Genomic DNA, 57671 nt, shown 5'->3' on the forward strand with positions numbered 1-57671 from the left:
GAACTTACCGCCTACATTAAACGCTTCACGCTCCAGTACCAACCCCTTAACGGCCATGTTCTCTACATTGAAGATAACAAGGCGCTCCGGCTAACCACCCTGAAGCTGCTACGAGATAAGGGGCTCTCGGTTGATAGCTTTACCACCGCCGAGCAGGCGTGGCGTGCCTTTAACAGCAAGCGCTACGATCTGGTCATTACCGATATTGTTCTCGCCGGCAAGATGAGCGGAATCTCGTTGGTGAACAAAATTCGCCGCCTTAATGATAGTCGTGGCGATGTGTCGATTCTGGCCATGAGCGGCTTTGACGATATATCGCGCCGCATTGAGCTGTTTCATCTCGGGGTGAACGACTATGTCATTAAACCGATTGTCGCCGATGAGTTTTTGTCGCGCATTCGCTATCTAGTGGGTGCCTCAAGGGCGGTATCGCACCAGGTCAATATGATTAGCGATATGTTTGACCAGAGCCACGATGCGATTTTAGTCCTCAACCACCGCCATGAGATTATCGACGCGAACAGCGCCGCAGGTGAGCTCACCGGCTATGCTGCCGCAGAGCTGCTCAACCAGCCGCTACAACAACTCTTTGCCGCCCCGTTCGATGGTAATATGGTGCCAACAAGCACCCTGCCCTACTGGAGCGGCGAGGTAAAACTGCGCCAAAAACAGGGCTCCACCCTACCGGCCCACCTCATTCTCTACACCCTAAAGAACAGCTCAGGGGTGATGCACCAACACATCACTATAATGCAAGATCTGCGCCAACAGAGGGCAGCTGAGGCACAAATTGAGTATCTTGAGAGCCACGACGCGCTCACCGGTCTGTTTAATCGCCACTCGTTCGATCAACATCTACAACAGCTACTACAGCGCGATCACTCCCAGATAACCCCCGTAGCGCTCCTCTGGTTCCGACTGCTCCATCTGGAGGAGGTTAACCACACCCTCGGCTATCAGACCGGCGATAAAATTCTGATTCGCATCGCCAACCGTATCAAAAATGGGATCGGCTCTAGTGGCACGGTCTATCGTATTACCGGAGAGGAGTTTGCCACCCTCCACAGCCGCAATATCGATCCTAACTGGCTACAGCAGCAGGGGGCGGCGATCCTCAGCACCATCGAAGAGCCACTCTATCTCGAACAGGAGCGAGTCCATTTAAGCGCCATTTGCGGTATCTCGACCTACCCCGATCTGGCTCGTAACCAAGGTGAGCTCATTGCCCAGGCCGAAGCGGCGATGCACTATGCCCGCAGTAGCCATACCCAGCCGGTACAGCTCGCCTCACCGGAGCTAAGTCAGGCGATTCAGCGCCGCCACCAAATTACCACCGCACTCAGTGAGGCGATCGAGGCAGAGCAGCTCTATCTACTCTACCAGCCCCAGTTCGGCCTAACCGAGCAGCAGCAGCCCCATATTATCGGCATTGAGGCGTTAGTACGCTGGCAACATCCGCAGCTAGGGCTTATCTCTCCCGATGAGTTTATCCCCATCGCCGAAGAGCGCCATCTGATGGTCAGCCTAGGTGAGTGGATTATCGAATACGCGCTCCACGACCACCGCCAGATTTTGGCCCATGCGGGGCGTCCCATACGGCTATCGATCAACATCTCACCGCTACAGCTACTACAGGAGAACTTTGCAAAGCAGTTTCTCGCCACACTCACTCGGCACACTATCGCCCCTGACTTAATTGAGGTAGAGGTTACCGAGGGAACCTTTATTGAAGATGCCGAACAGGTTATTCTACAGCTCAACCAGTTGCGGCAGCAGCGAGTCAGCGTTGCACTAGACGACTTCGGCACCGGCTACTCCAGTTTGGCCTATCTAAAAAATCTCCCCATCGACTGCCTAAAAATTGATCGCAGCTTTGTAGAAGATTTAACCTCGGATAGAGATAATCAGGCGGTAGTATTAAGCGCCATCGATCTGGCCAAACATTTTAATTTGCGTATTATTGCCGAAGGGATTGAGCTAAAAGAGCAGGCGTTCTATCTACAGCAGCACCACTGCCATGAGTTTCAGGGCTACTGCTTTAGCCGTCCGATACCGCTTAATGAGCTACTACCGCGACTAGATCCCAACTAACCATTCACTATTCACCATTCACACAACCTAAACGAGAGCGAACCATACCGATGCCACTACAACCTAGCCGAGAACTGGAGACCTTTGTCAACCCGATGCCGGAGCGCGACTATACGATCCGAATCGATATTCCCGAATTTACCTGCCTCTGCCCCAAAACCGGACAGCCCGATTTTGCAACCTTGCAGATAGAGTATGTCGCTGATCTTAGCTGCATTGAGCTTAAAGCACTAAAAGTCTATATCTGGTCCTACCGCGAAGAGGGGGCGTTTCATGAACAGATAACCAACCAAATTTTGACCGATCTAGTCGAGGCGTGTCAGCCCCGTTTTATGCGCCTCACCGCTAAATTTAATGTTCGCGGGGGGATCTATACCACCGTTATCGCCGAACATAGCGCCCCGAACTGGCAACCACCACAGCCTGTTACCCTCCCCTAAACACTGGAGACTCCCATGCCATTTTTCCACGGCCCCCGCTATCTGCTCAAAGGGCTACAGCTAGTTGTTCAGCCGGGCATCCGCCCCTATGTCATTCTGCCGCTTATAATCAATCTGCTGCTCTTTATTGGCGGCACTTGGCTAGCGATGAGCCAGTTAGAGGGGGTGATTAGTCAATGGCTTAGCGGACTGCCCACCTGGTTACAGTGGCTAGAGGGCCTGCTATGGCTACTAGCACTGGCGGTGGTGCTAGTGCTGCTCTACTTTACCCTCACCCTCGTCGGTACCCTCATTGCGGCCCCCTTTCACGCCCTACTCTCGGCGGCCGTTGAACGCCACTACCGCCGAACCCTTGAGGGTGAGGAGCTGGAGCGGCCAATATGGCAAGAGCTTCCCCATCTGTTGCTAGAGGAGTGGCGCAAACTGCGCTACTACCTCGCCCGAGCGATTCCGCTACTGCTACTAATGTTCATTCCCGGTCTCGCCCTCATCGCCTCACCGCTCTGGTTTCTCTTTACCGCTTGGATGGTGGGATTGACCTATCTGGCCTACCCGTTCGATAACCACCATACCCCCTTTGCTCAACAGCGACACTCGCTAGGCAATAGACGCTCTAGCTGTTTCAGCTACGGTCTCACCACTCTACTAGCCACCCTGATTCCCGGCATCAACTTTCTGATTATGCCCATTGCCGTCGCTGGGGCCACAGCGCTCTGGTTAGAGCAGATAGCGCCACAACAGGAGGAAGAGGATGTCGCTTAAAAAAGAGATTCTGCTAGTCGAGGATGATCTGCTCCAGATCGACACCATTCGAGCCATTATTCATACCCTCCCCTCTATCGATAAATTGACCGTACTGCAAAGCGGAGAGGAGGCGCTCGCTTATCTGCTCCCAGCGCAGCCCCATCAACCCCAATTAGAGTCCCTCCCTAACCTGCTACTGCTCGATCTTAATCTGCCTAACCTAAGCGGTCTGGAGGTGCTAAAACAGCTACGCCAACACTCCCGCACCGAGCTACTACCGATTGTGATGTTCACCGCTAGTGGTGATGAGGCGTGTCGTGCCGAAGCCTACCGTCTAGGAGTGAACAGCTTTGTACTCAAACCGGTCGATATAGAGCAGTTTACCCGCGCAGTCGCCCACATGGCGATCTACTGGACTGCCGTTAATGAGAGTGATAACGATGACCAAACTCAAGGGCCGCTAGTGGTGTTATAACCCCTAATCGAGTCGCAACAACTGCTTCTGTAACTGAGCAATAAAGTCAAGAAAGTGGTAGTCGTGGCCTAGCTCATTTAGAAGCGACAGTAGCGGCAGTTTCAGCAACGGCACCTCGCCTCCCGCTATCGCGGCACGAGTCTGCGTGGTTAGAGTTCGAAAGTGGTTCAAAATAATCTGATGCGCCTGCAGATGCTGGCGCAGTTCGGGGTAGTTATGGTTGACCATAAACCCCTCCTCAAAATGGAAGTGGCGCTGCAACACCTGCCCAAACTCGCCTAGATCCTGCAATAACTGAGCCCTCATCGGCCGCCGTGTAAGAGCCGTCTGTAGCTGTGCGAAGAGTCTGAATAGCTGCTGATGCTCTAGCTCAATCTGCTGCAGGTAGTTATCGATCACCACACCTAACTGCCGGTGAACAGTGTGTATAAATCGCTTTGGATCAAACGGCTTTAGCATAATAGCGGCAATCTGCTGCTTAATGAGCTGCTCACTGTCGTAGCGATTGAGCACCGAAGTCAACACCATTAGGGCCGTGCGTGGATAGCTCTGCTTGACATGGGCGACAAAGTCGAGCATATCGATATTAAATGGGTTATCGACTAGCAAGACATCGAGATCGATAATAATGACATCACTATAGTCGCTCTGATTCATACCCGACCAAGCATTATCGATCAATCGATAGTGAGTCAGACGAAACAGATCGCTGCGTAACATATTGGTTAGCAACATCGAATCGACAGGATTGCTCTCAACCAGAGTGATGGAGAAGTATCGTCCCATATTAAAGTGCAATGGCTAGCTGTTCATTGCTCTTGCTTTCCCCCCTCCAACCTCCCCCAGCGGGGGAGGGTCGGGGTGAACTTCTCAATTATTCTTAGCGCCTTGGGCAACCCACTGACTCAGCGTGACAATCTCCTGCTCAGTCATCGGCTCCTTACCGTGCGGCATAGTGATTGACGGGTCGGCCTTCCCCTCAATCAGACGGTTCAGGGTACTGCTTACCGGACTCCCCGGCTCGACAATCTTGCCAAATTTAGTCCCCTTCATCAGCTCATCGTAGCTAGATAGCGCTAACCCGCTCTCCTGATAGCCACTACCTGCAGGGGGAGTATGACACTCAACGCAATTTTTCTGCAAAATGGGCATCACATCGCTCTTAAAACTTATCTCGCGCGGCGCATCACTGCCACAACCGGCCACCATCAACGAGCCACAGAGCGCTGCACCGGCAGCCATCACACCATACTTTGTCATCATTTCATTCCTCAATTAATCGGGGTTAGCAGTTATTTTGCGCCCATTATCGCCGTTATTGGCCACAGAGACAAATCTCAACCGCCAATTTATCTCTCCCAAGCTACCACCGTGGCGAGGGTTTGGTTAAAATCGGCCTCAATTTTCACCCCATGACGGTCGATTAACACTCAACAGACCTTAAACTCAATCGGACAACCCACCGGAATCCTGCTATGAGCCATCCCTCATTTTACGCCGAAGATGCGTTTGCCTATGTCAAAATCTACAATGAATTGGTGATTAAAAATATAGAGCAAATTAATGATTACAAAGACGATTTTGAGAAAAGATATTGGGACGGCAACACCGAAGATCACTTCTACTACATCCGTTTACGCGCCATTGAGCATGCCCTAGACTACAAAGCGACCGGCAAATCCCCCACCGGCATGGTCATGTTGAACAAAGATACAGCCAATATCAAAGATCTGAACGAAAAGGCGTGGGTCAACCAGCATGCCAAAATGGAGATGCGCATCAAAGAGCTCGATCAAGAGAAGAAGGAGCTAAACGGCAATATCGCCAAATACGAAAAGCTGCTCAAAGAGAGCCACAGCCGTGAAGATGAGCTAAAAAACGAAGTCCGACGCCGCGACCGCGCCCTGCGGGAGGCGAAAACCCAAAAAATTAACCTCCAAGGGGTCTATACCATGATCTTCGCGATCATGCTGACCATTATCCTCCTGCTCAGCTGGGATAAATTCGGTTAACCCCGAGCGGCCCTCTAACTCAGCCTAGAACTACCAATTGACACCCTCCGTTAGTCTGCTACCATCTCCCCCCTGCACCTATCTCTCTAACCCCACCTGCACGGAGCCCTCGGCATGAGCAAACACTACGATCTTCTAGCCATTGGTGGCGGCAGCGGTGGCCTCTCGGCCGCCGAACGCGCCGCTCTCTACGGAAAGACCACCGCAGTGGTCGAAATGGGCCGCATCGGCGGCACCTGCGTTAATGTCGGCTGCGTACCTAAAAAAGTGATGTGGAATGCAGCCACCATCGCCCACGCCCTCCACGACGCGAAAGGATATGGCTTTGATCTCACCCTCAACGGCTTTAGTTGGCCCGATTTGGTACAAAAGCGGGAAAACTACATTAACGGCATTAACGACTGGTACGGCAACTATCTAAAAGATTCCAATATCGACTGGCTCCGTGGTCAGGCGCGATTTATCGACAGCCGTACCGTTGAGGTCAATGGCCAACACTACAGCGCCGATCATATTGTCATCGCCCCCGGAAGCTACCCCTCGATCCCCGATATCCCCGGTGCCGACCACGGCATCACCTCAGATGGCTTTTTTGCGCTGCAACAGCAACCGAAACGGGTCGCCATCGTCGGTGCCGGCTATATTGCAGTCGAGCTAGCGGGGTTACTTAACGCACTCGGCAGCGAGGTCGATCTCCTGCTAAGACGGCAGCACTTTTTAGGCAACTTCGATGCGATGCTGCGCGAAACCCTCATGGAGGAGATGGTTAACGATGGCGTCAACATTCTGCCCAATATCGCCCTTGAGCGGGTTGAAAAGGGGCAGGAGGGTCTATTAACCCTCTACGCCCAAAACGGGCACCAAATAGGGGGCTTTGACACCCTCATTTGGGCCATCGGTCGCCAACCTAACAGTGAGGCGCTCAATTTAGCTGCCGCAGGTATCGAGACCGACAGCAACGGCTATATTCCGACCGATCGCTACCAGAACACCCATGTAAGTCACATCTATGCGGTCGGTGATGTCACCGGCAGAGCACAGCTTACCCCCGTGGCCATCGCCGCTGCGCGGCGGCTAAGCGACCGGCTATTTAACCACCAGCCCGAACGCCATCTCGACTACGACAATATCCCCACGGTCATGTTTAGCCACCCCCCTATCGGCACGATAGGTCTCACCGAGGGCGAAGCGCGGGAGCGCCACGGCGATGCGGTTAAGATCTACCAAACCCGCTTTACGCCGATGTATAGCGCCATCACCGAACGCCAGCCGCGTACCGCGATGAAACTGGTCTGTGTCGGTGCCAAAGAGCGAGTGGTCGGCTGCCATATCATTGGCCATGGGGTCGATGAGATGTTACAAGGCTTCGCGGTAGCGATTAAAATGGGGGCCACTAAAAGCGATCTCGATAATACCGTCGCAATCCACCCTACCAGTAGCGAAGAGCTGGTGACCCTGCGATGAGCCACACCCTACGCCCCTTTCGCGGCACTCTGCCGACCATCGGCGAGCGCAGCTATATCGATCCGATGGCAACCGTTATCGGCGATGTCATCATCGGCCACGACTGCTCTATCTGGCCGATGGTCTCAATTCGCGCTGATGTGAACCATATTCGTATCGGCCACCGTACCAATATTCAGGACGGCTCGGTACTCCATGTCACCCACGCCCACTCTGCCGCCCCGCCGGAGGGGTTTAGGTTAACTATTGGCGATGAGGTCACCGTCGGCCACAACGCCACCCTGCATGGCTGCACTATCCACAATCGGGTACTGGTCGGCATGGGCTCTACCGTACTCGATGGCGCGGTACTGGAGGAGGGGGTGCTGCTCGGTGCCGGCAGCTTAGTACCGCCTGGAAAGGTGCTGACAGGCGGCTATCTTTGGGTCGGCGCACCGGCCAAAAAGTATCGGCCACTGACCGAGGCCGAACAGCAGTGGCTCGCCTACTCGGCGCAGCACTACTGTGAACTAAAAAACGACTATCTATAAGTGACTCTAACCTAATGGAAACGGCATGGATTTTTTACCCATTTTTCTGAATATGGCGAGCCGCCAGGCTCTGGTTGTCGGTGGCGGCGATGTCGCAACCCGTAAAGTCGCCCTGCTACTCGAAGCCGGCAGCCGCGTCACAGTGGTCAGCCCCCGCTTTACTGAGGCGATGGCGCAGATGGCCGAAGATAATCGGGTCACACTCATTAAAAATCCATTTGACGAGAGCCACCTACAGCAGTGCGATCTAGTCTTCGCCGCGACCAATGATGCCCAGATTAACCAAAAGATCGCCACCCTCGCTACCGCAGCCCATATTCCGGTCAATGTGGTCGATAACCCCGATAGCGGCAGCTTTATTATGCCCTCAATCATTGATCGCTCCCCGGTACAGATTGCCATCTCGACCGGTGGTGCCTCGCCGGTATTGGCGCGACTGCTGCGTTCACGACTCGAATCGACCCTCCCCGCCGCCTATGGCCGACTCGCGACCTTGGTAGAGAGGTTTCGGGAGCAGGTTAAGGGCCGGTTTGAGTCGGTCAACCAGCGACGCCACTTCTGGGAAGGAGTCCTGCAAGGCGAGGTCGCCGAGCAGATATTTGCCGGCAAGGAGGAGCAGGCCGAGGCGACACTCCGCGAGGCGATTGAGACGGGAGATACGCTCCCTGCCGGCGAAGTCTATCTCGTCGGTGGCGGGCCGGGCGATCCCGATCTACTCACCTTTCGCGCCCTAAGATTGATGCAGCAGGCCGATGTCATCGTCCACGACAGACTCATCTCGACCGAAGTACTCGAACTGACCCGCCGCGACGCCCAACGCATCTATGTCGGCAAAGAGCGCAACCACCACAGTGTCCCGCAAGATCAGATTAACCAACTGTTAGTCGATCTCGCCAAACAGGGGCGGCGCGTCTGCCGGCTTAAGGGGGGCGATCCGTTTGTCTTTGGTCGCGGCGGCGAAGAGATTGAGACCCTCGCCGCCCACGGCGTCAATTTTCAGGTCGTTCCCGGCATTACCGCCGCTCTCGGCACCTCCGCCTATGCCGGTATCCCCCTAACCCACCGCGACTACTCTCAGTCGGCCATCTTTGTCACCGGACACCTAAAAGATGGCACCATGAACCTCAACTGGCCGGCACTAGCCCAACCCAACCAGACCGTAGTCTTCTATATGGGGCTCAAGGGGCTGCCGATTCTCTGCCAACAGCTACAGCAGCACGGCCTAGCGAGCGACACCCCGATTGCCCTAGTACAGCAGGCCACCACCCCAAGACAGCGCCAATTTACCGGCACCCTAGCGACAATGGCCGAGATCATAGCCCACGAAGAGGTACTGCCGCCGACGCTAATTATTGTCGGCCATGTGGTCAAACTGCACGATAAACTGGCTTGGTTTCGCTCGCAGATGATGCGTGAACGCAACGAGAAGTGAAACCGGCCCTCATTTGAAACCGAAGGAGCAATTAACAGCATGAGCGATACCGCCCAATCTAACCGTACCGCCAACATTATCAAACTCGGTGTTATCCCCGCCATTGCGATTCTAGTTGCGTTTCTGTTCATTAACAGCGCTTGGTTTCAGACCGATGCCGGCTACACCTATGTCTATCAAAACAACATCTCTGGCCAACTCTCGGTCTATACCGAACCGGGTATCCACTTTCGCCTGCCCGGCTTCTCTCGCGTGACTGAGTATAAACAGGTAATGACCCTCTCCTTCGGCCACCCCGATAGCGATATTACCACCCGCCAGCTCGATGCTATCGGCGTCCGCTTTGCCGACACCTATACCGGCACCATTCCAGCCACCTTCCGCTTTAAACTCTCTCCCAATCCGGAGAAGCTGATGCAGATGCATCGTGAGTTTCGTAACTTTGAGAATCTCGTCGATTCGATGCTAGTTAAAAACGCCCGCAATGTCACCGTCATTACCGCGACCCAATATACCGGCGAGGAGTTTTTTCAGGGGGGATTAAACCAGTTTAAGGCCAAAATGGAGGATCAGCTACGCAACGGCATCTATATTACCGAACGCAAACAGGTGGAGATAGAGCAGACCGATCTCGCCCCGGTCGGCATGGATCAGGACGACTCAACCAAACTGCGCCGCACCCAACAGCTAGTCTGGAAAACGGTACCGCTATTAAATGACGACGGCACCTTGCAACGCCAAGTCAACCCGCTAGATCAGTATGGCATTCAGGTAACCCAGGTCACCGTAGGCGATCCAATGCCGGAGCCGCAACTCAACACACTCCTAACCGACAAAAAACGGCTAGTCGCCGAACGCATCAAGACCATTCAGGAGCAGGAGACCGCCAAAGCGCAAGCTAAAACCGAGCAGCTAAAGAAAGAGATTGAGCGCACCCGTGCCGTACAAGATGCCCAGCGCGTTAAAGAGCTAGCGATTATCGCCCAACAAAAAGAGGTCGAAATCGCCAAGCAGATCGCAGAAAGGGAGCGGGTCGAACAGCAGAAACTCAAAGATCTAGCGGTCATTCAAAAACAGAAGGAGCTAGAGATTGCCGAAGCGAACCGCAATATTCAAAAGGCCAACGCCGAGTCGGCCAAATTTGAGGCCGAAGCGATCTTAGCCAAAGGGAACGCCGAGGCGACGATTATCGCCGCCAAATATACCGCCTATGGTGCCAATAAAGAGGTCTATTTAGCTGAAATTAATCGCGATATTGCCGCCGAGCTCTACCAAAATCTGCGCCACTTTAAGATCGAGATGCCAACTAACTATGTCGCCGGCAGCGGTAGTGGTGCCGGCCACTCACTTAACACCAATCTCGACATTATCTCCGCCTTTGCCGCCATGGGGCTGATGCAGCAGTTGCAACCGGAGCCTACCCCCCCCAAATCCCCCTCTACCCCACCGATCATTCCGCTTCAATAAGCTAGTTAAAGGAGCCTTAACCATGTCTCAACCGCGCGTTAAAATCTACAGCACCGGCACCTGCCCGATCTGCGATAAAACTAAAGCCCTGCTCTCTAAGTGGGAGATCCCCTACCATGAAGCGCGGGTCGATATCGATCGTGAGCAGCTAAAGCAGATGTTAGAGCAGACTAACCACGCCCGCTCAGTGCCACAAATAGTGATCGATGATCGCTGGATTGGCGGCTTTAGCGAACTCACAGAGCTGCACATGGAGGGAGAGCTGGATCATCTAGTCGCACCCGACGCCTGATCTACCCGATACCCGCCATGAAAGAGCCAAGTTACAGCAAATGGCCGCTAAGAATCCGTGTCTATCAGGGCCACTGGTCGATTACCTACCACGAACAGAGCGGCAAACTACTGCATGTGATGAATGCGGCTAGCCAGATTGAAGCCTTTCGCGCTGCCGATAAGCTCTCCAACCTCTACCACTATGATGGTGAAGTGCTACTGCAGAGTGATACCGAAAATCAGCTAGTCAACATCCATAAAATTATGCATTTTCGTGACTAACACAAACCGTAAGGAGAGAGAGCTAGATGAGTCAACTTATCGATGTGAACGCCAGTAACTTTCAACAGATCGTTATCGAAGGCTCTGCCGACCACTATGTCGTCGTCGATTTTTGGGCACCTTGGTGTAACCCCTGTAAAGTTCTCAAACCGCTACTAGAGCAGCTCGCCCCAGAGTATGGCTATACCCTAGCCAAAATAGATACCGAGCAGGAGCAGCAGCTAGCGGCCGAACATGGCATTCGCGGCATTCCCGATGTGCGGCTCTACTATAACGGCCAGCTCGTTGATAACTTCTCAGGCGCCTTGCCCGAGAGTGAGATTCGCGCCTTCTTAGAAAAATATATGCGCTCGGCACTTGGCCGTGAGCTCGACACTCTCAACACGCTAGCACAGAGCGGCGATATAGTCGCTGCCAAAGCTGGATATGAGGCGTTGATGGCTAAACATCCGCACCATAGTGCGCTTAAACTCGATGTCGCCCGCTTCCTGTTTGAACAGGGCGAGACCGATGAGGGCACTGAACTCCTCTCCGCCATCAAAATGGGCGATGATCACTACGATGCTGCCCAAAATCTACTCACCATGAGCCACTTTAACCGCGCCTGCCAACAACGAGATAGTGCCGCAGCGGGGGTAGCTAGCCACTACGCCGAAGGGGCCTGTGCCGCACTCGATGGCGACTACTCAACCGCCCTAGCCAGCTTCCTAAAAGTGGTGCAACTCGATAAAAACTACCAAGATCAAGCCGGTCGCAAAGCGATGCTAGTTATCTTTGGGCTCTTAGGCAGCGACGATCCGATGGTAAAACAGTACCAGCGCAAATTAGCGATGTTTATGAATTGAGCAACAGGTGAGACCGCTACCCTGGATCCTATTGCTGCTGACCACCCCACTCATCGCCGCCCCTCCTGCCGGTAAAGAGCGCCCTCCCACACCAGTAGAGGTGGTTGAGACAACCTTGCAGCAGCCGACAGAGCGCTATACCCTCTACGGTAAGGTGGTGGCACTGCAACAGAGTCGGCTCATCGCTCCGGTGGCGGCCCGACTAGAACAGCTCACCCCGCAGGAGGGGGAGAGGCTCTCACCGGGGGCGCTTATCGCCCGCTTCGATACCACAGCCATTGAGAGTGACATCGCCACCACCCGCGGACGATTAGAGCAGGCCGAGGTGAATCTAAAACGGCAACAGCAGTTAGCACAGAGTAAAATCGCCAGCGAAGAGCAGGTTCTAGCCGCCCGCACCGAGGTGACGATTCAGCAGCAGACTCTTGCCGCTCTGCGCCACCGGTTAGCACTCCACCGCGTGACCGCCCCCTTTGCCTCACAGGTGACACAACGGCTACAGGAGCCGGGGAGCTGGATCAGTAGCGGCACGCCCCTACTAGAGCTTATCGCCACCGAGAGCTTAGTCGCCCGCCTCACCCTGCCCCTCCCCCTACTACAGCAGCTACAGCCGGCCCACCCGCTAACGCTACGCCGTCTTAATGGCACCACGCTCACCACGACACTCAAACAGAGCTACCCTCTGATAGTCTCTGGAGAGTTACTGCCACACATCGATCTCACCCTGCCGCCGACCACCCCTCCCTACCAATTGGGGGAGTGGCTAGAGGCGACACTAGAGTTACAACACCCCCCGCAACTCATGGTACCGCTCAACGCCCTGCAAAACGATTTAGAGGGGAGCTACCTCTATCTAGTCGATAGCGACAACAGGGTCGAGCGGCGCAGCGTCACCATCGGCCAACTCCTCTCGGCGGGAGCGACCATTATCGCTGGGTTAGAGGGGGGGGAGCGGGTCATCGTCTCCGGCCTCTCCTCGTTAGCACCAAAGCGGCCGGTCTCGATTAGCCGCACCCTAACGCAACCCCACTAAACCACACGACTCTATACTATACAATGGCCACAGCAACAGGCTCCGGTCTCACCCGCTGGTCGGTTTACCACCCAGTTGGGGTCTCCATGTTGGCGCTAACCATCTTGGTACTCGGTTGGTTCGGCTTCGATCGACTGGCGATCGATCTACTGCCACAGATTATCTACCCTGAGATCAGCATTCGCGTCTCCACCGAAGCGAGTACGCCGGTCGAAATTGAGGATAAGATTACCCGCCAACTCGAAGAGCAGCTAGCGATTACCGAAGGGGTTATCTCAATGAGCTCCGACACCAGCAACAGCCGTAGCGCCATCGATCTCACCTTCCCCTACGAATACGATATTGATATCGCCCTGCGTGACGCTAGCACCCGCCTCGATCGCGCCAAGCGCTTCCTACCCGATGAGGCGGAACAGCCGATCATCTTTAAGCGCGATCCCTCCCAAATCGCCGTCGCCGAACTGATTATTAGCAGCCCGACCCGACCAACTGCCGAGCTACGCCACTGGGTGGAGTATCAATTGTCGCGCCACTTTTTAACCATTCCCGGGGTGGCCTCGACCGAAATCGGCGGCGGCGGCGAGCGGCGCATCACTATCCTCCCCGACCCGCTCAAACTACTCCACTACCAACTCACACTCGATGAGCTAACTGAGGCGATAACTAGCGCCAACCGACAGCAGTCAACCGGCGTCATCCGCTTTAGCAACTTTGAGATAGAGAGCTATATTAACAACCGCTTCACCTCCCTCGAACAGCTACGCCAGCTCCCCATCCCACTCGGCAACCAGCAAAGCGTGGCTCTCGCAGAGCTCGCCCAAATCTGGCCCGGGGGGAGCGAAGAGCGCATCAAAGTACGGCTCAATGGCGAATCGGGGATTAAGCTCTCCATTCAAAAGCTGCCGCTAGCCAATAGTGTCGCCGTCGTCGATGGCGTGCGCGCTAAACTCACCGACCTGCGCCAGCAGGGGCTCTTTGCTGACGATATTCGCATCGATTTTATCCAGGAGCAGGGGAGCTTTGTCGCTGCCGCCATCCATAGCACCCAAATGGCCGGCATGAGCGCGATTCTATTGGCGATGTCGATTATCTATCTCTTTTTAGGCGACTGGCGTCGAACCCTCATCATCGGCACCGCGATTCCGTTTGCAATGATGATCACCTTTATCCTCATGGCTAGCAGCGGTCTAAGTCTCAATATTATGACCCTAGGCGGTCTGGCGCTCGGTGTTGGACTACTGCTCGATAATACCATTGTGATGTTAGAGAATATCCACCGCCACCAACAAGATCCGAAGGGGAACAAGCAGCAGAAGGCGGCGCTAGCAGCCGCTGAGATTCAGAGTGCAATCGTCGCCTCGACCTCGACCAACCTGGCGGCGCTGCTACCGTTTCTACTCATCGGCGGCCTGATAGGGCTGCTGTTTCGGGAGCTCATTTTAACCATTACCGCCGCCCTACTCGCCTCGCTACTCCTCTCCTTAACCCTCGTACCGGCACTCTCTAGCCAGATGCACAGCCGTAGCTCAGCCCACCGGCTACAGCAGCTCTTTAACGCCTTCATGGCCCTATTACAAAACGGTTATAGCGCCCTGCTACGCGCCCTACTTCGGTTAAAGACGCTGCAACTACTCTTCATCGCTGCCCTGCTAGCTGGCATGTGGTTGGCGGTACCTCGGCTAATGGGCGGTATTGAGCAGTTTCTTCCCGCCATCGATAACGGCGATGTGGTGATTAGCATTAGCTCCGATCCCGGCACCTCACTGGCCGATATGGATGCGATGGTAAGCCAAATCGAAGCTAAATTAGCTCAAGATCACCATGTCGCCACCCAAGGGGTCGTGGTGGGCGGCTTTATCTTTGGCCGCACCACCATTGAGCGCTCTAACCGCAGCTTCTTCAATGTCACCCTACTCCCCCGCGCCGAACGGCCACTGACAGTCGAACAGTGGGTCGATCAATTTAACCAAGCGCTTAAAGGGCTCGATTTAACCGGCTTTCGGATACGGGTCTTTGCCCGCGGGATTCGCGGCATTCGGCTCGGCGGTGGCGATGAAGATCTCACCTTGCGCATTCAGGGCGATAACCTCGATACCCTAGCCACTCTAGCGCTAAAACTAAGTAGCGAGTTAGCTAATAACATTGAGGGGCTGAGTAATATCGGCCATAGCGTTGAAGATAGACTACAACAGATAGAGATTCAGCCCGATCTAGCCGCACTGCAACGCTTCGGCATTGCCGTCGATGAGCTCAATCAGACCATTCGCGACGCCCTACAGGGGCGACGGGCCGGCGATCTTCTCAGCGGTCAATATCCGATAGAGATGGAGCTACGCCTCACCCCACCACAACAGGTCGATTTAGAGCTATTGCAAAATCTGGTCGTAGGCCAAATCGAACAGACCCCCCTCTATCTCCACCAGGTCGCTCAACTAGGGCTAACCACCATGGCCGCCGAAATTTTGCACGATAACCAGCAGCGAGTGGTTGAGGTCACCGCCGCCATTCGTGGCGATGTTAACCAAGATCGGCTCTATCAACAGCTCGATGAGCTCATGACCACTCTAGAATTGCCCGAAGGCTACACTATCTATGAGTCGGGAGCTCGTGAGGAGATTGAGCAGAGCCAGCAGCGGGGGCAGGTACTAGTGCTATTAGCGATCTTTTTAGTCTTTGTGGTGATGGCAGTACAGTACGAATCGCTTCGTAACCCGATCATTATTCTACTAGCCATCCCGTTTGCCCTACTCGGCGTTGCGGGCGGGCTAGAGCTGTTTGCGATGCCACTCTCGATGCCGGTGATTTTGGGCACCATTATGCTCACCGGTATTGTGGTTAATAACGCCATCTTATTAGTCGAATATTTTGAAATCGGCCATCGACAGGGGCTTAGCAAACAGGAGGCGATTTTAGAGGCGGCTCGCCTGCGACTGCGACCGATATTAATGACCACCCTTACCACCGTTCTAGGTATGCTACCGCTAGCGCTCAATCAGGGCTCAGGAGCGGAGATGTTACAACCACTCGCCACGACACTCATTAGTGGACTCACCACCTCGTTACCGGTAACACTAATGCTCATTCCGTTAATCTACCACTATTTAGGGAGAGAGCACTTAACAGCCACAAGCGACTTAGCGCCTGGGAGAGGCGATGCTCGATTGTCGTGAAATAGCCGACTAACAGGTGGACTCCAACTCCCTCTGACGGTAGTATTAGGGCCGATTCCGTTAATCGACCACTCTGTTTAGGTAAGGAGCAAAAACCAACATGAAAAGTCAACTACTAACATTTCAAAACAATCTGTTACAAAAAATGACCCTAGTTGTCATCCTACTTTGGCTAACACCGCTCTCGGCAGAGATGTTAGTCAGCCCGATTCGGGTCGATTTGGACGAAAACAGCCGTGTCGCCTCGGTTACGATTAATAATACCAGTGACGGTTCCAGAACCTATCTATTAGACTGGGTTGAAAAGAATATGAATAGTAGCGGTGTGTATAGTACACTTCGCGGTGATGCAAAACCGAACTACAATAGTGCCCAAAGATGGCTGCGGGTCTCACCACGACGGATTACTGTACCGGCTAACTCCAACCAAAGCGTGCGGGTACAGTTTCAGCCTTCGGCTAATATGCAGCCGGGTGAATACCGTACCCATCTGCTGTTTAAAGTCCAAAGCGATATCTCTGAACCCACTTCAGTCTCAACCATGGAGAACGCCGAGGGGCTGCAGTTCCAACTGAATATGCAGATGTCGGTCTCCATTCCGGTTGTGGTTAACTACCGCACTCCGCCACCACAGGTAGCAATTAGCGAAATTAAGACCGTGCCACAAGCGGTTACCGAGCGCTACAACACTTTGGAGTTACAGCTAGAGCGCAGTGGTATAGCGGGCAGCCATGGCGATATTGTCGTCGAAATGCAACGCAGCCGAGATACCCCGATAGAGCGGATCGGCTTTTACGAAAATGTCGCCGTCTTTGCCGATATGCCCAGTCGAAGTATAACCAGTTCGATACGATCTATCATGAGCACTTCTCCTACTTATCGTTACAAACCGTCAGTCAGATTTTCCAGAGTGTTGGATTACGCATTTGGGATGTCGAACAGTTATCAACCCACGGTGGCAGCCTGAGAATCTATGGTTGCCACGATGAAGATAAGCGTGCAACGACAGTTGCGGTAAACGAACTGTTAGCACAAGAGATCCAAAGTAGCTTACAGCAAGTCACTACCTATACCCAATTTCAACAGAACGCAGATCGGGTAAAAAATGAGCTGCTACAGTTTCTAATTGAACAGAAAGGGGCAGGTAAAACGGTTGCGGCTTATGGGGCTGCGGCAAAAGGCAATACTCTGTTAAACTATGGTGGTGTAAAGCCCGATTTACTCCCGTTTGTCTGCGATGCAGCCCAAGCTAAACAGGGTAAATATATGCCAGGAAGCCACATACCCATTTTAGCGCCAGAGGCGATTCAGCAAGCAAAGCCCGATTTTATTCTGATTTTGCCGTGGAACATTGCTCCGGAAGTACAAAAACAGCTAACCTACATTCGTGAATGGGGTGGAAAGTTTGTGGTAGCGGTGCCGAGCTTAACGATCGTGTAACAAAACTATCTCGCAAGGATTACAGTGAAACAGCGTTGGACACTACAATTTGAAAGTTTAGGTCGTATCGATCGAGGTGAGATTACTCTCGCCCCTATGATGATCTTTACCGGTCAGAACAACACCGGAAAAAGTTATGTTATGGCTCTGCTGTGGGGCGTCATCGCATTAGGGCGCGAGTTATTTCCGGAAGATGTTCCTGAAAACACAGCCTACCAACGCTGTGATGAGTGGCTATCAGAAAAAATTGGTCAAGGTGTCCCTATTGATGAGGCGATTGCCAATATGTTTATCGCTTGGTTTAGTGAATCGCTAAATCAACACCGAGGCAAGCTCACTGATGCACTCTTTGGAGAGGGTCAGGTTCCGCTTAAAAGTCTGCGTATAAAAGATTATCAGCGCACGGTTCCGCTGAAATTACGCTGGGATGAAGGACAACGGGATTCAACTTCGCGTTTCTCTGCAGGCAAAGATTATGTCCGTTTTCCATTAAATGAAAAAAAAATCGGCAAGGCTGCCCGCTATCGTATGATTCGCTATCTTACCTGGAAGCTGGTAATGGACGACCTGAGTGCGCCACTGTTTCCGCCAACACAGCCATTTGGTGCTGCGCCACGGGGGGAGATCCTCTATCTGCCCGCAGCGCGTACCGGTTTTATGTTAATGCGTAAAACATTAGCAACTGCCACGATGGGCATTGCTAGTCTGCCGGGAGCAGAACACGCCATGCCACTTATTTTGCCTGTCCGACGATTTTTACAACGACTATTTGGTCTCAGTTTCCATGAAAAAGGGACGCATTCCGATGTGGCGGATAGAATCGAGCAGGAGATTGTGATGGGCACCATTCGACCCGATGGTGCGCCGCTGCCAGACTACCAATATAGTCCTGTTAACCAAACAGATCTGAACCTGCCGATATGGCTTACCTCTTCCATGGTGACAGAGCTAGCGCCTCTACTCATTTTTTTGCGCAGCCGTGAGGATTTCAGAACCCTGCTGATTGAAGAACCAGAAGCGCATCTGCACCCTGAGGCGCAGATTGTACTTGCCAAGGCACTGATTCAACTTGTTAACGCAGGCCTACCGGTTTGGCTCACCACTCATGGTGATAATTTCTTGCAACAGCTAAGTAATCAGGTTAAGGCATCCTCACTCAATAACGCACAAAGAGGAGAGCACGGATACCAGAAAGAGGAGTGTATCAAACCCGATGATGTGAGGGGCTACTATTTTGCTGTCAGCGATGCACACCATAAAACGGGTATTACACCCTTAAGCATCTCCCTAGATGGCATTGCGGCAACCTCATTTAATGAAACGCTGATTCGCCTGAGTCAGCAGACGCTCTCAATTAACGCAGCGATCGATGCGACTCAATGAAAACTGAACGCTTTCAGAAAGAGGCTTGGTCACAAGGACGGCAGCTTAAGGCTATTGAAAAAGCGAATGATGGCTTCGCTGAGATGACGCTCAACCTGAAAACGAGGGGGGTATTGTTCCAGTACTCGCCTAATACTTCGTTCATTTTCAGTAACCCGAAAAGAGCGGATGGGATTCTGTTTCAGCAGGAAGAGGGAGGGCGTTGGGGAATCACGCTGATTGAGCTAAAAAAGCAGGTAAAATCTAAAGAGTGGAGCAAGATAAAGCAGCAGTGGCACGGTGCATGGCTGCACGCAAAAGCGATTGCCGGAGTGCTGGAGATAACCCTTTCTGGTAAGGTACAATGTGTTATCGGTTATCAAACTGAAAAGTTAGGGCAGAATAGTACGGATCCGGTTCTAATCAAAACAGATAGGGCGACACAAAATGGCTGTCATGAATGGAGCGAAAAATATGCTGAAATTGATGAGGTTGGGACTGTCGCCTTTGTTTCAGTACAGTTGGATGCAAATGGTTTTGGTGAGGTGACATTATGAAGCCAAGAATTCTCTATACTAAGCCTTCGATTACAGAGCTTGAAGTTAAATATGCTACTGATGCAGCAGCGAATGGCTGGGGCGATCAATGTTATGCCTATATCAATCGCTTTGAAGGATTGGAGAGGATGCAGATTTTTAATGTAACCGGTAAAGTGGAGCAGTCGGGGATATTTGTAGGTGAGTATGAATGTATGAATTCTAGAATTTTCCAAATTCCTATTACAGATTCCGGTGTCTATAATTAAGATTTAATTATGCGAATTTTACTGACAGGCGCAACCGGCTTTATAGGTCGTTATATTGTACAAGAGTTACAACAGCAAGCGATCGACTTTGTCACTCTTGGCAGGAGTAATCCAGATAGATACAGAAATCACATTACAGCTGATCTATTAGCAACATCCGACTTTGCCGATATTGTCAAAACAGCTCAGGCAACACATCTAATCCATTTAGCATGGTATGCCGAACATGGAAAGTATTGGTCATCGCCACTTAACTTAGATTGGATGCAGGCTACAACACGATTAGTCGAAGCGTTTTGAGAACATGGCGGAGAACATATTACTGTTTCGGGTACCTGTGCTGAGTATGATTGGAGTTATGGCTATTGTGACGAAGAGTTAACCCCAACCAATCCAAGTACAGTTTATGGTATTGCTAAAGATGGGCCTTGTTCATCTCTTCGTCAGCTCCCCTCCACCCCCTTCCCTCTGGGAAAGGCGGAGAGGGAAGGCGAGGGAATCATGCCTCATGAGGGTGACGAGACGATGAACAAGACCCGGGTTTCGTAGGGGCGGGTTTGAAACCCGCCCCTACACGCCGTGGATTACCGGAAGAGATGGTCGTTTAAAAAGCACGGTTTGAATCACACTTGGTTGGAGGGGCATAATAGAAACCGCAAGCTTGACGGAACGATGAACAAGGCCTAAAGATGCAACCAGACAGTTAATCAAAATTATCTGTAACAAGCATAATGTACCGTTAGCATGGGGACTAGTCTTTTTCCCGTATGGTAAGGGGGAACCAGAAACCCGGTTAATCCCATCATTATTTTCTGTATTTCGCAATGAAAAAAAACCATTTGGAGTTAACGCTAATAGCTATCGCGATTTTTTGCATGTATCCGATGTAGCACACGCATTCTTAATACTGGCAAAAAAAAATACAGCGGGTATAATTAATATTAGCTCTGGTGAACCATTGATAATAAGAGAAGTGGTTGAGTTAATTGCCGATATGCATCAGAGTAAATCTGATAAAATTTTAAAGCTAACTACGCCCCTGAGTGTCAAGATACCCTGAGACCACCCCTGATGAGAAATGAATGTAGAATCAGGGGGGCAACAGAGGAGATACACGATGCCCAAAGATACTACCGTTTTACCCTCCAACGAGGTTACCGACCCCGATGAAGAGAAGCGCTCCTACCGCAAATTTAGTGAGGAAGAGAAGCTTCGGATCCTAGCAGAAGCAGAGCAGTGCAAGGAGCCGGGTCAGCTAGGCGAGCTGCTGCGCAAAGAGCAGATCTACAGCTCCCATCTGACCAAATGGCGCCGACAACTGCAAGCACAGGGGCAGGCTGGCCTGAAAGGGAAACAGAGTGGTCGCAAACCGAGCCTAGACAAGCGAGATAAGGAGATAGAGCGTTTAAAGAAGGAAATTCAGCGTCTTAGCCAACGGTTACAGCAGACCGAAGGGGTGATTGCGCTCCAAAAAAAAGCCTTCAGCTTATTGGAGCAGATGAACACAGAGATAAGCTTATGAGATTAGTTGAAAAAGAGTGCCCCAGTTCGGTGAGCATAAGAGCCGCTTGCGATAGCCTAGCGCTCTCGCGTGCAGGCTACTACCGCCGACAGGCTCCGGTTGTCTCCCCCCGAGCGAGCCTTCCAAGACCCGTCGCAGCCAATGCGCTGAGTGAGGCAGAGAGGCAAGCCGTTCTGGGGCTTTTGAACAGCGAACGATTCTATGACCAACCTCCGGCAGAGATCTATGCTAGCCTGCTGGATGAAGGGAAATATTACTGTTCAATCAGTACGATGTATCGGATCCTTCGTGCTAATCAACAGACGGGAGAGCGGCGAGCTCAAAAACCGGCCAAATCACACGCTATCCCCCGATTACGGGCGACCCGACCGAATGAGGTTTGGACATGGGATATCACTAAGCTTCCCACCACAGAGCAGGGTAACTTCTTGAATCTCTATGTGGTGATGGATCTCTACAGCCGTTTTATTGTGGCTTGGATGGTCTCAAGGAAGGAGAATAGTGAGCTCTCCAAGCTGTTAATCAGTGACGCAGCGGCTCGCTATCGGGTCGCGCTCAGTGGCTTAACACTGCATCAGGATAGAGGTGTGCCGATGACCGCCAGAGGCTATCTCGACTTGATGGCCGAACTGGGGATCACCTGCTCCCACAGCCGTCCACGAGTCAGTAACGACAATCCGTTTAGCGAGAGTCAATTTAAAACACTCAAGCAACAACCCGATTATCCTCAACGATTGACAGGAGTTGACCATGCCAGAATATGGTTTAGTGACTATGTTGACTGGTACTGTTTCCACCACCACCATCGAGGGATTGCGTGGTTCACTCCAGAGCAGGTATTTACCGGTCGTTACAAGGAGGTTAGCGAGCAGCGTGAACAGGCGCTGAAGCAGGCCTATCAGCAGCATCCGAAACGCTTTATTCATGGTGAGCCCAAGGTTAAGCAACCCCCTACTGAGGTATGGATTAACCCCGCTCTACCGGAGGAGGGGGTGGGGTCGCTGGAGGTCAACTATCCAACCCTGAATAGAGCGAAGGAGAGATGAGTGACGGTGCCGCTAGTGGGTCTATCGTCGATGGCTTTAGCCGGTTGTGGTGGCTGAATGACAGAGCGTTATCCATAGCCCGCCCCCCGGAGACCCCCTTATTATCGTAGGGGGGCGGGCTGTGGGTAACGCGGTGCAGGAGGGAGGTTCCTAGATTAGGGGTTGCAGTTCGCCTTGCAGCTCCCCCTTGCTGAAGGGCTTGGCTCTTGCGGCAAAGGGCCATGAGGGTCATGTTCGCTCCTTGTTGCGTCATGACTCAACATAGGCGAAATTTGCCGGTGAGGGCAGTGGCAATCACCGGCTAGATTTAGAGCTTTATTTTTTTAACAACTGGTCTCAAATTGCTTGACAGCTTCCGCCGGTCGGCGTTTGTTCGTTCAAGTCGCTCATGGCTCCTCCTTTATCTAAATGTTCGGCCCTTCACCTTGTCCTGCCCATTACAGCAGGCGTTTGGCTACTATGGCCTCTGCTGACTTCTGCTTAATCTCCTCATCGGTTGCCCCATGAGGCGCTATCGCTTTCCATCTATTTGCTCTCCCTTCGTCGATGGATTCAAAGGGGCCGAGATTGATAAACCTGAACCTCAACAGGTCTTTTCACGATCGCTTGTTAAGCAGACCTCCCCGGATAAGAACATGAACTTTCTCTGCACTGCTGCATCATTTACGTTGTCCGTTAGATCACACGGCTTCGATGTCTTGTGCCATCTCGCCTCCAGAATACGCCTCAGATGATGTTCTTGTTCATCAGCTCGCAGTTTTGCGGCCGGCTTCCTTCAGACCTCTCCTCGCGGATTAGCCCTTGCCTTTCGCTAGTAGTTATCGTCTTTTCACTCCTCAGTGAATAACGGTGACCTTCCTACAGAGGACTTTCACCTCATTAGCTCATACCCATGCCGGGCGTACACAATGATTTGCACATCATCCCTATTTAAACGAGTTACAGTTTGAACTGCCTCAATGCAGTAGCGTTGACGGTTTCTGGTTGGAATAACAATAGTATATTTATAGCTCACATTAGCCCCCTTTTAGTAAAAACATCAAAAATAGCCCATCGACTCTATCACCAGTTTAAACAGTCACTCCAGCTAGATGATAGACTCTACTCTTTAGCATAATCTTTAAACAGATCTACGACAATCGGCCTATGCCAAATATAGAACCAAAAAATAAAATCAAGCAGCAGCACAATTAACATCAGCGTGCCACTATTTTTATGCAGCAGATGGTCAACACGAAAAAATTGCACCGCAACCATCAAAAAATGTATCGCGTAGGCCCACAGAAGTATCACCCGTCCATGAGACCAGACAGTAAGCCACAATAGACGAGTCGTTTTATGCCGAAAAATCCACGCAACGATTAGCGGTACTAGCAGCAAGTTAGGCAACAGAAGCCAGACCTCAATCACTTCACGAAAAATTTCGTGGCCAGAACCGGCTAAGCGGCTCGGCCCATAGGCTAAAAATACCAAAATCAGATCTTTAATGCCAAAAAGCATCGCCATCATGACCATGATCGGCATCTTCAGCCGAAAATTTTTATCATAGGCATCAAACGAGTATATCCTCGAAGCAGCCATCCTCTCTCCTCTCCTACGCGACAGTACACACCTCACTTACACTATCGACATTCTACCCGAAGTTCTGAATCCTATCTATAATACCGCAACCAAGGGTAGCCGCAACCGCCAAGCTGTAGCATAATACGACCCACTCTCTTTTAGACCCAAGCCAAAGGAGCATTTAACCGCTACCGTGCTGAAAGTTACCTCTCTGATTCTCCTCCTCGCTCTTCTAGGCGGCTGCGCCACCGCTCCCCCTAAGCATATCGACAACGCTTGCGAAATTTTTCGCGAAAAATCGGGGTGGTATAGCGATGCCTCGGATGTCTCCGAACGCTATGGCGTACCGATTCAAATTCAGCTCGCCTTTGTGCGCCAAGAGTCAGCCTTTTTACACGACGCCCGCCCTGAACGGGAGCGTCTGCTCGGTTTTATCCCCTGGTTTCGCCCCTCTAGCGCCTATGGCTATGCCCAAATTAAAGATGAGACATGGGAGTGGTATCGTGATAAAACTGGCCGCTACGGCGATGATCGGGACGACTTTGGCGATGCAGTTAACTTTATCGGCTGGTATGTCGACCTCTCCCATAAAACTCTGGGGATATCGAAGTGGGATGCCTATAAACAGTATCTCGCCTACCACGAGGGGCATACCGGTTATAAGCGCAAAAGCTATCTCAAAAAGCCGTGGCTGATAAAAGTGGCTCGCAAGGTCAAAAGTAGCGCCGGTCGCTACGGTGCGCAGTTAAAGCAGTGTGCCGGTGAATTTGATCGCGGCCCGTGGTGGTGGCCGTTTTAGGTGGATTGAGAAAGAGGAGAGGGGCAACAGTGCCCCACTGATCGACACCTACCGCCAAACCACACTCAACTTAGCCAGCCGCCGCAACAGCGTACTCTCCCCCCAGTGCGGCTTTGAGTCACACCAGCTTAAACGATAGGACGGCACCCATAGCTGTTTAAACAGTAGCCGCGCCTCAGCTCTGGCTAGCATCGAGCCGACACAGCCATGAAAACCGAACCCAAAAACCTCTGCGCCGCCTTAGGTAACCCACTGATAGAAGCGGTATCGGCTCCAGACTTCGTTACGATAGATAATGTGTGGTGCGACAGGGTTCTGCTCCAATAGCGCCCGTACTCTATCAATCAATAATCGTCAATGCACTTCTCTACCGATTGCGCCTCTGCGGTGACATCTTCTGGCTGACCGTAAACCTCAATCCCGAGTCGTTTAGCCACTTCCAAGGCTCGTGAGTCGATCATCGGTGAGATCATCAGCATCCGCGTCACCGGACGCTGATGCTGCTTCTCAAAAAAGCGTGCTTTGCGCTCAAAGATATACATCGCCGCCTTATCGCAGGACGATTTCAACTCACAGATAATCGTCATTCCATTTCTAATCACCACATCCATCTCGACCTGATCGGGACGACCAAAGACCATCCCCTCATGGTCATACTCATTGACATTGAGTACTTCAACCTCAAAGCTATCTTGCAAAATCGCCGCTAGAGCATTACGAAACGAGCGCTCTGACCGCAGGCCCCAACGAGAACCAAGCGCACCGATAGCGCGTTCATGAAACTTTTGTATGCGACGGTTCTCCTCCATTTGGACATTCCACTTTCGATTCTGCTCCTCCCACTTTCGATTTTGCTCCCTCCTCTCCTCCTCCCACTTGCGGTCCCACTCCTGCCGCTCCTGCCGCAGTTCATTAATTAACCGGCCAATACGATCATCGACATAGTCTTTACTAGCAAAATCCCTTTTCGCGATCTCCATAATATAGTCGCGCAGTGCCGGATCGTACTGCAGGATCTCCGGCAGGTGACGCCGAATCGTTTCGATCATCATCGACTCATTAATTATCTCGCTCATAACTCGTTCCACTCCTCAGTTTAGCTCAAATTGGAAGCGACAATAGTCATGCTATAGTCACCATGACATCGCTACGGTTAGCGACGATATCAATATCGACCCCGCTAGCTATTGTCACCCCCGGTGACTACCGTCTATAGCGTTGCACTCCCCTCACGCAGCCCATCACCCACTCGCTGCACGACCACCTCTTTGCTAGTCTCACCGGCTGCAAATGAGACAGTTCCGCTAGTCGTGTTGGCAACAGAGTCGGCCGCCTCTTTTTCTTTAACGCGGCTCGCTCCTACCTCTTTTATAATCGACTCTGGCCGCATCCCCAGCGTGAAAGTCCTAACAGGGTGATATAGTGACTCGGCCTGTCATGGACAGCATCGCTTCAGCGACTCGCACTAAACGACGCGGATCTGTTTTTCCTAATTCGTAGCTTAAACAGGTTAACAGTAGCATAATGTCTGGCATGGGCTGGGGCTCCGGTGTTCGCTTACTGTTTCGTCACTTAAGCTTATCACCTTAGCCCCTTGCCCTCCTCAATTTTTTAAATCAAAAACATGCCGCTAAAAAATTTTCAATTCAAAGATCACCAGCTACTTTGGTCAGCATTAGTAGCCCCTATTCCGCTCTGGCTGCTGCTCGCCCCGTTTAGTGAGCCGCCGCTAACGCCGTTGTGGCTACTGTTATTGGTCGCACCGGTGGTCGAGGAGCTCGCTTTTCGTGGAGCGATACAGGGCTATCTACTCCAGCAGCGCTGGGGTGGACACCGCTGCGGCTATCTTAGCTATGCGAATTTGGTGACGGCGTTACTATTTGCGCTGCTCCACCTCTACGCCCAGCCTAGCTTGTGGGCGCTGCTCACCTTTGTGCCCGGGCTGATCTTTGGGGCGGTGCGGGAGCGCTATCGCACGGTTATCCCAGCCATTGCGCTACACAGCTACTATAACGGCGGGTTACTTCTGCTCTAAGTTTCGCCTCTATTCACCCTTGCGCCAGTTGTTTTATACTGGGGGGGTGGCGCTTGGGTCTATGGGCTTAGGTGTGTCGCTTTAACTGTTAAGGAGATTTAGCATTCCCTCCCCTACCCTACCTCTCCCGACTGGGATCTAAACCGCGTGTCACAGCACCCTCCTACCTATCTCACCCTCGCTTGGTTACTTGAGGCGCTAGAGAGCGATGGCCTGATTACCTCCCTACAGCGGCTCGATTTGGTGCCGACCGGGGAGCACGCCACCCACTCCCTACAGACCCACCCTTTAATCACACTAGGCGAACGACAGTGGCGCCATGCCCAGAGCCCAACTGTCGTGCTGACGACGGAGTATCTCTGTCAGTGGCTCGCTAAACGAGCTGGTATCGGCTATCGCCGTATCGATCCATTAAAAATTGATGTCGCCCGAGTCACCACGCAGGTCTCAGAGGCTTATGCCAACCGCCACCATATTCTGCCGCTACAGATTAGTGACCATGAGCTGGTTGTTGCCACCGCCGAGCCGTTTCAACTACAGTGGGTGGAGGAGTTGGAGCCGATTTTGCAAAAGTCGGTGGTGGCGGTGCTGGTCAATCCAGTCGATCTTAACCGCTATCTGCACGACTTCTACCACTTAAGCCACTCGATTAAGGGGGCTGAAGAGCACCAAAATCGGAACCGCTACGGTAAGTTGCGTGATCTAGAGCAGCTAATGGAGCTGGGAAAATCGGGTCAGGTCGATACCAATAGCCGCCATGTGGTCAATATTGTTGACTGGCTGCTACAGTACGCCTTTGAGCAACGCGCTAGCGATATTCACCTCGAACCGCGACGCGAGGAGGGGATAGTTCGCTTTCGTATCGATGGCCAGCTACAGACCGTTTACGCCATGCCGATGCAGATTGTGACCACGATTACCAGTCGTATTAAAATTTTGGCTCGTATGGATGTGGCGGAGAAGCGCCGCCCCCAAGATGGCCGTATTAAGAGCCGTACCCGCAACGGTAGTGAGTTCGAGATGCGTCTCTCGACCATGCCAACCGCCTTTGGCGAAAAGCTGGTAATGCGAATTTTTAATCCACAGCTAATGCTTAAGTCGTTTACTGAGCTCGGCTTCTCAGTCGAGCTACAGCAGCAGTGGCAACAGCTATTAGCCCAGCAAAACGGTATTATTCTGGTCACCGGCCCTACCGGCTCAGGTAAGACGACCACCCTCTACTCTAGCTTAAAACAGTTAGCCACTTCGGAAATTAACCTCTGTACAGTTGAAGATCCGATTGAGACGATTGTCAACGAATTTAACCAGATGCAGGTAGCACCCGAGATTGGTATCACCTTCGCCACCGGTATTCGCACCCTCATGCGCCAAGATCCCGACATTATTATGGTCGGTGAGATCCGTGATCAGGAGACAGCGGAGATGGCCGCCCAAGCCGCTCTTACCGGCCATCTTGTCCTCTCGACGCTACATACTAACGACTCGGTCTCGGCCATTATTCGTCTCACCGATATCGGCCTGCCAGCCTACCAAATTAAGGCCAGCTTACGAGGGGTGCTCGCCCAGCGGCTACTCAGAACCCTCTGCCCCCACTGTAAGAGTAGGGCGCAGCTACCGCAAGGGCTATGGCAGTCACTCACCACCCCTTGGCGGGTCAAACCGCCAGCAGAGATCTTTACCGCCCAAGGGTGTCATGAGTGTCGCAACACCGGCTACCATGGCCGTACCGCTATCTACGAAATGCTGCCGATCGATGAGCTGTTAGCTCGACTTATCACCGATCAGGCCGATTTAAAAGCGCTACGGCTACAGGCCTATAAGCAGGGACTACAGCCCCTCGCCCTCTCTGCCGCCCGCCTGCTCGCCTCAGGCCTCACCAGTGGTGAGGAGATTATGCGCATCCTCCCCGGTATGGCTCTGCCCCAGGCTGCCCCGAGATTAGCCCAATAATCTCTGCTCAACGCCATTCCCCCCCCTCTCTAGTTGTGCTATGCTCCATCGCAGTCGCTCTCTGAACCCTAAAGCGGCCTTAAAATTTCAAAAACCTGAACAACCAACGAGGTGACCCTTATGTTACGACTCGCCTATCCACTGATGATTCTCTCACTGCTGTTGGCCACCGTAGCGGCCTATGCAACCCCCTCCGAACGGAGTCAAAACCCAGCGCTAGTACTGCAACAGGGGATTGAGACCCTTGCTAACCCCCCCCAAAGCTCACCTATGGAGCTACAGCGCTATCTGGAACAGCATCTTGTCCCCTATTTCGACTTCGAAGCCATGGCGCGCCAAGTGGCCGGCCCACTCTATCGTCGCCTAAACCCCACACAGCGCGACTACCTGCGCAAGCTGCTCCAAAATGAGGTGCTAACGACGGTAGCCAAGGGGCTTAACCAGTATCGCGATAGCGAAATTCGCTACTACCCAGCCGCTCGCCACCACGGCAATCAGGTGCTGCTGCGGGCAGAGCTAAACTATCCGAACCAGCCCAGATCGCTACAACTCGCGTTTCGACTGCACAACGGCCCCCAAGGGTGGCGCGTGGTCGATGTGATTGCCAACGGCCTGAGCGCGGTCAGCCACTACCGCTATCAGTATCAGAATCGGATGCGCCCCGGGCCAAGCTATAGCTACTAATTAGCCTCCGATTTACCATGACAGCCGCCGATTCGACGACGCCTCGCCCCTCCTCCGCTCTCCGCCCTGATCTCGATTGGAGTCAGGTGCGTGAGACGGTCTCACTGCTCAATGTTGCCGCCCACCAGATCGAGTGGAGCTTGACCGATAGCGATGAGTCGATCAATACCCTCAGCGAATCGTTTACCACCATGGTCAACGAAGCCTCGCAGATTAAGCAGATGGTACAGCACGATAACCCGCAGCAGAGCGAGGCGATTATCTCTGCGGCTAACGATATTGAGCAGCGGATGCACCAAGCGATTATCGCCTTTCAGTTCTACGATCGGCTAACTCAACGAATGAACCACCTTGCCAGTAGTCTAAGGCTATTGAGTGAGCTGGTGAATGACGCCTCCCGACTCTATAATCCGGGGGAGTGGCACCAGCTAATCGAGGCGATTCGGCAGCGATATACCACCGAATCTGATCGAGCCATGTTCGATGCTATCCTCTCCGGTCTCTCGCTCGATGAGGCGATTAGCTGCTACATTCGCTCTCAGGCAGAGGACAGTCAAGAGGATGATATCGAACTGTTTTAGCGATCTACCGAACTAAAATACCCCGCCGCTCCGCCATCGCCCGTCCCATCTTCTCCAACTCCCGTTGACCGAAGATATGTTGCGCCATATCGAGCAGCTCTTCGTTTTCATAAGCGACATGCTCGCGCTGCACTTGAATAAACTCACGACACTGTGCCAAGAAGGGTTGCCACTCTTTGATTAAGTTAGGGCGCTGTATTTGTGGCCCGATTTGTGCCCAGAGCGCCTCTAGCTGCTGGTGCTCCTTTTTACAGCGATGGACTCTATCGGCCAGTTTGAGCGATTGGCGTGCTAGCGACACAAAGAGCTGCTGCTCCTCATCTTGGTGGTGCTCGGGTGCGCTTTTGTGAAAATATTTGTAGATTTTTTGCGCCGTGGTCATGGTCGCCATATCGATCTTATCACCATTGAGCTCTGTCAGTAGCTGCTCTAGCAGTTCACAGTGGTGGAGGATCTTATCGTGGCAGGTGCGTAGCAGCGCTAGCGGTTGGGTAAAGTCGGGAGCTATCTCAGGAAAGGGGGAACTCATTGGGCTAATCTCCGGTTCACTTACTGTAACAGCCGGTTAATTTGGACTAAATCCTCCTGTTGCAATACCCCTGCGGCCTGTTTTAGCCCCAAATTGGCTAAAATTAGATCGTAACGCGCTTTGGTATAGTCTCGCTGAGCGCTAAAGCGATCTTTTTGTGAGTTAAGTAGATCGACTAAAGTTCGGGTGCCGACATGTAGGCCGGTTTCGGTCGCTTTAAGCGCCGTCTCCGCCGATGAGAGCGCCTGTTTCCGTGCCTTAACCAGCTCAATCGCAGTCTCGATCCCTAACCAAGCTGAGCGCACCGAACGGATGGTTGAGCGTTGCAGTCGCACTAAATTTGCCTCCGCCTGCTGCTGCTGGTAGCGTAGCTCTGCGACCATAGAGTCGGTTAAACCACCCGTATAGAGCGGCCAGTTAAGCTGCACTCCAAGCGATTGAGTGGTGGCATCGGCGTTGTGATTATTGAGTGAACGGGCCAGCCGTGCGGTTAGATCGACACTAGGAGCATCGCCCGCTTCAGCCTGCTCTATGGCAGTTTGTAAAATATCGATCTGCGCCTGCTGTAGCGCCAGTTCAAGATTGTGCTCTAAAGCCTGCGCAATCCACGGCTCGACCCCCACCGGCTCAGGTAGGATGAGGGGTAGCTCCTGCTGTAGTGTCGCTAGCTCGCCCATGGAGCGATTAATGATCTCCCGTAGCGCTTCGCGACTACTATCGAGTGCCGCCCGCGAGGAGAGTAACTGCGCCGAGGCTAAGTCGAAACGGGCCTGCGCCTCATAGACATCGGTAATCGGTGACATACCGACATCGAACCGCTGTTTGGTCTGATTCAGTTGTAGTTCAATCGCTTTAAGCTCCTGTTGCGACAGGGTGAGGCTATCTTGCGCCGCCAGAACATCAAAATAGGCACTGGCCACCCGCTGAATCAGCGCCTGCTGCGCCTGACGATACTGTAGTTCGCTAGCGATAATCTCCGCCTCGACCTGATCCATCCGTTTGAGTACCGGTTTATGGTAGAGCGGCTGCTGTACCACTAACGCGCCGGTTTGACCCAAATTGTCGCCTTGGAGCGAGTGGTCACTGTAGTCGATAGAGGCCGAGGCTGCCACCGTCGGCATCACCGCCGCTCTGGCCTGATTGCGCTGTTCGGTTTGAGCTAGCAGCCCCAATCGAGCCGCCTCAAGCTGCCTATCCTGCTCTTTGGCGGTTTGGTAGATCTGGAGTAGATCGTCAGCCCACAAGAGTGAGGGGGCTAACGACAGTAACAAAATAGATAGCGATAAAATAGGATAACGCATGCGCTTTATTTAGCTCCGGTTCAGATTGATAGAGGCCACTACAGGCTAAATTGACGCCTAAAGGAGAAGTTTTGCAACGGCGGCAGTTGCGTCTCAAATAGCTCCTGCTGCTGCCAGTTCACCGCACTGGTGCGCTCAATTCGTAGCGCCTGCATAGCGACTCCCTCACCGACAACCACAAAGAGCCGTCCGTTAGGAGATAGGTTATCGAGTAGCTGTTGCGGTAGCTGCGGCAGTGAGCCGGTCACCAAGATCGCCTCATAGAGCTCCCCCTTCGGACTCCAACCATGGCCGCCATCGCCCGTGTGGAGGGTCACATTGATAATCGCCTCCCGCTGTAGATTCTCTCGCGCCAGCTCGGTCAGCTCCGGCACTAGCTCCACACCAGTGACATGGCGAGCAAGACGAGCGGCAAGCGCCATCAGGTAGCCACTACCACTGCCGATAACCAGCACCGAGTCGCTATCTCTTAGTGAGACGCTCTGCACCATGTGAGCCTCAATCCGAGGGGGCAGCATGGTAGCACCGTACCCTAGCGGAATGGCGCAGTCACTATAGGCGACTGCGCGATAGTTTTCGGGGACAAAATTGTCTCGCGCTAGCGAATCGATCGCCTCTAGGACACGATCATCGTGCAGGTTCCAAGGGCGAATCTGTTGCAGCACCATGTTGTGCCGCGCCTGTTGCAGGTTCATATCGGACATGTTGGCGTTCCCCAAGCTCAATACGGGTAGTGAAAGCGCCATTATAGCGATAAATCGTGCCATCAGATACCATTCACTGTCATAGAAAGCTGGCAATTTCCACCAGTCGCCCCGATAATAGGCCCCTGTGGCACTCGATTGCCACCCCGATGCTTCAGACCACAGACGACTTTTAGAGAGGCTCTCCATGAGCGCAATGCCGCAAGACTTTATCCAGCGAACCAGCCAGCTATCCGAATCGGTTACCCGCCCCTTTCCGCAGTCACGCAAGATCTATCTTACCGGGAGCCGCGACGATATTCGCGTACCGATGCGGGAGGTGAGCCAGAGCGCCACAATCACCCGTAGCGGCGAGGAGCAGAATCCCCCGATTGTGGTCTATGACACCTCCGGCCCTTTTACCGATCCCGACCACCCAGTCGATCTCCTCAAAGGGATGCCCGATCTACGCGGCCGCTGGATTGAGGAGCGCGAAGATACCGAACAGCTCTCCGGCCCTAGCTCCAGTTATGGACAGAAGCGACAAGGAGATGCCGAACTTGACTATCTCCGTTTTGAACATATTCGCCCACCACGCCGCGCCAAAGCGGGACAGAATGTCACCCAAATGCACTACGCTCGCCAAGGAGTCGTTACACCAGAGATGGAGTTCGTCGCGATTCGCGAAAATATGCGCCTTGATGAGTTACGCCAAGATCCCCGCTATCAAGCGCTACTACAACAACATCGGGGCGAGAGCTTTGGTGCCTCAATTCCAGATCGAGTCACCCCCGAGTTTGTCCGTGGTGAAGTGGCCGCCGGTCGGGCGATTATTCCGGCCAATATTAACCACCCCGAACTGGAGCCGATGGTTATCGGCCGCAACTTTCGGGTCAAAATTAATACCAATGTCGGTAACTCGGCGGTCACCTCATCGATTGCCGAAGAGGTCGAGAAGATGGCTTGGTCAGCGCGTTGGGGTGGCGATACCCTAATGGATCTCTCCACCGGCAAAAATATTCACGAAACTCGCGAATGGATTCTGCGCAACGCCCCGATGCCAATTGGCACCGTCCCTATCTATCAAGCCTTAGAGAAGGTCGATGGCAAGGCAGAGGAGCTGAGTTGGGAGATCATGCGCGATACCCTAATTGAGCAGGCCGAACAGGGGGTCGATTACTTTACGATTCATGCCGGAGTACTGCTGCGCTATGTGCCGTTAACTGCCAATCGCCTCACCGGTATCGTCTCCCGTGGCGGCTCCATTATGGCCAAATGGTGCCTAGCCCACCACCAGGAGAACTTCCTCTACACCCACTTTGACGACATTTGCGACATTATGCAGGCCTACGATGTCTCTTTTAGTTTAGGCGATGGCCTCAGACCCGGCTCTCTAGCCGATGCGAATGATGCCGCCCAGTTTGCCGAACTAGAGACACTCGGCCAGTTAACCCAACGCGCTTGGGAGCGCGAAGTACAGGTGATGATTGAAGGCCCCGGCCATGTGCCGATGCAGATGATTAAAGAGAATGTTGACAAGGAGCTGCGCGACTGCTTTGAGGCCCCCTTCTACACCCTCGGCCCACTGGTGACCGATATTGCGCCGGGTTATGATCATATCACCTCCGGCATCGGTGCCGCCCAAATTGGCTGGTATGGTACCGCGATGCTCTGCTATGTCACTCCCAAAGAGCATCTAGGGCTACCCAATAAAGAGGATGTACGGGAGGGGATTATCACCTACAAAATTGCCGCCCATGCCGCCGATCTAGCCAAGGGTCATCCGGGAGCTCAACTGCAGGATAACGCGATGTCCAAAGCACGCTTCGAGTTTCGCTGGCACGATCAGTTTGCGCTAGGACTTGATCCCGATCGAGCACAGGAGTACCACGATGAGACGCTACCGAAAGAGTCGGCCAAGGTAGCCCACTTCTGCTCCATGTGTGGCCCCCACTTCTGCTCCATGAAAATCACCCAAGATGTGCGTGACTACGCCCGCGAACACGGCTTAGACGAAAATATCGCCCTGCAAGCGGGTATGGAGGAGAAGTCGGTCGAGTTTACCCGCAGCGGGGCGGAAGTTTACCAAAAAGCGTAGTCAAAGAGCATGGGCTGCTGGGGATGTCCTCACGAATTTGAAGGGAAGTGCCAACGAGTGGAGAATCGCCCCTGCGATCCTGGCATGAAGGGGTGTGTTCTCTTCGGCCGCTTTGTCTTTAGTAACGAGACCAAAAACCGCCCCGGCGGTCCGAGAGGTCGCGATAAAAACGGCAAACGCATTGAGCAAGATGAGAGTCACCGTTAATCTAAGCCCCCCTGCCCGCCTCGCCTATATCAACGACTCACCTTAATGAAACCTCTGGAGACGACACCTGTGTCAAACAAGCCACTCTTAATCGGATTACTCCTTCTACCAACGCTATCCCCCCCACTCCACGCCGAGAGCTGGCAAGAGCTACTCGGCACTGCGCAAAAAATTCTCACCCAACCCCAACTCGAAGAGGCGGCCACAGCGGCACTCTCCCAATCGGAGATGGCGACCGCTATGAAAGAGGCGCTCGCTAGCGGTGTCGAATCGGCCATCACGACCCTAGGGCAGCCAGACGGCTTTTTAGGTAACGCCTTGGTCAAAATTCCCATGCCACCCTCATTAGCCTCAGTCGAACAGCTAGCGCGTAAGAGCGGTCAGGGCCACTACGCCGACCAATTCATCACCTCCATCAATCGCGCTGCCGAGAAGGCGGTTCCCGAAGCCTCAGCCATTTTGGGCGATGCTATTCGTCAAATGAGCGTCACCGATGTCGAGCAGATTATCAGCGGCCCCGATGATGCCGCCACCCGCTACTTCGAGAGAGTATCGCGCCAATCGCTACAGCAAAAACTGCTCCCGATTATTAAACAGGAGACCGGTACAGCCGGCGTCACCGCTGCCTATAAAAATCTAGTCGATAGTGCCGGCGGGGTACTAAACAGCCTCGGCCCACTCTCTAGCTTTGCTAGCGGAGTAACAAAAGCGGTTGATCTCGACCACTATGTCACCGACCAATCACTCGACGCCCTCTTCGACTATATTGCCATCGAGGAGCGGCAGATTCGCACCAATCCAGCAGCCCGCTCCACCGAGCTGTTAAAAAAGGTCTTTGGAACCGTTGCCGCACCATAGTGTGATACTCATCACAAAAAATATCACAATCAAATTAAAGATTAGATTTTCAGATCCGATAAGATGGGTAAGCATGAGACATTGAGTGAAAGAGTTAAATGCCCACGGATAATCTCCGTTGAATATGAGCCTGTCTATCGTATATAGACCGATCCCGGAGGGAGAGCGACCCGCCGGGATCATATAATTTTTATAGCGTAGAAAATCGCCGATACTATTATCTAGTCGGCGATTTTTCTTTGGAATCGAGATGCCAGAACTCCCCGAAGTTGAGACCACCCGACGCGGTCTAGCCCCGCATATTGTCGGTCAAACCGTCACCACCCTCACCATACGCCAACCCAAACTGCGCTGGCCGATTGCCGCTCAACCACTCCAGACGCTGATTGGTAAGCCGCTACGAGAGCTACAGCGGCGCGGTAAATATCTCCTGTTTAGCTTCCCTTCCGGGACGCTGCTTATCCATCTTGGTATGTCAGGCAGCCTCAAACTAGTCCCTTGCACTCAACCGCCCCATAGACACGACCACCTCGATATCGGTTGGAGTAATCACCTGCTACTACGGCTCACCGATCCGCGCCGCTTCGGTGCCGTACTCTGGAGTGAAGGTGATACCCTGCACCCGCTACTACAACCGTTAGGGCCGGAGCCACTCTCTGATGCGTTTACCCACCACACACTGCAACAGGCGGTTGCCAATAAGCGCCGCGCGATTAAACTGGCTATTATGGATAACCGTATCGTCGTCGGCGTAGGTAATATCTACGCCAATGAGGCGCTGTTTCAAGCACGGATCGCGCCACAACAAGCGGCAGGCAACCTCAGCTCGGCCCAAATCAGCGCACTCAGCACCGCAATCAAGGCGACGCTCACCCGTGCCATTGAGGCCGGCGGAACCACTTTAAAAGATTTTGTCGGGGGCGATGGCAAACCAGGCTACTTTCAGCAACAGCTCATGGTCTATGGTCGTGAAGGGGAGCCGTGCGGCCACTGTGCAAGCACGATAAAGAAGATAGTTTTAGGGCAAAGGGCGAGCTACTTCTGCCCTAAGTGCCAAGCTAAGAGTTTATGAAGATAGCCATCGCCTGCTACAGCTCTACAGTTTAGTAAGAACAGTCTAGCTATTGTGGGGAATCATACCTCATGAGGGTGACGAGACGATAAACAAGGCCGTCCATCACGACTGTTGTTCGGTTTGACGATAGCGCTGCACTGCCTCTCGCCCCAGCTCCAGTGCACGAGAGTCGGCATAGATCGCCGAACTGCGCTGATGCAGTTGCTGCAACAGCCCACTATATTGCTGATTAAAATCGGTTAAACGCGGCTGCCACTCGGTTTTATCGATCTCTTCGGCATGGGTAAAAAAATCACTCAGGCCTTGATGAATTTGAGCAGCGATCTGCTGCGCCGCAATATAATCTTCGGCCTCAATCTCAGTCTTTAACTGCTGTAGGTGCTGCTGCAACAGTTGCCACAACGACTCTCTGTCAACCATCACTCAACCTTTAATGGTTGACAGCGCAGCATATCAGAGAGAATCAGCTGATCCAAAATAAGCTCGCCCTCATGTTCAGGATTAGGAATTAAACGATTTGAGGCCGGATTAATTAAAAAATCGAGCTGCTCTAACGGAATTTGCCCCACTAACGCCTCAATTTTAGGGTGCGATAGCTCCAGCACATCCCCCCGAGCGATTCGTCCCTGAATCTCATAGATCACCGGGCCGTAAATGCCGCGTTCAGTAATCCCCTCAGCCGTGTTCACTTTGGTTATCTTTAACAACTCTAAACCCAGCTGGTCAATTAATTTTTTCGAAAGACACATCATCGAAGCGCCACTGTCGACAATAATATCTTTCAGCTTAACCTGTTTTATTGCTGATTGCTCTATGCGCTCTTTTCTATAATCGAGCCAACTATCATAGGATGTTAAGATAACATCCGTTGCCACTCTTCCCATAACGGTAGATGCCTAATTTTAGCCCGCCATCGCCGACATCGAAGCCGATGCCGCCTGCATATAGCTCATGGTGCGCTTTTCAGCCGGGATCTGATCCCACGCTTCACGAATTTCGCCAATCAGATTAGTGACCTCATCTAATAGCGTAGGATCATTTTTCAAATTCGCATCGAAAAGGCGTGTCTCCATATACTCATAGAGTGAAAACAGATTCTGACCTAAATCGCCTCCCCTATCTTTATTGACGCTCTCCCGCAAACCACCAATTATATTAATTGCACTATTAATAAAGCGCGTCTTTTCGGGGATATTACCGCGTAACATATGCCCTTTAGCACTAGCAATTCGATCTATCGCGCCATTAAGCAACATCTGCACCAACTTATGTGGTGAAGCATCCTGAACGCCACCAGTATTAGCAATTTGGCCGTACTGCTGAATCACATTATTAATCTGGTTATATGTCATCGCTATTCACCTCACTTCACTTCAATGCAATAAAAAATTTAATGTAATTTAAAAGGCTGCTAACTGCTGGGTTAGATAGCTACTGGTTGAATTCATCTGCGACATTAGCCCGTCAAGCGCATTGAATTGATTCTCAAACCTCTTTTGAACCAACGCCAATCGATACTCCATATCCAACTGCCGATCCTGAAGTCGATCTACACTACTATTTAGGCCCTTAGTCCGAGAGGCCAACAAACCATCGGTACTATCAAGCATACTATTGGCTAAATTATAGAAACGACTCGCATAACCATCAGTCGTATTACCAAACAGCTCGGCCACTGCCGCAAAATTGGTATTCATCGCATCAGTCAGAGTAGTACTATTAAGCGTTAACTGCCCATTATCTTTGTTAGTCGTAATACCCATTTGTGAAAGATGACTAAAGGCTCCCGAAGTTGTTGTTGAACCGGTGTTTAAAATGCCACGCAACTGGGACTCAATAGTGCGTAAAGTACTATCATTACTTAGATCACCCCCTCTTAGCTCACGAACCTTAGAGATCACCCCATTGTAGCCATTAACAAAATTATTAACTGCCTCTTTAACGCCTGCTTCATCGCGGGAGATATCCAAAGTCGCTGAACCTATTTTATTAGCAGTGATATCGAGGCCATCAATGACACTATTAAACTCATTAGTCGCACTACTAACATCAACCCCATCGACAGTAATAGAGGCATCTAAATCGGCTAAATCGACAATAGTCGCTCCAGAAGCACTCTTATTTAAGGTAGAGACGCCATCGGCCACCAAATTTGAGGTTCCGGTAACGCTGGCAATAGCCGCATCAGTACCGGTTTCAGTTGAGGTTAAAATGAGCTGTTGGCCTAATGTCCCATTAATAATTGTTGCCGTTAAGTTATCGTCATTATTAGCATGACTATTAATCGCATCGCGGACATCAGACAGTGTCATACCACTAATATCACCTAAATCGATCTCTGTCGATGAGGCATCATTTAAAGTTATCTTAAAACCACCTACCCCAAAAGTATCTGTATCTGCGTATTGAGCACCGACTGACATTTTATGCTTTTGGGCAATTTCATTCACGCTAACAGCATAACTACCCTGCAATGCATTTTTGTCAGCAGTAACCGTTAACACCCCCTCTGTACTATTGCCACTGCCATCTAACTCGTTAGAGAGAGTTGATTTAAACAGTTGAAAACTCTCAATGCTATTCAAACCATCCATCGCCGATTTAAATGAGTCGATTGAGCTCTTCAGTTTCCCATAAGCACTAATCTGATCTTGATACTCCTGCTGACGCTGCTCCAACAGCCTTAGCGGACGGCGCTCATAATCCATCAAGGCGTTAATAATTGCCTGAGTATCCAGACCAGAACCAATTCCACCTGCACTTAAAACAGCCATCTCTCTAACTCCTCTTGTAACCGCAACAGAAAAAACTAATTATGCTTTAGCGCGAATAATAATGCCTGCCGCCTCATCTAGTCGCTTATGCAACTGTTGAATCTCTTCTGAGGGAATTTGGCGAATCACCTCATTAGTCTCACTGTTGACAACCTTAATCACCATAGAGCCGTTGTCGTTATCTCTTAGAAATTGCAGTTCACTGCGAACCTTTTGGACATAGCTATCTAGCTCAGAAAGGATGGAAGAGAGATCATCTTGTGTTCGATCACCCTTTTCATCCTGTTTTTGCTCAGCACGAGTCCGTTCTAATAAACGATCAATACCAGATCTATCATTACCACTACCAACTTTAGCTTCTGCCGTAACTTTCGACTCTGCGCTAACTCTGCCAGCGGTACTGGCTTGATGCGGTGTAAAATTTTGGACACTAACGCTCTCTGTCACTGCACTAATCATCTCTCTCACCTCCGTAAACCCTCTAAAATTGATCTGCAATCAATTTAGTTTACACCATTAATTTAACCCTTGCAGAGATTAACGGCCCAAAATCTGTCATCTTTAGCCGCACCCAATAAAATTTTGAAAAAATGCCCGAAACAACAGCTTCGGGCAAAAGCCTGTCTGAACTAGTCAGAACCTCCCTGTCAGTTCAAATACGAAATTGTAATCCTTGAAAAATTGCTATAATCTATTGAAGTAGAGACATAATTGATTGCGGTGCCTGATTCGCCTGCGACAGCATCGCCACACCCGCTTGCTGCAGAATCTGCATTTTCGTTAACTGCGCGGTCTCATAGGCAAAGTCGGTATCCATAATCCGTCCGCGAGAGGCTGTCACCTGCTCAGAGGATCCTCTGAGAACATTAATGGCCGATTCAAAGCGACTTTGAACAGCGCCAAACTCTGCTCGTTTTGTGGTGATAGCATCAATTGCCGCATCAATTCTGTCAATAGCGTTAAGCGCACTTGAGCCATCTGCCCCCCCAACAGCGACGCCCGTTAGTGCTGTGCTTCCCGCATTCACATTAATGCTTCCAGCAATCAAATCAGCCGCACCAAGATTAATGTCTATCTTATTAGTAGAAAGATTATCTGGACCTACCTGTATTCTTACCAAACTGGTACCTACACCGGCTCCAGAACCATTAACCACATTTTTACCATTATACTCAGTAGAATCAATAACCCGTTTAACCTCACGATTTAACTGCTGAAACTCATCATTCAAGTTAGATCTATCCGCAGTCCCCAAAGTACCGTTGGCAGATTGAACGGCAAGCTCACGCATTCTTTGGAGCATATCACCCATTTGTCCAAGCGCATTTTCAGCCGTTTGCGCCATGGAGATACCGTCTGAAGCATTACGAATCGCTACCTGCATGCCGCGATTTTGGGCCTCCATCCGGCGAGCAATGGCAAAACCGGAAGCATCATCCTTAGCACTGTTGACTCTCAATCCGGAAGAGAGTTTCTGCATGACATTAGCCATATTTGTTTGAGAGTTAGCTACATTCCGCTGCGCACTCATCGAAGCTACATTTGTATAAATTGACAGGCTCATCTTTCTATCCTCTTGAAAATATTATTTAAACTCAAGGCGGATACTTCGGTATCTGTCCAAGTTTACCGCCGTTATGGTTAATAGCGTTGCCAAAAAGTGATTCTTGAGAACAAAATAGGCCAACCTCACTTGGTGCCTATATTAAGGATGCCTCCCTCAAAAATAGCCCCCCTTAGCGCCAATCGCCAGCAAAAAAAGAGAAATCGCTCAAGAAATTGCCATTCGGCACGCTATTTTAGGCAACAAGCAACAACTTGTTTTCGCGGTGACGGTAATTCACGAAATGGTTATTTAGCCTGTCTACGTAATATCCGTCTATTATTCATCTCAATTACATATATATTGTAAGGAGATTTAAAATGGCACTTTCAATTTACACTAATGTTGCCTCAATGAGTGCGCAGCGTAATGTTGCCAACTCACAATCAATGATGGCTAGCAGCATGCAAAAGCTATCGTCTGGTCTGAGAATTAACTCAGCTCAAGATGATGCGTCTGGGTTAGCAATTACTCGTCGTATGGATGCACAATCACGAGGGATGGGTGTTGCAATCCGTAATGCCTCCGATGGTGTCTCCATGGCCCAAACGGCTGAAAATGCTTTAGGTCAAATTGGCGACATGATGCAGAGGATGCGTGAGCTAGCTGTTCAGGCCTCCAATGGAACACTTGGTTCAGCAGATCGAAACAACCTTAACGATGAATTTCAGCAATTGAATAGTGAAATTAAGCGCGTTATCGATTCGACTGAGTATAATGGCAAAAATGTCCTTAATGGCACTGAGAGCAATATCAGAATCCAGGTGGGCGCAAATAATGTCTCTACCAATAAGATTGACTTAAATATGTCTGCTAGCACCATTCAAGCTGGCGGCCTCTCAACGACGGCTGGGGGTACTACTGGTATAACCGCATCGATTACCGGTACAGGAACATCAGCTGCTCTAGCTGCAATTAGTACGATCGACACAGCAATCGATGCTATCACCACCAAGCGTGCTGAATTTGGCGCAATTCAAAGTCGGTTTGAATCAGCGATTAATGTCTTAAGAGGCTCTCAAGAGCAGGTCGAGGCCTCTAAAGGACGAATCCAAGATACCGATTTCGCGTCTGAAACGGCCAACTTGACCAAAATGCAGATATTGCAACAAGCGGGGGTAGCTATGCTTGCGCAAGCAAATCAGGCACCACAGACTGTTCTCTCACTGCTCCGTTAAACAGCTCACTAACCAAAAAGGCCCCAATTGGGGCCTTTTTTATTTGCCTGTCATAAATAAAATATTCTTTAAATAAATAATATTTATAAAAAATATAGTAAACTTTTTATCAAGTATTAGTATTACTAGCCGCTAACTGACTTAGGGGTACCTCGTTTCGCTCACGAGCTACTCCTGTATGGTAACGGTAATGAATTCTTGATAGACAGGCTCATTCAAGAGATATCCGTTGGAAATTCACCTATTCTTGAGAAATCAGGAGAGGATTATGTCTCTTTCAATTTACACAAATATTGCCTCACTATCGGCACAAAATAGCTTATCCTATTCAAACAACTTGATGCAGACCAGTATGCAGAGACTCTCATCAGGGCTCCGCATTAACAGTGCTCAAGATGATGCTTCTGGATTAGCCATCTCTCGCAGACTAGATGCTCAAGTTCGTGGCATGAATGTTGCTATGAGAAATGCATCAGATGGTATATCAATGGCTCAAACAGCTGAAAATGCGCTTGGTCAAGCCGGAGATATGCTGCAAAGGATGCGCGAGTTAGCTGTACAAGCAGCTAATGGAACACTCAGCACCTCGGATAGAACGAATCTGCAGAGTGAGTATGATCAGTTAAATACTGAAATCGGTCGAGTTATCTCCTCTACCGAGTATAATGGCAAAACTCTATTAAACGGTTCCGCAGGTTCCGTGAAAATTCAAATCGGTGCTGACAACAGCTCAGGCAACCAAATTACGGTTAACTTTGACGCAATCTCTGGCGTCACAGCCTCAGGCGTTGCAAATGCAGGTAGTGTAGGCACAGTATCTACTGCACTCAATGCAATATCGGCAATAGATACAGCGATTGATAATATCACTGCGCAACAAGCTACCTATGGTGCAATGCAGAGTCGATTTGACTCGACTATTAACATTCTGCGAGGTTCATCAGAACAGACCGCTGCGGCGTTAGGAAGAATTCAGGATACTGACTACGCAACCGAGACAGCGAATTTTACCAAAATGCAAATACTTCAACAGGCAGGGATAGCAATGTTGGCGCAGGCGAATCAGACGCCAAATAATATACTCTCTCTATTGAGATAGCTTCATTTTCACAAAGCCCCGAAAGGGGCTTTGTGAATATAACAGCAACTAACGCAGGTTAGCTATCCACTTATTATCTTGATCCAGTAGCATTAATTGATTAATGATCCACTCAACACCCTCTGCTAATCCCAGCTCCTTATATATTAATCCTAACTCATAGTAAGCTGACACATCTTCCGAATATTGCCGTAGATATTCATTATATACATCGATTGCCCCAACTACATCGCCAGATATTTTAAGCGCTTTTGCGTAAAACTGAGCATACTGCTTGTCTTGGTTATATATTTTAGACATAAACGCAAGTGCCTCTTGAGTTTTGCCAGCAGCAATATAGTTGTTAAAAATTCTAAGTGGAATATCCTCTTTAGGAATTAAGCTTTCGACTTTAAATAGCTCACCATTTGCCTCAAGATATTTTTTTTCTGACTCAAACAATAAGGCCCTGAGCATGTGAGCAACATCATGCAGGATATCCCATTTCTCCATAATACTAACCATAAGTCTTATCCCTTCTCGCTGCCCCTCCTGCATATATCGTCTGGCTCTTTCCATTAAAGCATTAATATTACGCTGTTGAGTATCAGTTGAAGTTATGTCGTTAACTCTATAGAGACTACTATTTTTTTGCATGATATCATCATCATAAAGAGCCTTTTGCGCAATCAATGCTTGATATAACATTTGATCTTTTTCATCCAATTTCGTAATAACGATACCGTGCTCAAGTTTCCATGCAAACGCTCTCCACGCCCCAATAGATAGCGAAGACCATTGCGAAATCAGCTCTGAAACAGGCTGTTGTTTTTTCTCACTCAAAAGCATCCTGCATCGATCAATTGATTGCCGATAACAGCTCTCTAGTGTCTCATAACCTAAACGGTAGGTATTAAATAGCTTCTCTCTCTTCTCTTTATCGTCAAGGGCGGTGTTAATTTCAACTTCACTAATGTTCGGAAACTTAAATAGCTGTGCAGTTGAGAAGTCGTACTTTGACAAGTCAGAGAGTTTCTCTTTTATCTCTTCACAACTTAAATCAGTTGGCTCATGCTCTGTAAACAATTGCTTAACGCTCTCCATTAGCATTAATTTATCTTCCATGTAGCCGATCAAAATGGTTAACATTTCTAGCTCAAACTTACTCCAATTATCCCGTTTTATATTAGCCAACTTCTCTAAAGAAGATTTTGGCGTATGAATTTTTATTTTTTCAATGGAAGAAAATTTTACCGATCTCAATTTAACAGCATGCTTAGATATGTTATAAAATTTAATATTTTTTTTGTTATGCAAGGCAACTCTCTCAACATGTTTCGCTGAGAGCAAATAGGCCCTTTCGGTTTGAACCATCTCCCCGGAGTTAGCCATAACGACTCTATCAGCATCTCTCAGCAAAGAGTTCATACCATCCTCAATATTACCACTCTTCGCATGTGTAAAGCCGTCAGGTGAAAAGGCAAAATCAGCCCCCGCTAAGATAATAGTCCGACACCCCAAGTAAATTGCCGCATTAATTGTGGTATTAGTCACTGTTGTACCAGTAGAATCCAAATTTCCAGGCGCTCGCAACTGTTCATGATCACTAAATCCTGGACCAATAAAATAGTGTTTCCCCCCCCAACCAGAGAGCAGACGATAATCAGCATACTGAGTATGCAAAAAGATAGAGTCCCGAGCAAAGTAAAGCATATTAAAAGAGACATTATAACTTACATCGTAGGGATCAACCGATACAAAAAAGTCAGGAAAAATAGCGTTATCCTGGAGAATTTTGGCAATTCTAGATACCGCAAAAACAATCACCCGTTCACGATTAGCTTTTACCCAATCAAGAATAGATGACAAAGATGGCCCTCCTGCCAAAATAATAGCAGTCGCGCCCACAAAATTATCTTTTAACCTTGATATTGGATGTAAATTATGACAAGCGTTAACCAATATCATCTCTGTATGACGAGTCGAATTGACAGTAATATTAATAACAAAAGTCAATTCATTTATCGTTTGCAAGCAGCTCTCATACATACTGACATATAAACTTTGGCCATCGATCAATGCCAACGATTTTATATGCTTAACCCTATTGCAAGAGAGGTAATATTTATACTTAGACTCAGAGTTAACAAAATTTAGGTAACTATTTTCTGATGTAACAATCACCTGATCGTCATCACGATTATAGCTAGACAACTTCTCGACCAATCGCTCAAGTACAATAGGTGGCTCAATAAAAAGATAGACACTATCTTGCGGAATCCCATGCGCAAATAGATAATCAACTAGCAAACCGCTATCGGTACCATAAACAAAATAAAAAGTTCTCTCTTGAAAAAAATCTTTATATAGCTCATCATAAATTGTTTTTGAATCCTTCTTATCAAATGATAAGTTATTTACCGATCTAAGATATAACTCACCAAATTTATTTTGAACATAACCCTCATTTAATATGGATGCCACCAATGTATGCCTACCTCACTATCTAAATAAAAAATCGAAACACGAAATTTAGCTCAATAGAGTCTTCAGATATTTTATCAAGTCTGACATCTCTATTGGATGACTATTACAGACCCGTTTAATCTTTAGCGCACCCGCCGCATTTCCTAACAACCCAACAACATTTAAGTCAACTCCACAGGACAATAGAATAGAGGTAATCGACAACACAGCATCACCGGCGCCGATACGATCAACAACCTGAGTTGATAGCGCAGGGACTACAACACTCTGCTGTTTAACCCTATCTACATAGGTAGCGCCTCGTTCTCCCTGAGTGATAGCGATATATCGAACCCCTAATTTCTCACCAATATTTTCCGCCACCTCCTCGATAGGATCATGACGATTATGCGCTGCAAGCCTTATCTCTGGCTCATTTAAGGAGATAAAATTAGCCTTCGGGTAGCGAGTAATCACATGAAAGCCGCGATTACCGCTATTAATTTGAGTGTTAACGGCAAGGAATCTACTCTTATCAACTAATCGCTCCACCATCTTTCGAGAGATAAAGCCGTTGCCAAAATCAGAGACAACCACACAATCATACTGATTAAGATATTTATCTAACCACCCATTAATTTGTTGCTCTGTCTCCTCATTCAAATACTCCAAACCATTATAGTAAACCTCAAACAATTTCGACATATCACCATTAACAAATCTAGCTTTGGTCAATGTGGGTTTACTATCCAAATAGTAAAAATGGGGCGTAACATTCGATTTAAGATTAGCTCGAATAAAGTTCTCATCATCAAACCAATCACCAATGACGGTCAGCAACTCCACCTGTTGACAAAAACCGGCAATATGATTTGCAACTGCTAATGAGCCCCCAGCAAATCTTTCAGTATGTTTGTGTTGAACGACCAATGTATGCGATTTACCACTTTGACCTAAATCATTTGTATAGTGGTACTCATCAATAATTGCCTCACCAACAACTAAAACTTTTAAATTTTTAAGCCTATCAAGTTCAGAGGCCACCAAGCTTGGTGTATAGTACTTCTTAATTTCATCCAGATAGAGACGAACCTCGGCTGAAAAGATATCGAAATGGTTATTAAGCAACTGAGTAGAGCTAAAAGTTACCTCATCAGTCAATAATATCTCGCCACCATAACTCTGCAACACTTCCCGTTCAGCACTAATATAACCGGCAACATCAATCGACTCATCTTTAAACTCACTTCCTTTAGCATAAATATCCGGTTTTAGCTGATATAATAGCTCGACCGCTGTTTTAGCACGAATAATCGCCACAAAATCGACACACTGCAATGCTGCAAGATTTCCTGCTCGCAACTTCTCATTAAAAACAGGCCGTCCTGGCCCTTTCGTCACGAACTCATCTGCTGTTAAGGTAGCTATCAAAATATCCGCTGCCCTTTTCGCTGCCTGTAGGTGACGAATATGGCCAGTATGCAGTAGATCAAAGGTACCGTGACAGAGCACCACCTTCTGCTGCCTATCTACTGCCTCTTTTCTAAGAGCAATTAGCTCTTCTACACTTTTTATCTTCTCTAACATTGGCTTAAACAGTCTGCAATGTGGTGCAACATAAACAAGTGACCAATCTCAACTTCCCCATAATAGCAACTAGGAAGCCAGTAATTAATATCACCCAACTTTTTTAAAGAGTTATCTATCTCAAAACCACTTAGAGTTAAACAAAACCCCTTTTGCTCTATGGCAACAGCCACTGCATTCAATATATTAGCTGACTCTCCTGAGCTACTGATAGCAATCAACATATCACCAGAACTAAATTGGGTCTGTAACTGACGCGAATAACCCTGTTCATATCCGTAGTCGTTACTGTAACAGGTCAAAAGTGCCGGCTCATGAATCGTTGACGCAATTAAGCCACCGGTATTACAAAAATCGTTGACAATGTGGCCTGCAACCGCAGCACTGCCACCATTACCGATGACAAACAGCCGCCGCCTCTCTGATCGTAGGTTAATTAGCTGCTGTAATAGAGTCGTAATAGCCGTCTCCAGCTCTATCTGCCCTCCATCAGCGTTAGTAAATTTAGCCTGTTGTAGCCGTTGAAAAAAATTTTCATTCCGCTCGGTAAATAACATCCGAGCAGAGTGCTTATCGATCTGATTAGATAAAGTTGACATGTGGTGGAGTATCATCCTTCAAAGCATAGAGGTAACGATTCACCTCATCCATGCGACAATTTTTGCGACAGTGATGAATATCAAGATATTTAGAGATGTAACGCCAACTCTGCTGACGACGCTCCCCTTCCCAAATTTCACTGAAGCACTGTTCATTAATATTACCGTAACAGAACTGCTCATTCTGAAGATAGGCGCTACAACCATAGAGATCGCCATTAGCCATAATATAGCCCCAAAAGAAAGGAGTAGAATAACACTTTAGGTAACGCTGCCCCTCATCCTGTAGAGATTTTTTCATAGTTCGCTGTCGAAATACCACAGAAAAGTTGTCTCGATTTTCAGCGTGAAGCGCCTCCTCTAACTCAAACATCTGTGAATAATCGACCGATTCATACTCATGAGTCAGACTAAAACCGTGCTGTGAATAGGGCTTAACCACAAGGTAATCGAGACCTAACTCATCACGACAGAGTCGAGCTAGTGTCACCATCTCATCACGGTTTTCGGGCAGTAACAGCGATTGAGCTCCAAGCGTACAAGCGGATCCCTGCTGATTACGCTCATTAACTAGACGCTTAAGATTCTGCTTAACAGTCTCAAAATCTCTCTCTTTTGTCTGATGAATAGCAGCATAACTAGCCGCTGTTCCAGCGTTCATAGAGACTTTTATCCATGAAGTTAGTTTCAAACCTCGCTCTAAAAAATCATCTCGAATCACCGTACCATTAGTCGTAAAAGCATTATCTATTCCGCTTCGGGCAGCCGCTTCAACTATTGATGTTATCTGTTTATGCAACATCGGTTCGCCTTCACCGGCATACATAACACTCTTCACCCCTTTCTCACCCATCTCTTGCAATCGGTCAGCCAATAGCTTTTCATCCAGACGCACCGTTTGGTAGCCAATATAGTCAACTGCACAAAATTTGCAGCGGTGATTACAGGCACCAATCGGGGAAATTTCCATATAGAGTGGATAGATCAACTTAAGCTGTTCCCAATCCTCTCTACCATCTAGCCATTGAGCCACTCGTTGGGGGTGATAGCTTAATTTATGGCTATCAATCTTAAATTTATCCATCATTATCAATTAGCTCGCACATGGCTTCAAATGCATCAAAAATTTTATTACAGTCACGACTTCCACCCCAAACTGAAAATTGAAAAGGAGTTCTATCTGGATACTGACCACCTATCTCATGACCTAATCCTTCGAAGTATATAGAAGAACCCGCATAATCATCTTCAGAAACATAGATAAAATTCAAATACTTAACATTAGGATTAAATGAAGAAAGAATAGCAGGTCCTGTATTAACCGCCATATTAAAATAAACGCATTCATAAAATGCCATTCTAATCATAATATTCCATGCAGCCACATGAAAAACATAGTAATCACCAAGATCATCCATATTAAAATCAGCATAAGTGTCTTTTACAAAGACAGGAATAAGTCCTCTAGACTTTACTCTATTAGCAAAACATTTCCACGCAGAAATATCACTATTTCTATCTTTTTCCAGAGTATACTCTCGCATAGTAATTGAAACAACTTTATTTAAATCAATAGCTCTAGCATTACACCATTGCTTCACAAATGAAATTGCAGTTTTTCCACTCTTAAGAGGTAGCCCATAACTAGAACCGTTATATCTTGTATCTGTTACACGATAAGAGCTATCAAGTTCCATAGGGTTATCAACTGAGTAATTTTCAGGAAATACTCTTCCAGAATAGTGTTCAGCCAATATACGAGCTTCATCTCGCAAACTACATATTGATATTCCTTGATTGGAAGGAACAAGCGTCACTGAAGGAACAATAACATTGTATAAAAACCATTGATTATCTGATTCAATTAAAGCATTCTTGTTATTTCTTAAAATGCTCTCTCTAGAAAAGTCAAAAACCGAGTCGGGACTCTTTGGAACAATAACTGTATGCAACCATTTTAACTCTCGTTTTCGGCGTTCAGCTTCAGCATGAACTAGTGCATTAACAAATTCGAAAGTAAGTGTATTAACATTGAGATCATAAAAAAAACACAAAATGTCTTTGTGATTATCATCATTAGCTTTTGGTTCAAAAACGAAATTACACTCAATCCAGCTTAGATTACTAAATCCATTTTTTTTCAATGTATCCATAATTTTTTTACGAATCATATTTTTTTCAATAACAATGATAACATTGTTACTCTTATTCTCGGGCTTCACCTGATCAACCCTATAAATATTCCCCCCTGACTCAAAGTTTGATTTAAATGAATCAATAAATCCCAAAAAGCTCAACTCAGGATATAACTCAATTAGCTTTAACGCAAATTTTTCTGCAGAATTTCCTGCTGGAGAAATATAAAATGGCTCTCCCTTATGAATATCAATCGCTGTTCTTAACAAACCCATCCATTAATCTCCAATAATATTTACTTAACCAAAAAAACTTTTCGCCAAAGTCTTGAGGGTGGAGGGCTGTTTTCATAGAAAATTATGTTACGTATATTTAATATTTCTTTATTATATTTTGAATTTAACTTACTTATAAAATCAGATTGTTCATTAGTATGTCGAAACTCTATTAATACAGCTTTTTCTACCCGATAAATCTCATCGAATGGGTTTTCCTTAAAATCAACAGCAGACAATTGATCAAATCGAAAAGAGAACTTCTCTCGTGGACAATAATTTGAATTTAATAGATGAGACTTGCGACAATAACTAAAACGAATCGCCTCAACTATATACTGTTCCATATCTTCAGTCAGACACCCTTTTCCGCTAAAATAGCTAATTGCAGCTTTCTGTGCCAACTTATGAATTGAATCGGTACACTTGACTATGCCTACCGCTTTTGCTGTTGCCAAACTATTTCGTACATCACGATCTGGTTGCAAAGAAAAAATACTTACATCATTAACCACCTCCTCAAGGTCAGATATCTCCCAGCAATATTCCTCTTCAATACCTGCCGCGATTCCATGATAGATCTCTTGAAGATCTTCAGCAGACTCATTCCAATGTTGATGGCATGAGACAATAAAATCAAATACAGAGAACCCCATATGCTTAAACAATGAAGTAATTTCACGAAAATAACCTTGTTCATAAAATAGGCCAACAGACAAATGAAATTGCTTGCAGTAAATATACTCTTCATAGCTTAAAGTATTCGATGCGACAACAACTTCGTTATACTCTGCACAGGGGAAGCTTTCATCACCAAAACGATACACGCCATAAGAAGTTGGAGGAATACGATATTTAGTTCTCAATCCATATTTTTCCCGATCCGCATTAGATTCCATCTCTGAACCAGGAAAAAGCACTAAATTGTAGAGCAAAATTTGTTCGATTGATGCATCCACAGCCATTTTTATTGAGCCCAAGTGTCGTTCAACTGAATCCTCTGGCAGACCTAATATAATCTCAGTAAAAGAGCTATCTCCTGAATCTTCAACCTGCTTACCCGCCTCCATTAACGCATCTGTCGATATATTGGAGCGCTTAATTGCTGAGAGTACAACAGGATCGGATGACTGAATCGAAGCCCCTAACGAAACAGCTCCTCCCAGTATTGCCGAAGTTTTAAGTACTCTCTCTTTCATGTTTTTACCTGTAGCGACACTGACTTTCTCCGGCCAGCCAAATTCATGTTGCACTTGGGCTATCTCTTCAGCCAATGCGATATCATCTTTATACATACCAAAGTTGGCATCAGCCAAATAGAGTGTTGGTTTCCCTTGGAGTCGTTGTGCCACATATTTCATCTCATTCATAAATCGCATAATCGACATCTTACCTAATTTTGTGTAGTACCGATTCCCTTCTAAACAAAATGTACAAGTAAACGGACAGCCTCGCTTAAACTGCATAACCGGTTGCAGTGTGGGATCAGCTATAAATTTATCTAATAGTCCTGTTAAATATGGAGAGGGCAACTCATCAAGATTCTTTATTTTTAATGGAGGTTCACCAGCAATTAACCTGCCATCATGCAAGTAGTGAACACCATTAATAGACTCTTCACTAGCTCGCAATAATGAAACATCATAATCAAAACGTTCAAGAGCTAAGAGCAGCTTAACAAAGCTAATTTCACCCTCGCGGTAGATATAAAAATCAATCCCCGGATTTTCTGCTAAAAAATTTTTTTGGCGCTCAGTATCATCTGGATAGTTAACCCCTCCAACAATAATAACTGTTTTAGGTGAGTGCTTCTTTATCCTTTTAATTATCTGATAGGTTAATTGAGCATTCCAAAGGAAATAGCTTAACGCAACAACATCAGCAGGCTGAGTAAAAAAGGCATCTGAAAGTTCTTCAACAGCACGATACAACTCGACTGAGATAGCATCATTTAATTCCTGTTTAGCATAAGCCGCACAATAGGCAACACCAAGAGGGTAAACTCTTTGATTAGTATTTACATGGCTTAAGTTAGCTAAAAGAATGCGTCGACTCTTTTCATTAATCATAAATTTCTCATGTGCTCTATAATTTATGTATGTATTGTTAACCCAACAATCATATCTATACTTCAGGGGTTAAATAAAAAAATCTGACGGAAGCAATACTTCATTTCTCCCATCAATCTCGGCACAACCATCATAGTGTGCCTTGAGTACCTCATTAGTTCTTCCATGAGGGCAGGAAGGGCACTCACGCATCGATAATTGTTTAAAATAATCCTGCCTGTGTTGAGACCACCACAGCATATCAAACGATTGATCCATAACATTACCAATAACATATTTTGCATCATAACGTGTGTAACAGCATGGGTACATATCGCCTCGTGCATCAATGTAGGTAGAATGATTAGCATAGTAACAAAGCACATCAGGTGGAAACGATACTACATCTTTCAATCTGATATCACAAATATCAACTGTAAATCTTTCTGAGTTAAATTGATATTTGGCTTCTTCCATAGCTTTCTGAACTGCTAATGAAAAACGGGCAGGCGTTTCTTGACGAATATATGGAGTATCAGGTCGATAAGCTATAGCATCAACGCCTAATTCAGATGAAAGTTCCGCAGCTTTAACTATTTCATCTGCATTATTATGTATAATAAAGCTTGAGGTCAAAACACATCCTTGATTCATTTCCTTACGTTTGCGATGAAGTCGAGCTATATTTTCGCATGCCAACTCAAAAGTTTTTTGTCCATTTGCACGAGGACGATTAACTATCTGATACCCGTTACTGCTACCTGCATTTAAACTCCAACGCACCCACTGAGCTTGGGCAAGAAGCTCAATCATTTTATCTGAGAGTGGTAACCCCATATTTGAGGTAATCCCCCAATAGAACCTTTTGCTGACAACCCTTTCTAAAATTATTTCCATACCATTGTGACATAAAGGGTCACCCGCACCAGTAAATGAAAGTGCTCTTACGCCAATCTCTGCTAATTCATCAATAAGAGCTAGAAATCGACTATTAACCAAACGCTCACGCCCATTTAAATTGACATTATCGAGCGATATCCTTCTTTCTGGAGCATGCCACCAACAAAAGGTACAACGCAAGTTGCATATTTCTGTCGGCTCAATACGAACATGAACAGGAATTGCTTTCTCTTGCGAAGAAATTGCTGACAATAACTGCTTATGCTCACGAATTTTTATTTTCTCGTAAATCTTCATTATTTTATTGCCGCCATAAATTGTTTAATAGCAACAAAATCATCATATTCAGGACTCCAAGGTGCGAATTCCACATCTATATCCTTTTCAAAAGGTCCCATATATACCTCGTGAAACACAACAAAGGGAGTGATCGCAACCGGCATGTGCCATATCCCACCTTGTTGATGAAAAAAAAATGGGAATTGTTTATCACCACATCGCAAATCTATTTGAGAAGTAACCAAGCCGTGATCATCAAATAGATAGATCCGTAATGTCCCTTCAATCAGATGATACGATTCGGTTTTACCGACAGGATGACGATGTGGCCGTAGATAACACTCACTACAAAAGACATTAATCATCTCTTGCACCGGAGATATTAAATTTTGATGTAAACACAACCGTGAACGAAAATGAGTGGCACAAGTCGCCTCTTTTTTCAATTTAGTCAATGTATTGGAATCAAGATAACTGATTCCATCAACATTGCTTGATTCAATCACGCCCATTACATCTTACTCCACTGTTGCTGCATAATCCTCTATCCCTTGTTCCAGTGGTGTCATCACCAAATCTGGCAATCGATTTAGTAAGCGTCTATTATCAAATTCCAAATGAACTGGAGGACGGTATGGACTTTCTCTTTTCAGCGGACACTTTCCGTATCGAAGCATTATTTTATGGAGGATTTCTCCAATAGGCTGGCTGTAACCTGAGGCAATGTTAAAGATTCCACATCGACTTTCGGTAGCAGTTAAATAGAGTTGCTCAATAATCCTTGGAATATCACCAACAAAGAGAAAATCACGCAAATCGGTTCCATCACCATATAAAGTAAAGGTCTGCTTTTGTTCAATTGCACCTATAACCGCTCCAATCATCCCACGCCCTTTATCACCACGACCATACACGCCAGGTAAACGCAGAATATCCAACGGTACTGAAATCCGACGTTGCAGACGCTGCAAAATAAGTTCGCAGGTATATTTAGCCACCCCATATTGGGTATCAGGATGAATTGGAGAATCCTCGGTCAGCACACCTTCTGGGGTACCATACACCTCAATCGTACTCAAAAAGAGTATGCCTACAGGCGGAAACTCCTCCAGTATTTCTGCTAAATGCGAGATCATCTGAATATTACGACATAGCGTTTCAGTGTTATCCGCCTTTAATCTGGGAATACCCACTGCGATAACCAAAATGGCATCAGTCAGATGATGTATCAGTACTGCACGGGCAGCCGATAAATCCTCTAGATTACACTGAGATGAGGAGAAGGAGATGCAATCAATACCCTTCGACTCAAAATCATCAACAATACGTGATCCGATAAACCCTGACCCACCCAGTATCACCGCTTTCATCAGGAGCATGCCTGCGAAAATTGCTGATGTCGCTGAGCGTTATATTCATCAGCACGCTGTGCAAACTCAATTAATCTATCAGAGAGGTAGTAGTGATAAGCTGGGGTTTCTCGCATTAATTCAATCATCTGACTACCAAAACGGGCGAATACCGCCGGGATACGAAAATAGGGCTTGACGTCTGCAAATTCGGGTAATTCCAATAAAGCTAACATAGTTCGCAACACATCTTCTTGGCCATCAGACTGACTTCCTGCCATAGAATATGAGTTTGGATTGATACGAACAAACTGGTACGATTTTGGTGAGTAACAGACACCATAACGAAATGCCATTACAAAATAGAGAAACCAATCGTAGTGCCAGCGCAACTTACGAATATTGGGATGAGCATTCCAAGCTGCATCAAAGTGTTCACGGGCCAAAAATGAGGTGCTGGTAGCAATACTGAATCGAGGCTGTTTATCAATCGCATCGGCAAAATCATCGGAACTAAACCAACGAGGCTGTTCACTTAAATAGTGCTTTACTTCAGAACTCTCGCCATTAGGTAATCTTCGAGTCGCATCAGAAAAACAAATGCCAGCTCGTGGATAACGCGACAATAGATCCATAGCAGCCTCAAACATATGAGGCCTCACCGGATCATCAGGACAAACATGGATAAAATAATCAGTATCCATCACCTGAAGCCCAATATCAATATTAAATGGACCGCGGTTTCTACTTAAGTTGATAAAATCAAATGCATAGTCACTCTGTTTAGTATAGCGCCTCATAATTTCATCACTACCATCCGTAGAGCCATCATTAACCAAAACAATACGATTAGGTAACAACTCCTGAGCTAATATGGCGTCCAATGCCTCCTCAATGAAACTTCCCTGATTATAGTTCGACATAAACACCGAAAAAGAGAGGAAATCATTTTTCATAATTTTTTACTTTTTTCAATCAATATTACACAAAAGTAATATGTTCACGATCCAATCCAAGGTATTCAAGAATTAGCTCATTACGCGACCGTGAACCACAATGGTGTTTGCAATCCTTAGCTGGATCAATCGCATATATTTTTTGGCGATTTTCTTCTGAAAACCAAAAATCCTTAAAAGAGCGTTCCAGAATAGATCCCAATTTCCCCCCTTCAGTAAACGCCTTATCATGACAAGTGTAAACTATGCCGTCTGCTCCAATCACCGTCTGAAATTGTAAAAAGGGGCAAGAGTGAAAATCCATATCGAATCGAGTGTTTAACTCTCCATAATTATCATTAATTTGATATTTTGCATCGACTAACTCCCGTTGTGCTCGCTCGATCTGCTCTTCGACCGAAGAGCGTATTTCATCGTGATAAGCATTCGATTGAGCTCCATCATTCTCAACATAAACTCCACTTAAGCTTACATTATGAACACCTATCTGTTTAAACAGACGACATGCTTCATAAACTTGGTGATGGTTCTCGTGACAAATAATAAAACTAACGCCCAAAACGCAAGAACTGCCTCGAGCTGCAAATTGCTCCATGTTGCGAAGTACCCGGCCAAACTCGTTATTTGATATACCACGAACCTTGCCGTAGTGCTCCCCATCTACCGCATCAATGGAGACTCGAAGCCAGGTGCCATACTCGGCAAAACTGTCGGCCATTGCACCTTTAAGGTTAGAAGCATTGGTGAGTGATCCTACCTTAATTCCTCCCTCATAAAGGCGCTTAATCACCTTAGGAAGTGGCTTATAGAGTAGCGGCTCGCCACCGCCAGAGAATGTAACCGCTGCAACATTCATCTCGATAAGATCTTCGACAATCTCATACATCTTAGTTTCGGGCAATGCCTCGGATGTATCCATTCCTCCACCAATTTGCACCGAACTCATTCGATAGGCGCAATACCAACAGTCATGGTTGCAGTGATTATAGGGTTTGATGCGCACATGCACCGGTGCAGCTAACTCACCATGCAGCAAGGCATCAAGTCGATCAGGGTAGGCTATAAATTTAAGATGGCTGTATAATGGGTGTGTGGACATAGAAATAGATAACCTCGCTTATTGTGAAACCCATTCAGCAACCGCTTCTTGCCACGGCCGCAACTTTTCGAGTTTGTGAGAAACTAATGGTGTATAGAGATTTTTATTACCACATGGAGGAAAATCACGCCAAGTCGCCCGTTCCACAATAACATTTAACTGTTTTTGGCGCACGATTTCACTCATTAAATCATATAACGATGCAGAACCCTCATTAGCCAGATGGTAAGTACCATACGGCAATGCCTCATTAAGCGCTCTCTTGACCACTTTGGCAGCGTCTAGGGTATAGAGTGGGCTAGAGATAATATCATCCGCCAGCCTCAATACCCGCTCTCCTTGAGCAACCTTGTCAAGTAGGCGTTCAACTAGCTGCTTATTATGTAATGAAGGCCCAAACAGAACCGGCAATCGAAAAATATAGTGTGCCGGCGTTATATCACGAACCAGTACATCAGCAAAATATTTAGCATGGCCATAAATATTAATCGGATCGGGTTCATCCCGTTCATCTAGTGGCCGTCGTAGCTTGCCACTAAAGACTGTTT

At 48.6% G+C, this 57671-nt stretch carries 59 protein-coding genes and 1 pseudogene (2 of these 60 running past the window's edge); 34 read left to right on the forward strand and 26 right to left on the reverse strand.

Features of this window, described 5'->3' with window-relative positions; genetic code table 11:
- The 4 genes in view from D5085_06025 to D5085_06040 are tightly spaced (at most 50 nt apart) and all read left to right on the forward strand, a layout consistent with a single transcriptional unit that may run on beyond the window.
- Window positions 1–2091 carry the 3' portion of an EAL domain-containing protein gene (locus tag D5085_06025; GenBank protein QEP42718.1) on the forward strand. It extends 324 nt beyond the left edge of the window, so 2091 of the gene's 2415 nt are visible here — the last part of the coding sequence; its start codon lies beyond the left edge, outside the window; the stop codon is at window positions 2089–2091.
- 50 nt (window positions 2092–2141) lie between these two features.
- Window positions 2142–2531 carry an NADPH-dependent 7-cyano-7-deazaguanine reductase QueF gene (queF, locus tag D5085_06030; protein QEP42719.1) on the forward strand — a complete coding sequence of 130 codons (390 nt, stop codon included), beginning with the start codon at window positions 2142–2144 and terminating at the stop codon, window positions 2529–2531.
- A gap of 15 nt (window positions 2532–2546) precedes the next feature.
- The gene (gene cysZ, locus D5085_06035; GenBank protein QEP42720.1) at window positions 2547–3293 is read left to right on the forward strand and encodes a sulfate transporter CysZ; all 747 of its coding nucleotides are present in this window, start codon (window positions 2547–2549) and stop codon (window positions 3291–3293) included.
- Window positions 3283–3750, forward strand: coding sequence for a response regulator (locus D5085_06040; protein QEP42721.1), 468 nt, complete (start codon window positions 3283–3285; stop codon window positions 3748–3750). Before cysZ ends, D5085_06040 begins: the two co-directional genes overlap by 11 nt.
- Before the next feature lie 3 nt (window positions 3751–3753).
- Here D5085_06040 and D5085_06045 read toward each other — a convergent pair whose 3' ends face one another.
- Window positions 3754–4536 carry a hypothetical protein gene (locus D5085_06045; GenBank protein QEP42722.1) on the reverse strand — a complete coding sequence of 261 codons (783 nt, stop codon included), beginning with the start codon at window positions 4534–4536 and terminating at the stop codon, window positions 3754–3756.
- An 84-nt stretch (window positions 4537–4620) separates the two neighbouring features.
- A complete protein-coding gene (locus tag D5085_06050; GenBank protein ID QEP42723.1) occupies window positions 4621–5013 on the reverse strand; it encodes a hypothetical protein in 393 nt (130 codons plus the stop codon).
- Between the two features lie 212 nt (window positions 5014–5225).
- Between D5085_06050 and D5085_06055 the strand changes: the two genes are divergently transcribed.
- From D5085_06055 to D5085_06145, 19 genes and pseudogenes are all read left to right on the forward strand, one after another.
- Window positions 5226–5762, forward strand: a complete 537-nt coding sequence (locus D5085_06055) for a hypothetical protein (protein QEP42724.1) — start codon at window positions 5226–5228, stop codon at window positions 5760–5762.
- A 114-nt stretch (window positions 5763–5876) separates the two neighbouring features.
- A complete protein-coding gene (locus D5085_06060; GenBank protein ID QEP42725.1) occupies window positions 5877–7226 on the forward strand; it encodes a glutathione-disulfide reductase in 1350 nt (449 codons plus the stop codon).
- Window positions 7223–7756 carry a gamma carbonic anhydrase family protein gene (locus tag D5085_06065; protein QEP42726.1) on the forward strand — a complete coding sequence of 178 codons (534 nt, stop codon included), beginning with the start codon at window positions 7223–7225 and terminating at the stop codon, window positions 7754–7756. Before D5085_06060 ends, D5085_06065 begins: the two co-directional genes overlap by 4 nt.
- Before the next feature lie 25 nt (window positions 7757–7781).
- Window positions 7782–9188, forward strand: a complete 1407-nt coding sequence (cobA, locus tag D5085_06070) for a uroporphyrinogen-III C-methyltransferase (protein QEP42727.1) — start codon at window positions 7782–7784, stop codon at window positions 9186–9188.
- Window positions 9189–9227: 39 nt separating this feature from the next.
- Window positions 9228–10655 carry a hypothetical protein gene (locus tag D5085_06075; GenBank protein ID QEP42728.1) on the forward strand — a complete coding sequence of 476 codons (1428 nt, stop codon included), beginning with the start codon at window positions 9228–9230 and terminating at the stop codon, window positions 10653–10655.
- A 22-nt stretch (window positions 10656–10677) separates the two neighbouring features.
- Window positions 10678–10947 (forward strand): glutaredoxin, encoded by a 270-nt coding sequence (locus D5085_06080; GenBank protein QEP42729.1) that lies wholly within the window; start codon window positions 10678–10680, stop codon window positions 10945–10947.
- A gap of 17 nt (window positions 10948–10964) precedes the next feature.
- On the forward strand, window positions 10965–11210 hold the full coding sequence (locus tag D5085_06085; GenBank protein QEP42730.1) for a hypothetical protein: 246 nt from the start codon (window positions 10965–10967) through the stop codon (window positions 11208–11210).
- A gap of 26 nt (window positions 11211–11236) precedes the next feature.
- Window positions 11237–12055, forward strand: a complete 819-nt coding sequence (locus D5085_06090; GenBank protein QEP42731.1) for a co-chaperone YbbN — start codon at window positions 11237–11239, stop codon at window positions 12053–12055.
- Complete coding sequence (locus D5085_06095) at window positions 12051–13088, forward strand: efflux RND transporter periplasmic adaptor subunit (GenBank protein QEP42732.1); 1038 nt, start codon at window positions 12051–12053, stop codon at window positions 13086–13088. Before D5085_06090 ends, D5085_06095 begins: the two co-directional genes overlap by 5 nt.
- Before the next feature lie 23 nt (window positions 13089–13111).
- Complete coding sequence (locus tag D5085_06100) at window positions 13112–16258, forward strand: efflux RND transporter permease subunit (protein QEP42733.1); 3147 nt, start codon at window positions 13112–13114, stop codon at window positions 16256–16258.
- A gap of 100 nt (window positions 16259–16358) precedes the next feature.
- A complete protein-coding gene (locus D5085_06105; GenBank protein ID QEP42734.1) occupies window positions 16359–17225 on the forward strand; it encodes a hypothetical protein in 867 nt (288 codons plus the stop codon).
- On the forward strand, window positions 17111–17698 hold the full coding sequence (locus D5085_06110; GenBank protein QEP42735.1) for a hypothetical protein: 588 nt from the start codon (window positions 17111–17113) through the stop codon (window positions 17696–17698). Before D5085_06105 ends, D5085_06110 begins: the two co-directional genes overlap by 115 nt.
- Before the next feature lie 24 nt (window positions 17699–17722).
- The gene (locus tag D5085_06115; protein ID QEP42736.1) at window positions 17723–19081 is read left to right on the forward strand and encodes an ATP-binding protein; all 1359 of its coding nucleotides are present in this window, start codon (window positions 17723–17725) and stop codon (window positions 19079–19081) included.
- The gene (locus D5085_06120) at window positions 19078–19617 is read left to right on the forward strand and encodes a hypothetical protein (protein QEP42737.1); all 540 of its coding nucleotides are present in this window, start codon (window positions 19078–19080) and stop codon (window positions 19615–19617) included. Before D5085_06115 ends, D5085_06120 begins: the two co-directional genes overlap by 4 nt.
- A pseudogene (locus tag D5085_06125) lies at window positions 19614–19745 on the forward strand (glutamine--scyllo-inositol aminotransferase). The gene D5085_06120 and the pseudogene D5085_06125 overlap by 4 nt, the downstream one beginning before the upstream one ends.
- A gap of 129 nt (window positions 19746–19874) precedes the next feature.
- Window positions 19875–20165 (forward strand): NAD-dependent epimerase/dehydratase family protein, encoded by a 291-nt coding sequence (locus tag D5085_06130; protein QEP42738.1) that lies wholly within the window; start codon window positions 19875–19877, stop codon window positions 20163–20165.
- A gap of 406 nt (window positions 20166–20571) precedes the next feature.
- On the forward strand, window positions 20572–20925 hold the full coding sequence (locus D5085_06135; protein ID QEP42739.1) for an NAD(P)-dependent oxidoreductase: 354 nt from the start codon (window positions 20572–20574) through the stop codon (window positions 20923–20925).
- Window positions 20926–20943: 18 nt separating this feature from the next.
- Complete coding sequence (locus D5085_06140; GenBank protein QEP42740.1) at window positions 20944–21387, forward strand: hypothetical protein; 444 nt, start codon at window positions 20944–20946, stop codon at window positions 21385–21387.
- Complete coding sequence (locus tag D5085_06145; GenBank protein QEP42741.1) at window positions 21384–22433, forward strand: IS3 family transposase; 1050 nt, start codon at window positions 21384–21386, stop codon at window positions 22431–22433. The genes D5085_06140 and D5085_06145 overlap by 4 nt, the downstream gene beginning before the upstream one ends.
- A 1101-nt stretch (window positions 22434–23534) precedes the next feature.
- On the opposite strand, the gene D5085_06150 is transcribed toward D5085_06145, so the two are convergent.
- On the reverse strand, window positions 23535–24014 hold the full coding sequence (locus tag D5085_06150; protein QEP42742.1) for a DUF2919 family protein: 480 nt from the start codon (window positions 24012–24014) through the stop codon (window positions 23535–23537).
- A 178-nt stretch (window positions 24015–24192) separates the two neighbouring features.
- Here D5085_06150 and D5085_06155 point away from each other — a divergent pair, with 178 nt between their 5' ends.
- Window positions 24193–24795, forward strand: a complete 603-nt coding sequence (locus D5085_06155; protein ID QEP45071.1) for a hypothetical protein — start codon at window positions 24193–24195, stop codon at window positions 24793–24795.
- 344 nt (window positions 24796–25139) lie between these two features.
- Here the strand turns inward: D5085_06155 and D5085_06160 are convergent, their stop codons facing one another.
- Both D5085_06160 and D5085_06165 read right to left on the reverse strand, forming a co-directional pair.
- Window positions 25140–25871 carry a DUF3782 domain-containing protein gene (locus D5085_06160; protein ID QEP42743.1) on the reverse strand — a complete coding sequence of 244 codons (732 nt, stop codon included), beginning with the start codon at window positions 25869–25871 and terminating at the stop codon, window positions 25140–25142.
- 134 nt (window positions 25872–26005) lie between these two features.
- Complete coding sequence (locus tag D5085_06165; protein QEP42744.1) at window positions 26006–26185, reverse strand: hypothetical protein; 180 nt, start codon at window positions 26183–26185, stop codon at window positions 26006–26008.
- Window positions 26186–26419: 234 nt separating this feature from the next.
- Here D5085_06165 and D5085_06170 point away from each other — a divergent pair, with 234 nt between their 5' ends.
- The 4 genes from D5085_06170 to D5085_06185 all read left to right on the forward strand — a co-directional run bounded on the left by D5085_06170 (window position 26420) and on the right by D5085_06185 (window position 30045).
- Window positions 26420–26830, forward strand: a complete 411-nt coding sequence (locus tag D5085_06170; GenBank protein ID QEP42745.1) for a JDVT-CTERM system CAAX-type protease — start codon at window positions 26420–26422, stop codon at window positions 26828–26830.
- Between the two features lie 147 nt (window positions 26831–26977).
- Complete coding sequence (locus D5085_06175) at window positions 26978–28780, forward strand: type II/IV secretion system protein (protein ID QEP42746.1); 1803 nt, start codon at window positions 26978–26980, stop codon at window positions 28778–28780.
- A 120-nt stretch (window positions 28781–28900) separates the two neighbouring features.
- Window positions 28901–29464: an ABC transporter substrate-binding protein gene (locus D5085_06180; GenBank protein QEP42747.1), complete on the forward strand. Its 564-nt coding sequence runs from the start codon at window positions 28901–28903 to the stop codon at window positions 29462–29464.
- An 86-nt stretch (window positions 29465–29550) separates the two neighbouring features.
- Window positions 29551–30045, forward strand: a complete 495-nt coding sequence (locus D5085_06185) for a hypothetical protein (GenBank protein QEP42748.1) — start codon at window positions 29551–29553, stop codon at window positions 30043–30045.
- Between the two features lie 4 nt (window positions 30046–30049).
- Here D5085_06185 and D5085_06190 read toward each other — a convergent pair whose 3' ends face one another.
- Genes D5085_06190 through D5085_06200 form a run of 3 tightly spaced genes read right to left on the reverse strand, consistent with a single transcriptional unit; the run spans window position 30050 to window position 32768 of the window.
- Complete coding sequence (locus D5085_06190; protein QEP42749.1) at window positions 30050–30574, reverse strand: hemerythrin domain-containing protein; 525 nt, start codon at window positions 30572–30574, stop codon at window positions 30050–30052.
- A gap of 20 nt (window positions 30575–30594) precedes the next feature.
- Complete coding sequence (locus D5085_06195) at window positions 30595–31875, reverse strand: hypothetical protein (protein QEP42750.1); 1281 nt, start codon at window positions 31873–31875, stop codon at window positions 30595–30597.
- A 38-nt stretch (window positions 31876–31913) separates the two neighbouring features.
- Window positions 31914–32768, reverse strand: coding sequence for a protein-L-isoaspartate O-methyltransferase (locus D5085_06200; protein QEP42751.1), 855 nt, complete (start codon window positions 32766–32768; stop codon window positions 31914–31916).
- Between D5085_06200 and thiC the strand changes: the two genes are divergently transcribed.
- From thiC to D5085_06220, 4 genes are all read left to right on the forward strand, one after another.
- Entirely contained in the window at window positions 32767–34656 is a 1890-nt protein-coding gene (gene thiC / locus D5085_06205) for a phosphomethylpyrimidine synthase ThiC (protein QEP42752.1), read from the forward strand. The genes D5085_06200 and thiC overlap by 2 nt on opposite strands.
- A 9-nt stretch (window positions 34657–34665) precedes the next feature.
- Window positions 34666–34863, forward strand: a complete 198-nt coding sequence (locus tag D5085_06210) for a hypothetical protein (protein QEP42753.1) — start codon at window positions 34666–34668, stop codon at window positions 34861–34863.
- A gap of 45 nt (window positions 34864–34908) precedes the next feature.
- A complete protein-coding gene (locus tag D5085_06215; protein ID QEP42754.1) occupies window positions 34909–35721 on the forward strand; it encodes a DUF4197 domain-containing protein in 813 nt (270 codons plus the stop codon).
- Between the two features lie 250 nt (window positions 35722–35971).
- Window positions 35972–36793 carry a bifunctional DNA-formamidopyrimidine glycosylase/DNA-(apurinic or apyrimidinic site) lyase gene (locus D5085_06220; protein QEP42755.1) on the forward strand — a complete coding sequence of 274 codons (822 nt, stop codon included), beginning with the start codon at window positions 35972–35974 and terminating at the stop codon, window positions 36791–36793.
- A gap of 105 nt (window positions 36794–36898) precedes the next feature.
- On the opposite strand, the gene D5085_06225 is transcribed toward D5085_06220, so the two are convergent.
- The 6 genes from D5085_06225 to D5085_06250 form a co-directional block, all read right to left on the reverse strand.
- The gene (locus D5085_06225; protein ID QEP42756.1) at window positions 36899–37216 is read right to left on the reverse strand and encodes a hypothetical protein; all 318 of its coding nucleotides are present in this window, start codon (window positions 37214–37216) and stop codon (window positions 36899–36901) included.
- Window positions 37216–37671, reverse strand: coding sequence for a hypothetical protein (locus D5085_06230; GenBank protein QEP42757.1), 456 nt, complete (start codon window positions 37669–37671; stop codon window positions 37216–37218). The genes D5085_06225 and D5085_06230 overlap by 1 nt, the downstream gene beginning before the upstream one ends.
- A gap of 27 nt (window positions 37672–37698) precedes the next feature.
- Window positions 37699–38148 (reverse strand): flagellar export chaperone FliS, encoded by a 450-nt coding sequence (fliS, locus tag D5085_06235; GenBank protein QEP42758.1) that lies wholly within the window; start codon window positions 38146–38148, stop codon window positions 37699–37701.
- 48 nt (window positions 38149–38196) lie between these two features.
- On the reverse strand, window positions 38197–39570 hold the full coding sequence (locus D5085_06240) for a hypothetical protein (GenBank protein QEP42759.1): 1374 nt from the start codon (window positions 39568–39570) through the stop codon (window positions 38197–38199).
- A gap of 39 nt (window positions 39571–39609) precedes the next feature.
- Window positions 39610–40029, reverse strand: coding sequence for a flagellar protein FlaG (locus D5085_06245; GenBank protein QEP42760.1), 420 nt, complete (start codon window positions 40027–40029; stop codon window positions 39610–39612).
- 232 nt (window positions 40030–40261) lie between these two features.
- Window positions 40262–41134, reverse strand: a complete 873-nt coding sequence (locus D5085_06250) for a flagellin FliC (protein ID QEP42761.1) — start codon at window positions 41132–41134, stop codon at window positions 40262–40264.
- Window positions 41135–41493: 359 nt separating this feature from the next.
- On the opposite strand from D5085_06250, the gene D5085_06255 reads away from it, so the two are divergent.
- Together D5085_06255 and D5085_06260 are read left to right on the forward strand one after the other, a co-directional pair.
- Window positions 41494–42351 carry a flagellin FliC gene (locus D5085_06255; protein QEP42762.1) on the forward strand — a complete coding sequence of 286 codons (858 nt, stop codon included), beginning with the start codon at window positions 41494–41496 and terminating at the stop codon, window positions 42349–42351.
- Between the two features lie 268 nt (window positions 42352–42619).
- Entirely contained in the window at window positions 42620–43450 is an 831-nt protein-coding gene (locus D5085_06260) for a flagellin FliC (GenBank protein QEP45072.1), read from the forward strand.
- A gap of 48 nt (window positions 43451–43498) precedes the next feature.
- On the opposite strand, the gene D5085_06265 is transcribed toward D5085_06260, so the two are convergent.
- The 12 genes from D5085_06265 to D5085_06320 form a co-directional block, all read right to left on the reverse strand.
- Window positions 43499–45913, reverse strand: a complete 2415-nt coding sequence (locus tag D5085_06265) for a DUF115 domain-containing protein (protein ID QEP42763.1) — start codon at window positions 45911–45913, stop codon at window positions 43499–43501.
- Window positions 45914–45961: 48 nt separating this feature from the next.
- Window positions 45962–47482, reverse strand: a complete 1521-nt coding sequence (locus D5085_06270) for a cytidyltransferase (protein ID QEP42764.1) — start codon at window positions 47480–47482, stop codon at window positions 45962–45964.
- The gene (locus D5085_06275; protein QEP45073.1) at window positions 47476–48039 is read right to left on the reverse strand and encodes an SIS domain-containing protein; all 564 of its coding nucleotides are present in this window, start codon (window positions 48037–48039) and stop codon (window positions 47476–47478) included. Before D5085_06275 ends, D5085_06270 begins: the two co-directional genes overlap by 7 nt.
- 25 nt (window positions 48040–48064) lie before the next feature.
- The gene (locus tag D5085_06280) at window positions 48065–49168 is read right to left on the reverse strand and encodes a radical SAM protein (protein ID QEP42765.1); all 1104 of its coding nucleotides are present in this window, start codon (window positions 49166–49168) and stop codon (window positions 48065–48067) included.
- Window positions 49158–50492, reverse strand: coding sequence for a hypothetical protein (locus D5085_06285; protein ID QEP42766.1), 1335 nt, complete (start codon window positions 50490–50492; stop codon window positions 49158–49160). Before D5085_06285 ends, D5085_06280 begins: the two co-directional genes overlap by 11 nt.
- Before the next feature lie 20 nt (window positions 50493–50512).
- Window positions 50513–52561 carry a radical SAM protein gene (locus D5085_06290; protein QEP42767.1) on the reverse strand — a complete coding sequence of 683 codons (2049 nt, stop codon included), beginning with the start codon at window positions 52559–52561 and terminating at the stop codon, window positions 50513–50515.
- Between the two features lie 69 nt (window positions 52562–52630).
- Entirely contained in the window at window positions 52631–53737 is a 1107-nt protein-coding gene (locus D5085_06295) for a radical SAM protein (GenBank protein QEP42768.1), read from the reverse strand.
- Window positions 53737–54231 (reverse strand): cupin fold metalloprotein, WbuC family, encoded by a 495-nt coding sequence (locus tag D5085_06300; GenBank protein QEP42769.1) that lies wholly within the window; start codon window positions 54229–54231, stop codon window positions 53737–53739. The genes D5085_06295 and D5085_06300 overlap by 1 nt, the downstream gene beginning before the upstream one ends.
- A gap of 6 nt (window positions 54232–54237) precedes the next feature.
- Window positions 54238–55098 (reverse strand): NAD(P)-dependent oxidoreductase, encoded by an 861-nt coding sequence (locus tag D5085_06305; GenBank protein ID QEP42770.1) that lies wholly within the window; start codon window positions 55096–55098, stop codon window positions 54238–54240.
- Window positions 55089–56024, reverse strand: coding sequence for a glycosyltransferase family 2 protein (locus D5085_06310; GenBank protein QEP42771.1), 936 nt, complete (start codon window positions 56022–56024; stop codon window positions 55089–55091). Before D5085_06310 ends, D5085_06305 begins: the two co-directional genes overlap by 10 nt.
- Before the next feature lie 25 nt (window positions 56025–56049).
- On the reverse strand, window positions 56050–57123 hold the full coding sequence (locus D5085_06315; protein QEP42772.1) for a radical SAM protein: 1074 nt from the start codon (window positions 57121–57123) through the stop codon (window positions 56050–56052).
- 18 nt (window positions 57124–57141) lie between these two features.
- On the reverse strand, window positions 57142–57671 hold the 3' portion of the coding sequence (locus D5085_06320; protein QEP42773.1) for an NAD(P)-dependent oxidoreductase. It continues 304 nt past the right edge of the window; the window shows 530 of its 834 coding nt (coding positions 305–834); the start codon falls outside the window, past its right edge; the stop codon is at window positions 57142–57144.

Source organism: Ectothiorhodospiraceae bacterium BW-2, from assembly GCA_008375315.1.
Taxonomy (GTDB): domain Bacteria; phylum Pseudomonadota; class Gammaproteobacteria; order Thiohalomonadales; family Thiohalomonadaceae; genus BW-2.

Excerpts from the sequence above, each read along its gene's own strand:
- D5085_06130 (QEP42738.1), top strand. The coding sequence starts at position 19,875 with ATGCGAATTTTACTGACAGGCGCAACCGGCTTTATAGGTCGTTATATT.
- D5085_06050 (QEP42723.1), bottom strand. The coding sequence starts at position 5,013 with ATGATGACAAAGTATGGTGTGATGGCTGCCGGTGCAGCGCTCTGTGGC.
- D5085_06225 (QEP42756.1), bottom strand. The coding sequence starts at position 37,216 with ATGGTTGACAGAGAGTCGTTGTGGCAACTGTTGCAGCAGCACCTACAG.
- D5085_06075 (QEP42728.1), top strand. The coding sequence starts at position 9,228 with ATGAGCGATACCGCCCAATCTAACCGTACCGCCAACATTATCAAACTC.
- D5085_06195 (QEP42750.1), bottom strand. The coding sequence starts at position 31,875 with ATGCGTTATCCTATTTTATCGCTATCTATTTTGTTACTGTCGTTAGCC.
- D5085_06160 (QEP42743.1), bottom strand. The coding sequence starts at position 25,871 with ATGAGCGAGATAATTAATGAGTCGATGATGATCGAAACGATTCGGCGT.
- D5085_06190 (QEP42749.1), bottom strand. The coding sequence starts at position 30,574 with ATGAGTTCCCCCTTTCCTGAGATAGCTCCCGACTTTACCCAACCGCTA.
- D5085_06210 (QEP42753.1), top strand. The coding sequence starts at position 34,666 with ATGGGCTGCTGGGGATGTCCTCACGAATTTGAAGGGAAGTGCCAACGA.
- D5085_06295 (QEP42768.1), bottom strand. The coding sequence starts at position 53,737 with ATGAAGATTTACGAGAAAATAAAAATTCGTGAGCATAAGCAGTTATTG.
- thiC (QEP42752.1), top strand. The coding sequence starts at position 32,767 with ATGAGCGCAATGCCGCAAGACTTTATCCAGCGAACCAGCCAGCTATCC.
- D5085_06065 (QEP42726.1), top strand. The coding sequence starts at position 7,223 with ATGAGCCACACCCTACGCCCCTTTCGCGGCACTCTGCCGACCATCGGC.
- D5085_06180 (QEP42747.1), top strand. The coding sequence starts at position 28,901 with ATGTTACGACTCGCCTATCCACTGATGATTCTCTCACTGCTGTTGGCC.
- D5085_06170 (QEP42745.1), top strand. The coding sequence starts at position 26,420 with ATGCCGCTAAAAAATTTTCAATTCAAAGATCACCAGCTACTTTGGTCA.
- queF (QEP42719.1), top strand. The coding sequence starts at position 2,142 with ATGCCACTACAACCTAGCCGAGAACTGGAGACCTTTGTCAACCCGATG.
- D5085_06200 (QEP42751.1), bottom strand. The coding sequence starts at position 32,768 with ATGGAGAGCCTCTCTAAAAGTCGTCTGTGGTCTGAAGCATCGGGGTGG.
- D5085_06040 (QEP42721.1), top strand. The coding sequence starts at position 3,283 with ATGTCGCTTAAAAAAGAGATTCTGCTAGTCGAGGATGATCTGCTCCAG.
- D5085_06140 (QEP42740.1), top strand. The coding sequence starts at position 20,944 with ATGAATGTAGAATCAGGGGGGCAACAGAGGAGATACACGATGCCCAAA.
- D5085_06080 (QEP42729.1), top strand. The coding sequence starts at position 10,678 with ATGTCTCAACCGCGCGTTAAAATCTACAGCACCGGCACCTGCCCGATC.
- D5085_06045 (QEP42722.1), bottom strand. The coding sequence starts at position 4,536 with ATGGGACGATACTTCTCCATCACTCTGGTTGAGAGCAATCCTGTCGAT.
- D5085_06310 (QEP42771.1), bottom strand. The coding sequence starts at position 56,024 with ATGAAAAATGATTTCCTCTCTTTTTCGGTGTTTATGTCGAACTATAAT.
- D5085_06215 (QEP42754.1), top strand. The coding sequence starts at position 34,909 with ATGAAACCTCTGGAGACGACACCTGTGTCAAACAAGCCACTCTTAATC.
- D5085_06275 (QEP45073.1), bottom strand. The coding sequence starts at position 48,039 with ATGTTATTTACCGAGCGGAATGAAAATTTTTTTCAACGGCTACAACAG.
- D5085_06085 (QEP42730.1), top strand. The coding sequence starts at position 10,965 with ATGAAAGAGCCAAGTTACAGCAAATGGCCGCTAAGAATCCGTGTCTAT.
- D5085_06120 (QEP42737.1), top strand. The coding sequence starts at position 19,078 with ATGAAAACTGAACGCTTTCAGAAAGAGGCTTGGTCACAAGGACGGCAG.
- cysZ (QEP42720.1), top strand. The coding sequence starts at position 2,547 with ATGCCATTTTTCCACGGCCCCCGCTATCTGCTCAAAGGGCTACAGCTA.
- D5085_06285 (QEP42766.1), bottom strand. The coding sequence starts at position 50,492 with ATGGGTTTGTTAAGAACAGCGATTGATATTCATAAGGGAGAGCCATTT.
- D5085_06055 (QEP42724.1), top strand. The coding sequence starts at position 5,226 with ATGAGCCATCCCTCATTTTACGCCGAAGATGCGTTTGCCTATGTCAAA.
- D5085_06300 (QEP42769.1), bottom strand. The coding sequence starts at position 54,231 with ATGGGCGTGATTGAATCAAGCAATGTTGATGGAATCAGTTATCTTGAT.
- cobA (QEP42727.1), top strand. The coding sequence starts at position 7,782 with ATGGATTTTTTACCCATTTTTCTGAATATGGCGAGCCGCCAGGCTCTG.
- D5085_06280 (QEP42765.1), bottom strand. The coding sequence starts at position 49,168 with ATGATGGATAAATTTAAGATTGATAGCCATAAATTAAGCTATCACCCC.
- D5085_06290 (QEP42767.1), bottom strand. The coding sequence starts at position 52,561 with ATGATTAATGAAAAGAGTCGACGCATTCTTTTAGCTAACTTAAGCCAT.
- D5085_06060 (QEP42725.1), top strand. The coding sequence starts at position 5,877 with ATGAGCAAACACTACGATCTTCTAGCCATTGGTGGCGGCAGCGGTGGC.
- D5085_06270 (QEP42764.1), bottom strand. The coding sequence starts at position 47,482 with ATGTTAGAGAAGATAAAAAGTGTAGAAGAGCTAATTGCTCTTAGAAAA.
- D5085_06100 (QEP42733.1), top strand. The coding sequence starts at position 13,112 with ATGGCCACAGCAACAGGCTCCGGTCTCACCCGCTGGTCGGTTTACCAC.
- D5085_06305 (QEP42770.1), bottom strand. The coding sequence starts at position 55,098 with ATGCTCCTGATGAAAGCGGTGATACTGGGTGGGTCAGGGTTTATCGGA.
- D5085_06315 (QEP42772.1), bottom strand. The coding sequence starts at position 57,123 with ATGTCCACACACCCATTATACAGCCATCTTAAATTTATAGCCTACCCT.
- D5085_06220 (QEP42755.1), top strand. The coding sequence starts at position 35,972 with ATGCCAGAACTCCCCGAAGTTGAGACCACCCGACGCGGTCTAGCCCCG.
- D5085_06255 (QEP42762.1), top strand. The coding sequence starts at position 41,494 with ATGGCACTTTCAATTTACACTAATGTTGCCTCAATGAGTGCGCAGCGT.
- fliS (QEP42758.1), bottom strand. The coding sequence starts at position 38,148 with ATGACATATAACCAGATTAATAATGTGATTCAGCAGTACGGCCAAATT.
- D5085_06240 (QEP42759.1), bottom strand. The coding sequence starts at position 39,570 with ATGGCTGTTTTAAGTGCAGGTGGAATTGGTTCTGGTCTGGATACTCAG.
- D5085_06165 (QEP42744.1), bottom strand. The coding sequence starts at position 26,185 with ATGCGGCCAGAGTCGATTATAAAAGAGGTAGGAGCGAGCCGCGTTAAA.
- D5085_06260 (QEP45072.1), top strand. The coding sequence starts at position 42,620 with ATGTCTCTTTCAATTTACACAAATATTGCCTCACTATCGGCACAAAAT.
- D5085_06145 (QEP42741.1), top strand. The coding sequence starts at position 21,384 with ATGAGATTAGTTGAAAAAGAGTGCCCCAGTTCGGTGAGCATAAGAGCC.
- D5085_06150 (QEP42742.1), bottom strand. The coding sequence starts at position 24,014 with ATGGCTGCTTCGAGGATATACTCGTTTGATGCCTATGATAAAAATTTT.
- D5085_06245 (QEP42760.1), bottom strand. The coding sequence starts at position 40,029 with ATGATTAGTGCAGTGACAGAGAGCGTTAGTGTCCAAAATTTTACACCG.
- D5085_06105 (QEP42734.1), top strand. The coding sequence starts at position 16,359 with ATGAAAAGTCAACTACTAACATTTCAAAACAATCTGTTACAAAAAATG.
- D5085_06250 (QEP42761.1), bottom strand. The coding sequence starts at position 41,134 with ATGAGCCTGTCAATTTATACAAATGTAGCTTCGATGAGTGCGCAGCGG.
- D5085_06090 (QEP42731.1), top strand. The coding sequence starts at position 11,237 with ATGAGTCAACTTATCGATGTGAACGCCAGTAACTTTCAACAGATCGTT.